The sequence below is a fragment of the Mucilaginibacter ginsenosidivorax genome, from assembly GCF_007971525.1.
GTDB lineage: Bacteria > Bacteroidota > Bacteroidia > Sphingobacteriales > Sphingobacteriaceae > Mucilaginibacter > Mucilaginibacter ginsenosidivorax.
This window is the reverse complement of sequence record NZ_CP042437.1, coordinates 5,009,274-5,065,806: the sequence shown is the minus strand read 5'-3', so window position 1 is coordinate 5,065,806 and position 56,533 is coordinate 5,009,274. Positions and strand designations below refer to the sequence as shown.

Sequence of the window (56,533 nt, the reverse complement as noted above, 5' to 3'; positions counted from 1 at the left end):
TCTTAGCCACCATCCCCTATACGATCACGCTCCCGCCCAGCCTGTAAAAAACTGCCGTCCTAAAAAAATCATGAATGCTGGTTTACCCCGGCAGCTGCAAAGGCTAAAAATGCCCGGCAGCCCGGCTTATGGTATTGTTTTTCAATTGGTTTATAATGGTAAGATGCTGTCAGCAGGGTGCAGCCCCCAAGCGGCGGGAAAGTTTTTTAAGTTTTGTATAAATTTTATCTTTCAACTAAATCGTTTAGCAACTATGCACGGGTGGAGTCTGAAGCCTTAAGTCCTGAAAAATCAGACTTCCGACTAAAGACTTCCGACTTAAACGCCTCTTTTTTGTCGCACCTGGCCCTCTCCGCTATGAACGACGTATTTTATTTTTGATATTTATTTAGCAAAACCAGTCATAAAAATCAACACTAAAACCAACCCCATGAGAACTGTAACTTTTGGCATGAATATCAGTATAGACGGCTGTTACGAACACACCAATTTTAATGGCGATGAAGAAATTCACCAATATTTTGCCGACTTGGCGCACGACGTAGACCTGGTGGTATACGGACGTAAGATGTACGATTTGATAGTTCCGTATTGGACCGAGGTGGCCGAAACCCAGTCGGGCACGGCAGCGGGCAATGCATTTGCGCAAACCGTTGTCGACGTTGATAAAATTGTTTTTTCGCGCACCCTTCAAAGGTTGGAAGACAATACACGCATTATGCGCGACAACCTGGAAGCCGAAATGCTAAAACTGAAACAGCAGCCCGGCAAAAAAATCTCCATCGCCGGCGTAAGCCTGCGTTCGCAACTCATGGCACTCGGCCTGATCGACGAAATTCATATTGTAATTCACCCGGTAATTATTGGCGAAGGAAAAAAGTTGATGGAAGATTTCCCGCTGCAGGAAAAGCTAAACTGGAAACTGGTAGATGCCAAGATTTTTAAATCGGGATGCGTGGGGTTGCATTATTTGAAGGGGTGATGAGGGGAATATTTGCAACAAAAATTTATCAATATGAAAACTAAACAAATCCTAAATAGTGATTTGCCTGCATAGGTACAACTATTAAAAGAACTGCCGAAAATCTTCCGGCAATATTCGCCTTACCGGAAAGAATACATTATGCAAGTGGTCAAAATCAGTATCTGTTGTAATTAACTGCAAGCCTAATAAAGCTGCCAACGAAGCGATCCATAGATCGTTTTTGCCCATATTTCTTGGGGTTTCAAACGAGTATTCCTTAAAATCCGGATTCAACCTTTGCGAATATGCGTCGATCTCTGCGTAAATATCGACGTAAGATTGACTAATCTCTACAATATTGATCCCATCTAAAAAACCATGCAGAATATCGGCACGTTTAGCACCCCAATTATTTTTAAGTGCTAATGATTTAATTTCGGCTTCAGATGCTACCGATATATACAAGCTTGAGTTATCAGGATTAATAAAATCTACAAAACTATCTGTGTTCCTCGTCCTCGAAATAAACAAAAGAATATTGGTATCCAGTAATAAATTCATTACTTATCGTTGGCTATTTGTTTTAATAAGCCCTCCCATTCTTCTTCAGTAAAAGGCTCTGGTTCAGCCGAATTCTTAAGCGCTTTCTTAAGTTCTTCGTTATTTTTGCCTGTTTTTATCCCAAAAGCGGTAGTTCCTCCGGCGGCAATAATTTCCTCAGGAGACACGCTTTTGTGAATCCGGGATGCGCCTTTACCTGTTAGGTTCGTTTTCATATTTGCCTCCTTTCTATTACCAAATATACACATATTTCAGCGTTAAAAAAGTGTGGACTTAGTTGTGATGAGAGTGTATAATTTCAATTTTCCGGCTAAAAAGTCCCGATACTCACAACCTGATACTTTTTGACTTTTGAATTTTAACTTTTAAAAATGGCGTTCCCTGCGGGCCGTGCTGTTCGTTCATACTACACAGGCCTTAGGCGCTGGGCCGGTATCCACTGCCATCACTAACGCGGGCTGTGGAGAGAGGTGGGACTTTGTGCTTTACTATAACGTCGTGATGGTATACGGGATCACGGGAATGGGCCTGCGGCAGCGGGGTAGACATCTTCCGGATTTTCATCGTCCATCGAATGTAATATTTAGCAAATCTGGCCCGCCTGAATAGGTGTCTGCGTGTTTAAGTTTAAACCTTCAAATTAAGTGAACTATAAGTTACAATTGCTTATTTTATCACCCGATAAACCGATAAGTCATTTGATTAATTACCGTTCCTAAAAGAATATATTATCTTTAGGTTTATATATCATTGTGAATGGAGATACTGTATTTCGAAGGCCTCAAAGAAGAAAAACCAGCGTTAGAATCGATTAAAAACTTTGTTCGCGAAAATGCTGACGGATTTATTCTGAGAATATATATTGAAGGCGCCCGGCAGTATTCAGATCTGGCCTATAACTGCGCGGAAGCTGCTTATCTGAGTCAGGAGTTCGCAGAGTTCGCTGAACGTATAGGTTATTCCACCAGTTCTGGTTTCACAGACCTTGGGTTAAAGCCCATCAACACCAGTGCACTGGCCCAAAAAATTCATTCCCTTGCAGAGCTTATGGGTAGCGACTATGATACAGATGAATGGTCTAACCATGTTGACCGCTTGGAAAATTTTCGGGAAAATCTGCATAAAATTCCAATTGCTTTTCCCGAACTCGCAAATGATTATCTGACGAACTATATTAACGGACAATACTATGAGATACAGGGAAACTTTGGAGATGAAGAGGAAGCCGACAGTAGCTTCTTTACCACCGAATTCAATGAATTTCCTGAACGGCAGTTTCAGTTTTGGGAAATGACCAAAGCAGGGCAGCAAGGGAAAACCTATGGCTCCCGTAATACTTGGATAATTTCTCCCAACGCAGATATTCAAAAAACGATAATTAATTTTTCGGAGAGTGACGAAATCAAATTTGAGCCAGCCGAGTTGTTTGTGATCAATAACATCAGTTACCTTATCAGCAGGGGGTTACTTATTCATTTTCCTTTTGACGAGCTGATCAGGGCCAGGGCATGCGTTTGTTCAGCCATTGAACGACCAAACCTGCTGGAGAAAAACAATTGGATAACATCGCTATTAACCTACGAACCACATCATAATCCTCTGTATCCGCCGCCGGAGACCGCAGACAACTCTTATTATGAATTGTTAAATCTCGATCCAGGCGGTGATAAACTTCCGACAATGTTCAGATCGAGGTCATCTCTGCAGTATTTTGTATCAAGTTTCGGCGATCAGGCATTGGTCATTGACAACGATTATCAGTATCTCATCTGGAATATCAGTAAGCCCAATCAGCAGGAACTGCTTTTGCTGAATAAAAAACTGAGTTCAATCTTTCTGGTCGCGACACGGCTCGCGGGCATTTCTGCGGATATTAAATGTCCTTGGAAGGACCTTGACGACGATGCCTTTGAAGAGCTGTGCATAGATATATTATCATGTAATCCGGGCTTTAACCAGGCAACTATGCGAAAAATGGGAAAATCGCGTTCCAGAGACGGTGGTCGTGATATAGAAATTTGGACACACCGCAGGTTCCAGTACGAACCTGAAAAGTTTATTTTTCAATGCAAGCTTCTAAAAAAGGGAACATCATTAACTGCGACAAAAGTACAGGACATTTCCGACACAGTAGATCAGTTCGGAGCACGCGGCTACGGCATCATGACCAACGTAGTAATAGATGCAACTTTATATGACAAACTTGACCGGCTTGCACTAAACAAGAGTATGAAAATAGAATCTTAAACCTGTTGGCGGTATTAATAAATTAATTAATCCTATAAAATTAAATATACTATAGGATTAGAATATTACAACCCTTTTATTAAATTTATCATAAAAAGTTATGACAGATTTTAAACTAACAGGCTTTGATTCATTTCCAAATGATGGATATGAGTCTTTAGAACGGCAAGTTATCGACAGGATAAAGTATGAGTTTCCTGAGATTAAAGAATTTTCAGTGAAATTTGATTCAGTACTAAGTAGGTTTAATGTTACTGGCCTTACTCAGGAACAGCTTAATAAAATTTTCCCTGAATAATTTTTAAAGATTATTATAATTTAGGTTCTTTGTTTGTGTACATATTGTTAATTCCGATTTCAAAGCAATTTTCTTTTCTATCAAAAGTTACATCAATACCCTCAACGCTTTCTTTGGTCATTACATTATATCTGATGCTTACTCGGTAATTTTTCGATTTTAAATAGTTCATTAAATCCGTTCCAAATTTTTGACTATTACAATTGATAAAAGGATTCAGCACTAAACTTTTACTTATAATATTTGAGTCTATTCGGAATTTTTCAATGTAATTAATAAAAAAGTCGCCGTAATCTTGGGTAAATTCTAAGGCTGTCCCGTAGTAGTTATCCCCAACATGACCACCATTATTTGTACCAGCATAATTTTTCGCTTGTATCGTTGGGGGAACTACAGCTTTAATAGCGGTATCATGATTAATCATTAATTTTTTAGGAACTGTCCTCTGGAGAGAAACTCTTGCTACACTACTTGTTTTTATAGTATTCTTAAATATTGTATCGGGTTTAGTCTTAACCGTTTTAACAATGGTATCAGGGTGTTCCTTTGGTATGTTATATTCCAATCCAAATACTTTAACATATTCACCCTTATTAATTTTCTTAACCGTCACAACTGTCATCACAGATAAAATCGTTAGTACAACAAATAAGGTAATTCCAGCCGCTATTTTAAACGCCTTATCTTTAAATTCTTCATTAAAATTAACATTACCCATCAAAATTTAGGTTTAAACTATTTATGGTAAAGATAATTATTATGAACACCAATTTAGATTTATACAACCTCTATTATAAAGTTAAAACCAAACAAATATTAGTATCATCATTAGATGGAAATCTCGTTGAGAAAATAAATCATTATGTTACAAATTATTTTACAATCATACAGGGATATACTCAAGAGCAATTAAGTTCTATGAGATTTATAGAACATTATCTTGTTTAAGAATTTGGGACATGGATGATAAATACACTTTTACAGTTTGCTGTATCATTGATATCAACAGAATCAAATTCTAAGTCTTGATAACCATAAGTTAAAAACTCCCGATAAACTTGTTCTGCATTATCAATTGAATTGAAGGTGCTGTAATACTGCTTGAATTTATACTGTCTTGTATATTTCCAATCAATGTATTTCTCAACTACATCTGTTACACCAACTGCATATTTATTGAAATCTTTATTGATTTTAATTTGACTGTGTACTGATTCGACAAAACTCTTAGCATCAAAATTCGGGGGAGTCGGAAATATTATTGCCATGATTGTGATTAGTTGATTTAGATTTATAATAATCCAAATCTATAAATTTTTTATTTCTTCCCATTATAATCTACCAGACTCCCTTCCGCATTAATATCCTCTATCATTTTTTCGATATACCTAACCGTTCTTTCTAATTCATACCCCATTGTTTCGTTATACACAATTTCTGCTGTATCGATATCATAACCTAATTTAAGTTCTTCTGGTACATCTGTACATATCCCTGCTCTTATTGCACTGATTATGGCGTAACTAATTTTTATGTTGAAACTGTCCATTATTATAAATTTTATAGAAATGAATATTTTATCTGACCTATTGGCCTTTTTGTAATGAATTTGTTCATATACTGTAGTGTTGTCATACCTGTAATCTTCGCCAAAATTCTCGTTCGAAATCCATAAAAGGATTTGGCGTAATTCCTTTGAATTAAAAACTGGTCGCATAGCTGTGAGAAAACGGTTTCCATCCGTTTCCTTACTTTGCGTAAAACATACAACATCGGTTTACCTTCTTTTTGATTATTTCGTAATGGTGTCTCCAAGCATATCTTATTATCTAACCATAGTTTGTCTTTGATGTCTTTTCCTATATATCCTCTATCACCAGCAATCAGGCAATTCTTCATATTGTTACTTACATCTTTTAAAAAATTTATATCATGTACTGATGCCTGAGATAAATCAAACATTTGAATCACCCCATAGGGTGAGCATACACCATGTAACTTATATCCAAAAAACCATTTGTTTTGAGAAGCGCAGTATCCTTTATCTGGAGCATAATAGGAATTACCATTTCCCATTTTATTGCGGTCTGCTCTCGAATATTTACATATCTCCAAGGGCATGGAGTCAAGGGCAAAAACCTCTTTGAGTTCATTAAGTTCATTTGCCATGACTTGTCTTATTTCATTTATCTGAAAGAAAAGACCTTTGCGCCTATCGTTATATTGCCGCCTACTTATCAAATGGGGAAGTCATCTTTATAGGTTGACCTTAATAAGTGGAATAGATAGTTTTCACTATCGAGACACATGCACTCGGCGGTGATGCTTAAAGTCATTACATCTAAATCTGTAAATTTTGGTTTAGGGCCGGGGCGTAAGAAGTTACCAGATGAAGAAAAGCTACCTGCTAAAAACTTTGAAAGAATAGCTTTTACTTTATTGAAGTTTGATTTAATATTATGCATAGGAATTGCTTGAGCATAGCCAAAAATTTCCATACATTTGATGCTGTAGGAAACATGGCTTAACCACCTGTTTTTTTATTAAAAGCCCCCTCGGTCGCCAAACTTGATGGGGCTTTTATTTTTACCAACAAATTAATTCTTAATGACAATCATCCTGATAGTCATTTATTCTCTTTTCGATTCGTATTTATTCAGACATAATCATAATGTGTTAAAAATCATGATTGCTGAACTATATATGAGAAAATATGTTTGATAAAATTGAAAATAACAGAATATTATTTCAATAATATGACAAATACAGATTTATAGTTTAAATAATCTATAAAATCAAAATATTATTCTTTAAATTCAAAAAGGAATTTGTTTTTAAGGCCTAAATTATAGGATTATCAGGTAGAAAATCCTTTGGACTACAGCTAAATATTTGAGCCAGTTTATTGATGTGAGTAATATTATATTTAGCTCTATGCTTCGGATTTTCTATCTGACCGATGAATGCATCAGATACATCTAATTTAATAGCAAGCACTGCTTGTGAGACATTATTTTTCAAACGTAACTCTTTAACCTTATTGATAATATAAAGGTCTAAATCGGTCTTTTTTACTTCTTGCATAGAATTGCAAGGACGTTTTAAAACGATTACATGATACTAATACAGGTATTGGTAAAGTGGTTTAAAGTTCGTAACTTTATGCTCACCTAAGCGATAATGTGGTTATGTTAGAAAATCAATTATTTTCTCTAAAAATTACACTCAATTCAATCCTATATGGATTTGTTCCTTTTTATTTAGTTGCGATTGGGGTATTATGGAAAACTGTATTTTATTATTATGAGTTAACGTCCTTTCTTCTCGTAGGATGTTTAATAGGAATATTTTTTTATGCCTACTTCCTTTTAAAATATTTTCTTACCCTAAAAACTTTAAAGAATTATTTGAAAGCACTGAAATCAAAAGAAGCCCAACAAGCTCTTACTTATGGGAGAATTTATTATTCTGTAAAACGTAAAGGATTGTTCGCTGCTGATGGCAGTGGATTAACTTCACAAGACGAAAACGCTATTCATAACGACATATCTGTCTACTTAAACATTTAAAATTTCCAAATATATCTGATGAAGCCAATTACTTCAATTATTCTATTTATTTTAACAATTATAGTTTTTGAATCTTGTAAATACCGTAAAGATTATAAGGCTTGTGATGAGCTTGCACGAACTATGAAAGATGTACATTTTAAAGATTTGGTGAAAGATTGGGGTGAACCTTACCAAAAAGAATATTATGGTCAAAATGATGAATGGTTGTGTAAATGGAGCGGAGTGGGTATAAATGGTACAGATGCAGTTATTCACTTCACAAATATTGATTATGGATTTGAAAATTCACCATTTACTGTTAGGGCAACAGAATGTACTCCTATCGCAGATGTAAGTCCAATTAAACCACTTAATCCTTCATCGAATGTTAATAATAAACCCGAGAATAATTCTCAACCTGTTGAAGTTCTAAAAACAGAAAATAAAGTGAAACCAGATACCATTGTTATAGATAAATTAGATGATTTACCCAATCCTTCTGAGGCAGTAAAAGGGGAAAAAACATATCGTGTCATGAATTCTACTGAAAAGGATATTTACGAGTGGTATGTTGAACATTATAAGGCCCAGTTAGCACATATGAAGTTTTACACATATCTTGATGATGCCGATATGGCTGCACAATCTCATATGATGACAAATGGAAACGATGTCATGTTATATTTCAATAAAGTGGATATGAGTGCAAATTGAAAAGAGAATAGTATTTCAATCTAAATAACTGTGAGTTATATTATTAAGTATGAAAAAATTACTTAATAACATCGGGGGTAAACTTATTTTTATAATTGATATCTTAGTATTTCCAATTAAAAAATTTATAAATCAAGTTATAACAAATCTTATGGATAAAAAGTTATCTGAATTATTGGTATTATTATCAAATATGGTTCATGAAAAAATTAGTGATGTCTCATTAAATGATGATAGTTTATCATTCAAATATAGAGGTGGTACATTCGTCATCTATAAAAATATACAATCAACTATAAACGATATTGGATACTTAAAAGTATATCACAAAACCCCGCTTTCACAGGATTTAAAAGAAGTGGAAGGTTTTTATATTTTAGCTGATAATTACGGACAAATAAGAATAACCAATTACATCACTTCTGTAAATGTAAATCCAATTTTACAAGCAGTAGTACAAGATGGAACAATTGCTGCTTACATTGATACTTTAGCGAATGTCTTCTGTAAACAATTTGATGCAAAAATGTTAAAGGATAATTTTAATATTACTCCTTACAGCTACTAATATATTTTCTGTTAATTCTTAAAATGCTTGATTGAACATCAAGCATTTTTATTTAAATGGATTTGTAAAAATACTTTATTGAATGAACTATATTTAATTTTATAGGATTAATTAATTTATTAATACCGCCAACAGGTAATCTTATTCTGTGTATAATCTTGAAAGGGCATTACTTCTTTTTCCTAATATCCGGAAAAAGTATTTTGGCTGACAAGGGCAAAATGCAGGTAACTTTACAGTTCTCTTGGCCCCCCTGCTACCGCAAGTATTTATTTGCGCTGCCGCAAGCCTCAAGGCTTGTGTGCCCACTGACTGGTAAACACCATGCTAAGTATACACCTCGCAAATCCCGGATGCTATCACATATCCTGCATTTTTATTTTAAGCGGGGCGAAAGAGCACTATAAAAAAATTGAGGTTAACAAGTTGTGTAGCTTATTGTCTTAAAGGCATGGCGTATACTTAGCATGCGGGCGCACAATCCCGGAGGCTTGCGGCAGCGGGCGGGAATGGTGTAGTATATTGATAAAGCTACCATTAAACTGGTTATTTTTTTAATGTGGTTTTACTTAAAAAAGTCAATTATTTTTTACAATTTCCGTATATTTCGTATACTGTCTGATGGTTCCGTATATCACCTTAATTTAGTTATTGACGACCTTATGAATAGCAGTGAAAGTTTGGGATCTATCAGAGAACCAAAAAACGTTGACCTAATAGTGGGGCCATCGGTTTTTACTGAGGCTACCAGGCAAACCATTGCTCAGGCTATTGCACGATATAAAAAAACAGGGCAAAAACCCGCTAGCGTACAAATAACTACACAAGGTTCGTCAAATGCAGCCATGCCTGCCGATGGTACAAAAATAGTAACCGCTAGGCCACAACGTGCATCAAAGAAAAGGGCTAAAATATAATTTCAGACCTGTACAATAGCTGGATAACGAAACGCTGATGCCGGCCGCAAGCAATTTTCCCGCAACCGCTATCGCAGGCCAGTTCTGTGCGCCAGCATACAAATCACGATGTTATTGTAAAGCACAAAGCTTTCGACGCCACCAAAACGCAGTAGTTAACGTATTTTCCCAGATGAAGGATTATCGCGTCGACGGATTTAGATATTAATCTTTGAATACTTATCGCAACATATTACTGCCAATTATTCACTTCTCAAACTTTTAACAGGGTTCATCATGGCAGCCTTGATCGACTGGAAGCTGATGGTCAATAGCGCAATAACGACAGCCATTACGCCGGATAAGGCAAACATCCACCAGCTTATTGCAATGCGATAAGCAAAATTTTGCAGCCACCGGTCCATCAAATACCAGGCAACGGGAGAAGCAACTACCAATGCCGCCAACACCAGCACAACGAAATCTTTGGAGAGCATCAGCGCAATGTTGGTTACACTTGCGCCAAGCACCTTCCTTATGCCGATCTCTGCCGTTCTTCTCTTGGTGGTGAATATGGTGAGTCCAAATAACCCAATGCAGGAAATAAAGATCACGATGAATGTTGCCGCATTAATCAGTTTTGCTGTCCGGTAGTCCTTTTCATACAAAAGCGCTATCGATTCATCAAAAAACCTCAAGTCAAACACCTCTCCCGGATACATCACTTTCCATGATCTTTCTATCTGTGCCAGGGTTACTTTCAGCGCGGCAGCCTGTTTGCCGCTCACTGTCAGCTTAATGGCAATATCCTGCTGCATCTTTGGAATATTCACAATACAAACCGGTTTGATGGTTTCGTGGAAAGACTTTTCATGAAAGTCGGCAACTACTCCCACAATAGGATAAGGTTTGTTTTGATAAAGCAACATTTTGCCGATAGCTTCCCGTGGTTCATGAAGCCCAAGCAGGTGCAAAAACGTTTCGTTGATCACATATTCCTTCAGGCTGTCCGCTGGCAAAAGGTTTCGTCCGGCCAGCAACTTCATGCCGTATAGAGACAAATAATGTTCATCCCCTGACAATTCAGGGATGCGTGTCTCCGTTCCGTTTACCCCATTCAATTTCAGCGCAATGTTGCCATCCCTGCCGTCCATAGGAGTATATTGCTCACCGGAAACCATGCTAACACCCGGAATTTGTTTCAATTGCTGCGCCAATACGCTGATTTGTTTTGCCGGAGCCTTTCGGCTGGTTGGCAGGATGACAATGGCATCGGTATTGAAACCCATTGCTTTGCCACGGGTATAGCTTAATTGCTGATGGACCACCAGGCTGCCGACAATAAAAACCAGCGATAGGGTGAACTGGAAAACAATCAGTCCTTTTCTCAGCCACCAATGCCCGTCACCAGGGATTGAGGTGCCTCTTAAACTCAAGGCCGGGGCGTGTGACGATAAGCTCCTTGCCGGGTACAGGCCTGCAAATAAGCAAGTGATCAGGGTTATACACAATATGAAAAGCAGGGCATTGGTTTCTACCAACCTGAAGGTAACACTCTGGGGAATAAATGCCTTAAATACAGCAAGCACCGGGTTAACCAATAACAAAGCAAGGATCAGGGCGAAAAAAGTTACCAGGAATGTTTCTACCAGGAACTGCAGCATAATACCGGCCTTACTGCTTCCCATAATTTTCCTGACCCCCATTTCCCGGGTGCGCTGAATGGATTGGGCTGTTGCCAGGTTAACAAAGTTGACCAGGGCCAGCAGCAGGATAAATACAGCGGTACCGATCATTCCGTATACAATGGGAAGGTCGGCGGTACGGATCGGATTTTCTACAACGTCTGCATCAAAATGCACTTTGGTAATGGCTTCCAACCACAGTTTAAGTTTAATATCCGGATTTTTGGGTGCGTAGGCTTTAACGATGGCGGCAAAACCGGCATTTACTTTGTCGGGGCTTGTACCAGGAGCCAATTTAACAAAGGCTTGGGTAGACATATGGTTCCAGTCATCTGCAAAAGCCTTTTTCAGGAAACTATTTTGGACGGTGTTATAAGAAATAAACTCGGTAAAGGCGAAGTCGGTATTTTTCTTCCAGTCTTCGACAATTCCCGAAATCTGGACATGGAGCGAATCGTCATAGACAATTTCCCTGCCAAGCAGGCTTCCCGGATTAACATTACCGAAATATTTTTGTGCCCGGCTCAGGGTAAGCACAACTTTATAAGGCTGGTTCAAAGCGGTCTCCTGGCTTCCGGCAAGCCAGCGGTAACTAAATATCTTGAAATATTGCGGCTCTGCTACTATTGTGCCCGGATAGTACGCGCCATCGATTGAACTATCAAACTTTTTGACCGGCTTATTGCCATCAGGCACACTTATCCTGGCATAATACATGCCTACTGCTGAAATAGCCTCAACGCCGGGAAGTTCGCGACGGGTAGCGGCCACCGACGAATACGGCACTTTACTCATGACATCCTGATCACCGGCCGCAAAATGAACGGTGGTCATTACGCGAAAGATGCGATCCTTATCGGGATGGAAGGTATCAAAACTGAGTTCATAACTGGAGATCAGGTAAATGGTTACGCAGGCACATATTCCTAAAGCCAGTCCAAGTACGTTGATGAAAGTATAGGTTTTGTTGCGCCAAAGGATACGCCAGGCTGTCTTAAAATAGTTCTTAATCATTTGAATAGGCTATAAATGAATGACTTAACAATAAATTCGACAAAAAGAATCAATAAATACAATGCCAAATGTTATTTTTTTGATTATCAGCCATTTACAAGAATTCTGCTTTTGAAGCTGTATCGAAAACGAACGGCAAGCGTCCGCTTTTATGGCGGGCATAACCGGTCCGGAAATAGCTATACAATTGTTCTTGCCCTATTTCTGGTTGTCAGTTGAGTCAATACGTTTGCTATAGTCATACTCTGTTTGCAAACTACTCATTTTCACCGCTTAGGCACCCAAAGCCCTCCTATTACCGCCCCGATAATCGGGGTGCGCCCACATGCAAATCAAGCCTCTTTGGCGCAAGTCTTGCGGGCTGGGGGTGCGAAGGGTGACTTGTGACTTCCTTAGTAAATGCTCGCCCCTTGTTGGTCTTTCCCCTACCGCGCTTTGTTGGGTGTTGTCACCAACAAATATCGGCATACAAATAATAAGTTTTATGCCGACAAACCAACAACAGGCATCTGCACACCCGCTTTTTCACAGCAATAACTCAAACGCACAATGCCCGACGAAAATACCTGCGTGTTGGCTAACCGCATTTGTATATTATGGCTGAGGATGGGAAATAAACGTTTCCCGGTAGAAATTACCACCGGGTGCACCCAAAGTTCGTACCTATCTACCAGGTTTAGCTTCATGAGTGATGATACCAGCTGTCCGCTCCCCAAAACTATGATATCCCGGCCCGGCTGGGCTTTTAATTGGTCTATTTCTTTTTTTAGCTTTCCTTTTAGCAGGATGGTATTGCGCCAGGGGGTAAGGTGGATTGATTTGGATACTACCGCTTTGGTATGTTGGTTCATCAGTTCGGCCATTATAATATCTTCTTTGGCCATCAGCAGGTCGTTGGCTTTTGCGGGCCAGTAGTTGGCAAAGGCTTCATAAGTGCGGGCACCCAATAAAATGGTATCTGCCCGGGCCAGTTGCCGGCACAGGCTTTCGCACAGTTGGCTGTCCCAGTATTTAAAATGCCAGTCAAGGCTGCCATCGGGCCCGGCCATAAAGCCATCTAAAGTTACATTTACCGATGCCACCAACTCCCTCATTTTTTATTATAATTATTCACAGGCCATATATTACCAGGAAACCGCTTTTTTATTTTTTCGCGCCAGGACGCTAAGCCGCAAAGCGATTCCTTATTTTTCTTTGCGTCATTTTCTTTGCGTGTTTGCCCGAATTATTTTAAAACCGGTTTCCCCGGTTTACCACTTACCGCCAAAGTTGAACAGGCTTTTTATTTTCCCATCGCGCAGGTAAAGGCTTAGCCATACCAGTATGGCAAAAACTACAGGGAAATAGGCGGGCTGGCCAACCCTTATCATGATAGCTATAGCGCCACCCAGGTAGCCGGTAATTAAAATAGCGCCCAAAACAGCAGTACGCGGAATGATGTAGATGACGGTGCAAACCAGCAGTATGGTACCTATTATCTGTACCATATTTTCGCCGTAGCCCAAAAAAATGGTGCCTTTTACTGAGTGGCTTTCTCTCATGATTTTGGCGATAGCATCAAACAACAGGAATAAAATGCAAATAACGCTGATGATACGCCCGGTTAACAACGATGATTTTGAAGGCGTGGCCGCCGTGATTGGTGATACTGTAGTTTCCATAATGATATTTTTTTGTTGGTGATTTTGTTAATTCAAAGGTAGTGTGGCACAAATAAATAAGTACTGCACGTATTTGACATCTGCAGGGTGTAAATGCGACTTTTTATTTTTTGATTGCTTAGATTTGATCAACATGAAACACATTTCGATACTGGTGCCCTATGAGGCCGTCCCGTCTGCAATCGTCGATCCGCGGTATATGTTCACCGCCATTAATCATTTTTTGGTTAGCGCCGGTAAACAGCCCGCGTTTGAGGTTCAATTGGTGGGCTTAACCGCCCAGGTACCGCTCAACAACGGCGCTTTCGCGGTTAATACGGATGTGCTGATAAGCGACCTTAAAAAAACCGACCTGGTGATCATCCCCGCGCTATCGGGCGATATGAAGGCCATGGTTGAGCTGAACAAGGACTTTGTGCCCTGGATTATCAACCAATATAAAAATGGCGCCGAGGTGGCTTCTCTTTGCCTTGGTGCTTTCCTGCTGGCATCTACCGGGTTGCTTAACGGAAAATCGTGCTCTACCCATTGGATGTCGGGCAACGAGTTCAGGGCCATGTTCCCTGAAGTGGCCATGACGGATGGTACCATCATTACCGAAATTGACGGCCTTTACTCAAGCGGCGGCGCCAGCTCTTACTGGAACCTGTTGCTGCACATTATTGAAAAATATACCGGCAGGGAACTGGCCATTATGGCGGCTAAGTTTTTCGCTATCGAGATCGACCGGAAAAGCCAGTCGCCATTTGTCATGTTTAACGGGCAAAAAAAGCATGAGGACGAACCCATTAAGCTGGCACAGGAATTTATTGAACATAATTACACCGCGAAACTTTCTGTAGATGGCCTGGCCGACCAGTTTGCCATCGGCCGCCGCCATTTTGAACGCCGTTTTAAAAAAGCCACCAACAACACCCCATCCGAATACATTCAGCGGGTGAAGGTAGAAGCGGCAAAAAAGCAGCTGGAAAACTCATCAAAAAATGTAAACGAGATAATGTACCAGGTGGGTTATAATGATGTTAAGGCTTTCAGGGCGGTGTTTAAAAAGTTCACCGGTTTGTCGCCCGCCGATTATAAGCACAAATACAACAGGCAGGCGGCGGCGTAAAAAACACCCGGCTACTGCAAGCACTTTCCGCTACCGCAGGCCTCCAGGCCAGTGCGTCCGCATGCAAATCACAATCTTGTTGTAAAGCACAAAACCCCAACCCTACCCACAGCCCACGTTAGTGGTAGCTATGGAATTAACTAAACATTGAGTTTTATAAAAGTTTACACGTCCTGCTTCGGTTCGTTTGATTTTGCCAGGGAGATCAATCCGCCCATTGCGCCCAGGTTCATGGAATCCAATGCCGAGCTTGGTACTATCACCATCGATCCTTTTTCTTTCAGGCCTTCAAATAACATATTCATCCCCCTTAAGTGTAAGGCCACCGGGTTATTGATATATTGTTCGCTTGCCACCGCAAATTTTTCGGCAATCTCCACCTCGGCGGTGCCTAGTATTACCCTTGCCCTGCGCTCTCTTTCGGCCTGGGCTTCCTTGCTCATGGCATCGGCTAATAATTGAGGGATAACAATATCTTTGATGCCCACATTCTGGCAGGTTATGCCCCAGGGGTTGGTATGCTCATCCAGTATTCTTTGCAGTAAATCCGTCACCTTATCGCGTTCCTGCAACAACTCGGCCAATTCATGTTTACCTATTACATCCCTTAAGCCCGTTTGCGCTATGTAGGCAATAGCCACCTCATAATCCTGCACTTCAAGCGCGGCTTTTTCGACGTCCCATACCGTCCAGTATACTACGGCATCAACATTTACCGGCACGGTATCTTTGGTAAGCGTTTGCTCGGCTTTAAACTCGGTAACCCTAACCCGCTGATCAATATAATTATCTATTTTATCAACCAGTGGAATAGTGAAAAATAAGCCCGGCCCACGTAGGCCGGTATATTTACCCATGCGTAAAACAATAGCTTTTTCCCACTGATCGGCAATATGCACCGCGTTGGCCAAAAACAGCGAGGCTATCAGCAACAGCCCCAGGGTTAAAGCGTTAATGAATTCCAAATAATACAAACCAATAGCGCCCGCTGTTAACACAACAAATATCACGGCTGCAATCGGGTTAACGCCCAACTTGGTATTCTTTTTACTACTTATCATATTATTGTTTTTTAAGTTGATTAATAATGTCGTCTGTCGAAAAGCCATAGCTAAATGCAATGGACGAAAATTCGTTACAGATCTCTTTTAATTTGGCGCTTCGCTCCTTTTCGGATATCTGGATCTTTATTTCGCTTATAAAAGTGCCCGTGCCCTGCTGCGTTTCTAAAATATCCTGAATTTCCAGCTCTTTGTAGGCTTTGGCCACCGTATTCAGGTTTACCTTTAAATCCACAGCCAGCGAACGCACAGTGGGCAATTGTTCGCCTGTTTTCAGGTTTCCCGCAGCTATGCCAAAGGTGATCTGGTCAATTATCTGCCGGTAAAACGGGGTACCCGTTTTAGGATCTAATTTAAATTTAATCATGCTAAAATACTATTGTACTATACATATAGTACAAACATACAACAAGTTTCTTATTTTCAAAATATTAATTTAATTCAATATCACCAAAGCCCTTCTGTTTAACTAAAAACCGGGCAGCGCGTAAATATTTTAACCTTTTGGAGGGATAAATTACCGGTAGTCATGTGTAATAGGAAATATATAATCAGATAAAAGCCAGGCAATCGCTAATCCCCCCTGATGATTGCCGGGTTTTATCTGATAGCAGGCCTTGTATATGTTATCCGGAATTGTATATAAAATTTATTGTTTGCATGAATAATACTAAAGGCACAAGGAAGGCTTCGGCTGTTGCTTCGCGTTATTTTGGCCCGCGTTTATTGATGTTTACGTGCGCGGTAGCTTTGTTTGTATTTATGGGATTTGGCTGGATGGCCGCCGATACAAAACTCCCCGCGGCCGACGCAGACAATGGCGGGCTGTTTTTACCGAAAGGTTTCGGCGCATTTGTGGTTGCTGATAGTTTAAAGGGGCAGGCACGCCACATTGCTGTAAACTCAAACGGCGATATTTATGTAAAAGCCCGTGACCATTATGCCAACGACGGATATGGTAACGTAGCCCTGCGCGATACCAATGGCGATGGCCGCGCCGATGTGATAACCCCTTTTGGCAAATACGATGGCCAAACTTATGGTACTGCCATGCGCGTTCATGATGGTTACCTGTATTTCAGTTCGGAGCTGATGGTTTACCGGATGAAGCTTAAACACGGGCAACTGGTGCCCGATAGTAAACTGGATACCATTATTATTGATAATCCGCCCTATCATGAGCATCAAACCAAACCCATTGCCTTTGACAACAAGGGTCACATTTTTGTGGGATGGGGGGCCGGGTCAAATGCCGGGCAGGTTAACAACCGGCAGCCTGGTTCGCCGGGCATTGGCAGCCCCGGTTCGGCAGATAACGGCAACCCCTGGTTAAAAGATCATGGCGGCATCTGGATGTTTGATGCCAATAAAACCAACCAGCACCAGGCCGATGGTGTAAAATATGCCACCGGCCTGCGAAGCATTGTCGCCCTGGATTGGGACGCCAAAAGTAAATCGTTATACACCATTAACCATGGCCGCGACGATTTCAGGCTGCTGTGGCCCAACCTGTACACACCCTGGGAAAGCGCGTTGCAGCCTGCCGAAGAATTTTTTAAAGTACAGCAAGGCCTTGATGGCGGCTGGCCTTACTATTATTATGATCCTATTAAAAACAAAAAACTGCTTAACCCCGAATTTGGCGGCGATAAAATTAAAGAAGGCGATGGCGCTAAACTAACCCAGCCGCTTATTGGCTTCCCTGCACACTTTGCACCCAACGATTTGTTGTTTTACAAAGGGAAGCAGTTCCCTGATCATTACAAAAACGGCGCATTTGTGGCTTTTCATGGCGCTACAGATAGGGCACCCTATCCGCAGGCGGGCTATATTATTGTATTTGTTCCATTTAAGGATGGCCGGCCTTCGGGCCCGTGGGAGGTTTTTGCCGATGGCTTTGCAAGGGTTGATCCTATTGTAAACGTAAGCAATGCTGTATACCGCCCCATGGGCCTGGCCGAAGGGCCGGATGGCTCATTGTATGTAAGTGATACCGAAAAAGGACGGATCTGGCGCATTATATATACCGGCGACAAAAAAACCTTCGGCCCGGCACAGCTTGCCGCCATGGAAACGCGAAAACAAACAGCATCCAACATTAAAACTCCCGATGAAATTAAAGATAACCTGTTTAAAGATATGCCTGCCACATCGGTTGTATACAGCACCTATTGTGTGGCCTGCCACCAAAACGACGGCAAAGGTGACGGCAAGCGGTTTCCCCCGCTGGTACAGTCGGAATGGGTAAATTATAATAAAACCCGGTTAATTAAAGTGATACTTAATGGGCTAAAAGGCCCGGTAAAGGTAAAAGGGCTATCGTACAACGAAGTAATGCCCGCGCACGGCAGCTTTTTATCTGATAAACAGGTAGCCGAAGTGCTCACCTACATCAAATCCAATTTTAACAACATCCCCGATATTGTAACACCGGCAGATGTAAGCGCGGTGCGAAAAATGGCGGATAAACAAATACACCAACATGAAGATTAATAAATTACTAACCGGCATTTTCTGCGTTGCTTTAACCCTCTTGTGCTGCCAGGCCGGGGCACAGGTAAAAAAGAAAACTACGCTAAAAAAGAAAGCCGCCGCGCCTGCCATCATACCAAAGCCACCCTTTGCCACCGCCCCCGAAATTGAGGACGGTAAAACCCTCATCGCCAAATCCGATTGCCTGGCTTGTCATAAGGTTGAAGAGAAACTGGTAGGCCCTGCCTACATAGCCATTGCCGGCAAGTATCCGCAGGACCAGGCATCTGTAACTATGCTTTCGCAAAAAATAATCAGTGGCGGCAGCGGTACCTGGGGGCCTGTACCAATGGCACCCCACCCGGCGGTAAGCGCCGATGAGGCTAACAAGATGGTGAAATACATTCTCACGTTAAGTACCCAAAACGCTACGGCACCTACAGATAAATCCCGCTGACAATAACTAAAACAACATAAACACCCTGTAACACAAAATAAAAACGACATGGAAAAAAGAAGATCTGTTTTAAAAAGGATACTGGCCTCGGCAGTGGGTATATCCGTATTCGGCATAAGCAAAGACTCCATAGCAGCGCCCGCCGAAGAAAAAGTGGTTAATAATGTAACATCGTTTCAGGATGTGCCATTGTTTTCCGGTTCGACCAAATTGGGCAACATGGTTTTTGTAGCCGGAAAAGGCGCCCACGTTGAACCCTTCGAAATTAAGGCGCACACCGAGATTGTGCTTAAAGAGCTGGAGAAAGAACTGTTAAAGGCAGGCTCATCGATGGAAAAAGTACTCAAAGTAACCGTGTTCCTGAATGATATTGCCGACTACCAGGGCATGAATGAGGTTTACAAAGGCCGCTTTGGCAAAAATCCTCCGGTACGTACCACCGTTGCGGTAGCCAAGGGCGGTGTGCCTGGAAACTCGCTGGTTGAGATGGATTGTATCGCTTACATATAATATTAAAAAAATGAAACGCAGAGACATACTTAAGGGCCTTACCCTGTTACCGCTAACAGGCAGCCTGGTAAGCAAGGCAGCCGTTACGCTCCCCTCCTCCCCGGCAAAAAAGCCGGCGCGGGATTTGTTTAAAGAGCTTGGTGTAACACCGGTAATAAATGCATCTGTAACCATGACTTTTTTATCCGGTTCGCTGATGCTGCCGGAAGTGTTGGAGGCTATCAATTCAACATCGCACGATTTTGCCAACATGTACGAGTTGCAGGATAAAGTTGGGGCGAAAATTGCCGAAATGCTGCATGTGGAGTCGGCCATGGTTACCTCAGGAGCGGCAAGCGCCATATTGCTGGGCACAGCAGCCGCCATTACCGGTACCGATCATGAAAAAATAAAGCTGCTGCCCAACCTGCCAGGTCCACGGCCCGAGGTAATTATGCAAAAAACACACCGATACCTGTTTGACCAGGCCGTAACCACTACTGGTGCCAAAATTATTGAGGTTGAAGGCCCGGACGAAATGGAGAAAGCCTTTAACGATAAAACGGTAATGGCGCTTTTTTTTAACGCCGCCGAAAAAAGCAGTATCCAGCACGCCGATTTTGTAGCAATTGCCAAACGGCACAACATACCAACCTTTTTGGATGCCGCCGCAGATGTGCCGCCGGTTGAAAACCTGTTTAAATTTCAAAAAATTGGTTTCGACCTGGTGACCTTCTCGGGCGGTAAAATGATACGCGGACCGCAAAGCGCAGGTTTGCTTTTTGGCCGAAAGGACCTTATTACGGCCGCCCGCCTTAACCACAGCCCCAATGAGGCGCCTATTGGTCGCCCTATGAAAGTAAATAAGGAAGAGATGTTTGGCATGTACGCCGCGCTAAAGGCCTACCTGGAACGGGACCATAAAAAAGAGTGGGAAGACTGGCTACAGCGCACCAAATATATCGGCACGCAGCTGGAAAGCCTGCACAGTGTTAAAACCGAAACGGTAGTTGACCCCGGCCCGGCTAATGCCTATCCAAGCCTTAATGTTACCTGGGATACCGGCAAAATTAAGATTACGCCCGAACAGGTGGTAACGGCCTTAAAAAACGGTACGCCAAGCATAGTAGCCAACGGCCGGGGCGATCGCCTTACTATCGGCGTGGTGCTTTTGCGGCCAGATCAGGTTGATATTGTTGCAGGAAAAGTAAAAACTATTTTGCAACAAGCCGTCTGATAAAATTATCCGCCCAAATACGTCTGCCTGTCAAAAATTATACCTGCAATACTTTATTATGATTTAAATATTAACCCAAAATGCAAAAAACCTATTTCTTATTATTGGTGCTGTTAAGCTTAGTAAGCCCGGCGGTAATGGCACAGTCGTACGATATTGTGATTAAGAATGGCCACGTGATTGATCCTAAAAATGATATCGACGCCGTAATGGATATTGCTATCATCAACAATAAAATAGCGCTGGTATCCAAAAATATCGACGCCAAACAGGCGGCAGATGTAATTGAGGCCAAAGGCATGTATGTAGTGCCCGGATTAATTGACATCCATACCCATAATTTTGGCGGTACCCAGCCCGATCATCAATACGAAAACGGGAACCTGGGCCTGGCGCCGGATGGGTTTACCTTCAGGAATGGCGTAACTACGGTTGTTGATGCAGGCAGCTCGGGCTGGCGAACATTTCCGACCTTTAAAACACAAACTATTGATAATTCCCGGACCCGCGTGCTGGCGTTTTTAAACATTGTTGGCGAAGGCATGCGCGGCGATTACGAACAGGACCTGAATGACATGGACCCGCGGATGACGGCCCTGGTTGCCCGCCGGTATAAAGATATTATAGTAGGAATTAAACTTGCACATTACGAAGGACATGACTGGACACCTACCGACCGCGCAGTAGAAGCCGGTACAGCAGCAAAAGGAATACCCGTAATGATTGATTTTGGCGGCAGCACCCCGCCACTGCCTATTGAGGAGTTATTTTTAAAACACCTTAGGCCGGGCGATATTTTTACCCATTGTTTCGGGCAGTTTAATGACCGCGAACCCATTGTTGACCCGGCGACTAAAAAGGTAAAGCCTTTTGTATACGAAGCCCGGAAACGGGGCATTGCTTTTGACGTAGGTTACGGTAATATCAGCTTTGCCTATTCGCAGGCGCTGCCCGCCGCCAAAGAGGGATTTTTCCCCAGCTCCATCAGCACCGATTTACATGTAGGCAGCATGAATGATGCCATGAAGGATATGCTTACCTGCATGACCAAGTTTTTGGCCATGGGCATGCCCCTGCACGATGTAATACAGGCATGCACATCAAACCCGGCAAAGGAGATAAAACGCGAGGAATTAGGGAATTTATCGGTAGGCTCGGGCGCCGATGTAGCTATTTTAAGTATTGTAGATGGCAAATTTGGTTTGTTTGATTATACAGGCTACAAGGTAGAGGCCAGCAAAAAATTTGTGTGCGAACTCACCATCAGGGCGGGTAAAATAGTTTATGACCTTAACGGAATAGCATCGCCCATATACCAACCAAAAATTAACACCAAAAATCCGCAAACCGTACTAATAACCGAAAATCATTAATTAATATTATCCTGTTTTAATAAAAGTTATGAGATACTGTAAGCTTTTAATCCTGGGGCTTTTTGCCGGCATTGGCTGTTGCAGCAACGCCAGGGCGCAAACCATTTCAAGAGACGAACTGGTGTTTTTTACATCGGAATGGAAGGGCGAGCGTTTTGCCGACGGCCGGCCTAAAATCCCGGATGATATTATTGAAAGAGCAAAAAAAATAGGCATTGAAGAAGCCTGGACGGTATTAAAAAACGAAGGCTATAATAACCAGTTTGAAGGCGGGTGGAAACTGGTTAACGATACCCTGCCTGTTGTTGGCCGCGCCGTTACAGCCATGTTTATGCCAAGCCGCCCCGATATTGAAAAAAACATTAAAGAGCGGGGCCTTAAACAGGGCCGGAAAGGCAATACCAATGCCTGGCCTATAGATGTTTTAACCAAAGGTGACGTTTATGTTGCCGATGGCTTTGGTAAAGTAAAAGGAGGAACCCTTATTGGCGATAACCTGGGCAACTCCATTTTCAGCAAATCGGGCAACGGCGTTATTTTTGACGGATCGGCGCGCGACTTGCAGGGACTTAAAGAAATACGGGGCTTTAACGCATTTGTACGCGACTTTGATCCGTCGTACCTGGAAGAAATGGTGCTGATGGGGCTTAACACGCCCATACGCATAGGCCGCGCGGTAGTGCTGCCCGGCGATTTGGTTATCTCCGAAAAAGAAGGTGTGCTTTTTATTCCGGCGCATTTGGCCGAAAAAGTGGTGGCTACCGCCGAATTCATAGCCCTGCGCGACGAGTTTGGACATGCCATGCTTAAATCGGGCAGGTTTGCAACCGGCGAAATTGACAGCCAGTGGACCAGCCAGGTGAAAGACGCATTCATGAAATGGCTTGATCAAAATCCCGGCAAAATGAAAATGACCAGGGCGCAATTAGATGCCTTTATGGAAAAGCGCACCTGGTAACCAAATTATAAGCTAAATTTAAACAGTTGAAAAATATAGTTGTCTACAAACTCGCTACGGGTGTCGCCGTGCTTTGTGCGCTTGCCGCAGCCTGGCAAATTTACCGGGATGGCATTGCGCATGCCGGCCCGTTTATTATCTCATTCTTTATCATGCTATCTATAGCATGTCGCGGACGGGAGCTGTTAAAGGGACTCACCTTTACGCTTATTATTTTCGCGGCAGTTACCGCGGCATTATACTATCCACAATATTTTGTTGAAGTAAACGACTTTAAGCTGTCGGGGCTTATTACACCGCTGCTGCAACTTATCATGTTTGGGATGGGCACATCTATGGGTATTAAAGATTTTGCCGGGGTTATTAAAATGCCCAAAGGCGTGTTTATAGGCGTTGGCAGCCATTTTTTGATTATGCCGCTGCTGGGCTTCACGCTGGCCAAATTAAGCGGCTTTCCACCAGAGATTGCCGCAGGCTTAATCCTCGTGGGATGTTCGCCAAACGGTACGGCATCCAACGTTATCTCGTACCTGGCAAAGGCCAACCTGGCGTTGTCTGTTACCATAACCGCAGTATCTACCATGCTGGCGCCGTTTTTTACGCCACTGCTTATGAAACTGCTTGGCGGCGCGTTTATTAAAATAGATACGCTTGGCATGATGTGGGATATTATAAAAATTGTTGTTTTACCTATCGCAGCCGGTATTCTTTTTAATAAATACCTGCTGAAACGGGCCGCGTGGCTGGAAACACTCATGCCATTGATATCTATGTTTGGTATCGCTTTTATTATTGTAATTATTACTGCGGCCGGGCGTAACAGCTTGCTAAATATTGGCGCTATGCTGGTATTACTGGTGCTTATTCACAATTTATTGGGCTATACCCTTGGCTATTGGGCAGGCCGGTTATTCAAAATGCCCGAACGCGATTGCCGCACCATGGCCATAGAAGTAGGCATGCAAAATGCCGGCCTTGCTTCCGGGCTGGCAAAAGCTATGGGTAAAATCGCGACGGTAGGCCTGGCCCCCGCGGTATTTGGCCCGCTGATGAACGTCACCGGATCATTGTTGGCTAACTACTGGCATCGCAAGCCGCTGGAGGGGGATGGTATCAAGTAGTTAGTATCAAGATTTTTTAAAGACAGAATCAAGTTGGAGTGGGATGCCGGAAATACGTTTGGCATCCCGTTACTATGGTGTAGCTGTCACAATAGCGTTAAACGGTCGGTATGGTGCCCCCGTCAATTATATACTCCGTTCCGGTTAGGTATCCTGCACGCGGAGAAACCAGGAAACCTACGAGTTCCGCTACCTCTTCGGGCTCGGCGGGCCTGCCCATTGGGATTCCTCCAAGGGAGTCCATTACCCCCTTTGTCGCCTCTTCTATCGTAACACCCGAACTTTCCGCAAGCCGTTCCATCATCCGGATAGCCGACGTGGTTTTTATCCATCCCGGTGATACCGTGAGTACCCGTACGCCCTTCGGTGTAACCTCGTTAGACAAGCCTTTACTGTAATTGATGAGTCCGGCCTTAGCAGCCGCGTAGGGTAAAGTAGAATCATGCAACGGCAGACTACCTTGTATAGAAGCGATGTGTATAATACATCCCGAAGCTTTTGCAAGCATATACGGCAGCAACCCCCTGTCCAGCCTAACCGGGGCTAATAAATTAGTTTGCAAGGTTTCTTCCCAGTGCTTGTCGGTTAATACGCTAAATCCACCGCCCGGAGTTTCTGAACCTCCCATGTTATTAATTAGGATGTCGACACCGCCAAATTCCTTAGTTATTCTGCTTATTACAAGGTCGGTACCGGATGAGGTGCTTAAATCTGCCGCTATAAAAGTAAAATTGGCCGCTATAGTTTCTGGCTGGTTGCGTGCGGTTACGATGATCTGGGCACCGGCCTGGGCAAGTCTTTCTGCAATTGCTTTACCGGCCCCTTTTATGCCACCGGTAACCAAAACAATTTTCTCCGCCAGTTCATTATTAAAATTGTATTTATCCATGTCTTAATTTTTATAAGACAAAACTGGGCCATATATGCGGCCCAAACAAGTACGGAAAAAAGATTCAATAGGGACAAATTTATCCGTATGGCAGTAATCAAGCTAATATTTTAACTTCGTAAATGGCCTACAAAAAGAAACTAACACCATCGCTAAACTGCGGGCTCGACCTGATAGCCGAGGTTATTTATGGTAAATGGAAAATACGTTTGTTATATTTTATTAACAAAGGCCATAAAAGGCCCGGCGAGTTACAGCGTAAAATTCCGGATGCATCAAGACGGGTACTAAACATGCAGCTTAATGAGCTGGAGATACACGAGCTTATTACCAAAAAAATATTTGCCCAGCTCCCACCTAAGGTAGAGTATTCCTTAACCGGTTTGGGCGAAAGCCTGATACCCATTATTACCACCCTTGGCAAATGGGGCGACGAACACCAGTACCGATTGAGAGATATTATTATGAAAGCGAATGCAGAGGGTAATCTATAAATATTGAGTTGTCTATATCTAAAAAAAAGAAACAAGCTAAACCGACGATAATCCCGGGCGCCTCCCCCTCATTCCTTGCCACCCGCCAGTCACAAAACCTAACCCCTAACCTACTGTAAAACCCTTATATTTGAGCAAAAAAGGATACCATGTCAATCACATCTGAGGAAGAACTATTTGGGATGAAACAAGTGAGCAATGCTGTTGCCGAAACGCTAAAGCAGATGCGTGAGCATGCCGTGCCGGGTATGTCGACTAAACAACTTGATGATTTTGGGGGTAATATTCTGAATCAAATGGGAGCCAAGTCGGCACCAAAGTTAACCTATGGTTTTCCGGGATGGACCTGTATCAGTGTGAACAACGAAGTAGCGCATGGTATTCCAACCGAGGCCAGGATTTTGAAAGAGGGTGACCTGGTCAATATCGATGTGTCTGCCGAGCTACACGGTTTCTGGGCCGATAATGGCGGTTCATTTATACTTGGCCGCGATTTAAACGGGCTACAACCCCTGGTTGATGTTTCTAAACAGATTTTAAAAAAGGCAATCAGTGAGATTAAAGGAGGTGTAAAAATTGCAGATATCGGCAAGCTGATTGAAATGCAGGCCAAACAAGTTGGTTATAAAGTGATCAAGAACCTTGCAGGGCACGGTGTAGGGCGAAGCTTACATGAAGAACCTCATGATATACTAAACTGTTATGATAAGTATAACACCGCCCGTTTCAAAAAAAACTCAATTGTTGCCATTGAAACTTTTATTGCCACGCACTCCAGCTATGCAGACCAGCAGGAGGATGGCTGGACTTTAATAGGAAACCGTGGCGGATACGTAGCCCAGCATGAGCACACCATTATGGTAACTAATGGTATGCCCATCATTCTTACCGCAGCAAACGAAATTTGGGCGTAACCGGGTTCCATTCAGGATGTGGGGTAAAGTTCGCGATTAAACTTTCGATGATTCCATGGTTAAGCTATTTAGCATAAAAGAAATTTAATCTTTATATCGTACCTTATTGCTCTTATTTATTCAACGTCTACCGGGTATGTCTGTTAACCCCAAAAACAAGTTTCGTAAGCGAAAAATTCTGAAATGGTTAAGCCTGCTTGGGCCGGGTTTAACTACCGGCGCGGCAGACGATGATCCATCGGGCATAGCAACTTATTCGCAAACGGGCGCTCAATTTGGTTATGGCCAGTTATGGACGGCCCTTTATATGCTGCCTTTTATGACCGCCGTTCAGGAGGCCTGTGCACGTATCGGGCTGGTTACCGGCAAAGGCATAGCCGCCGTTGTAAAGGAACATTACAGCCGCAAGGTATTATATGCAGTTGTGGGCCTGGTAGTGGTGGCCAATACTATTAATATCGGCGCCGATATTGGCGCCATGGCGGCCGCTGCTCAATTGCTGATACCTATTCCGTTTATCATACTGACGCTGTTGTTTACCACCGGCATTTTACTGCTGGAAATTTTTACCACTTACAAGCTGTATTCCCGGATATTAAAATGGCTGGCGCTGACACTGCTAGCCTATCCTATAACGGTATTTATTGTTCATCAGCCCTGGGCAACAGTACTGCGGGCAAGCCTGGTACCGCATTTTGAATTTAGCTTTGCATTTTTGTTTATCATTACCGGCGTATTCGGGACCACTATTACACCATACATGTTTTTTTGGGAGGCTTCGCAGGAGGTTGAGGAAGAACAAGCCAAGGGGCTGGTACGCTACGGCAAACCCAGGATTGGCTGGCCGCACATCCACGCCATGCGTAAAGATAATACCTTCGGTATGATTGTTTCGGAGTTTACCACCTGGTGCATTTTGCTGGTGGCGGCTACGGTTTTACACAACAGCGGGGTAACTGATATTAAAAATGCAGCCGACGCGGCAAAAGCGCTGGAACCTTTGGTACACTCGTTTCCGCATGCGGGCTTCCTGGCCAAGCTCATTTTTTCTATCGGCATCATCGGGCTCGGGCTGCTGGCTGTACCGGTGTTATCAGGTTCGGCTGCTTACGCTGTAGCCGAGGCTTTTGACTGGAGCGCCAGCCTAAACCTAAAATTCCGCAAAGCTTATGGTTTTTATGGCGTAATCACCGTTGCCACGCTGGTGGGGCTGGCTATAAATTTTGTGGGGATAGATCCGGTGAAGGCCCTGGTATATACAGCAGTGATAAATGGCGTGGCAGCTGTTCCTTTATTGTTTCTAATTGTAAATATCGCCGCCAGCGAAAAAATCATGGGTGTGTACAAAAGCGGCTGGTTATCTAAAACCCTGTTATGGTCAACATTTGTGATTATGGGCGCCGCGGCGGTGTCATTATTTTTCACATTATAATTCAGGAAAAACATATCTATATTATCCCGTTTTTTACCGCAAACATTACCAGGCCGGCGGTATTCCTAACGCCCACCTTTTCAATCAGCCTTATCCTGATCCCTTCTATCGAGCGTGGGCTCAGGAAAAGTTGCTTACCCATTTCGGTGGCTGTTTTTTCTTCACAAATCAGTTTTAAAACTTCCTGCTCACGTTCGGTAAATTCAATATTTTGATTAAACGATGGCTTCAGATTGCCCTTTATTACTAATTTTTTCAGGAGGGCTTTGCTTACTATGTCGTTAAAATAGTAGCCATTTTCGTGCACCGCATAAATTGCCTTGCCAATCTCGTCCGAGTCGGCATTTTTTAATAAATACCCATTTGCGCCAATCTCCATCAGGTGTATAATGAATTTATCATCATCATACATAGTCACCACCAAAATTTTAACCGATCCAAATCTTTTTTTCACCAGTTTGGTGGCTTCTATACCATCCATTACCGGCATTTTTAAATCCATGATAATAACATCCGGCAGATCTTTTTCCATCCCTTCCATTAGTTCCTGGCCATTGCCGGCTTCCATAATTACTTCAAAATCATTGTGCTGGGCCAGGCCAACTTTTAAACCGTCTCTGAATATCGTATAGTCGTCGGCTATCGCTATTTTTATTTTATTGGGCTTCATAGTTTGTACTCATTAAATGATGTATCGGATAAAAATATTTGCCAATGTTGATTATTGATTCAGGAATTCAGCTTGTCTTTTACATATATGTCGATGCTATACCCCCCGGCCACCTGCGAAAATTCAAGCTGACCTTTTATCAAAATTATACGGCTTTGTATGTTCTTTAACCCAAGTCCGTTTTTTTTAAAACGTAACTCTTCATACTGCTTTTGGGTTAGCCCGTTACCATCGTGAAAAATAGTTAACCTTAATGCATTGTTTTCATAAACCGAACTGATATGCAGTTTTTTGGCGTCGGCGTATTTAATGATGTTATTTACAAGCTCCTGAAATATCCGGTAAACACTGATATCATTTTCGGTTGTTGGGGCGGTATAGGAGTCGGCCAGTGCCGTTGTAACCTGTATGATATTGCTGTTATGGATTACCTTTTCGGCAAAGTGCTGGATTGCGGTATTCAGGCCCAATTCTTTCAATATCCCCGAGTGAAGATTGTGCGAAATATCCCTCACCTGTTTAATGGCTTCGTCAAGTAACTCTTTAGCTTTTTCATAAAGCTCTCTGTTTTTTTCGTCAAAAACGTTAATTTTTATCCCCTGGAAATGCAGCTTTGACGAGGATAAAATAGCGCCAACCTCGTCATGTAAATCTTCGGCAATGCGGTGCCGTACGGCTTCCTCGCTGCGCACAGCTGCTTCAATTAACTGGTTTTGCTGATTTTCGCGTAAATTTTGAATGTTATTTTGGTACTGAAATTTCTTTCGCTGAAAAAATATAAAAATCAATAAAACACTCGCAAACAGAAAAAGCATCACTGCTATCCCCATAAACAAAAAAAGCTTTATCTCTTTATAATTCTGATTCATAAAAGGCTTTGGCTATAAAAACACAGAAGATGATAAAGGTGATATTATGGATATTCCATAAGCTTACCGCAAAATTTTGCAGGTGCACCGTGAGCTTGTTATACAGCAGGAATATGAAAAAATTTACCGCAACATAAATCCCCAGGCCGGTAACAATCCATAAATCGGGCTGCTTTTTGCTTATTTCTTCATCGTCGTTTATCCTGAACAAATAATATTGAATACAATAAAACAACAGCAGCGCAGCCTCAACCGATAACAACAGGCTACTAAAATGCCAGTAGTCAAAAAACTGCTGATAAATGCTAAAATTTACAATTACAAACCCTGCAAAAACAAGTTGAATAACCTTTTTTATGGTGGTAAGAAATGGTTGCTTTAACCGGATAAAATAGGAGCTAAACAACAAAAACCTTACTATGGAATGGATATTATACAGATAATTATTCGACTGAAATTGAACAGGCAGCTTCATTCTGAATTTCCAGGTAAGGTCGATAGCTATATTTAGTATCAGTGCTATCCAAACATATATTACCACAGGCTTATTAAAGGCCGGTTGTTTTTTGCGGATGTAAAGAAAAGTCAAAGGTATGAGCAATGCCCAAACCTCCGACCAATCTATAACGTTTTTAATAATATTTTGCACAGCCTTTATGTGTTTTTATTGCATGGTGGCCGGCGGCGAAGGGTTTGAATTTACATCGCCGGTGCCGCATTTTAAAACAACCTCTCCTTTTATGATTTGAACCTGGTATACCACATGCTGGTTGGCAGATAGTATTTTGGGGATAAGCAAGAGATAGTCAAAATCCCGCTTCTTCCCACCCGAATCTTTTAACATATCGAGGATAGTTTTTTTAGAAATATAGGAGTTACCCAATATGACTTTACCATTTAGCGTAGTCAAACTATCTTTTGCCAATGATAATGTATCGGGGTTAGCAGCATTTAAATAATTTCCTGCCGTATCAATGATGTACGAAATGAGCTGATAAGGTCGCTTTTCATTATCGGCGGCGGGTGCATAAAACTGAAAAACAAAGTTATTGGTTTTGGCCGAGTCGAGCCAGTGGGTAACCTGGCCCGAAGTATATTTTAACGAAGCAAATTTAATGCCCCCACCTGCCGGTGGCTTGCAGGCTGTTACAAATAAAAATACACAAAAAATAAGTGCAGGGTAAAGCAATCTGGTAAAATTGCCAAAGGGTTGTTGTTTCATAATAAATTGAATTACAAGGTTTACGATGCGTAGCTTAACAGTTAACGACTTTAAAGGCTGGTCAAATTAACTAAGGTTAAGTTAAGTATATTGTTTTAATAATTAATATAATAATATACTTTTTTTTCGCAAAAGCCTAATTTCTACGTACAAATACTTATTTATTTTTTTCGGTATTTCTACTCTTCCCTAATTTATGTTTCAGCGCAATATTTGTATCGCAATAAGGGCATACGATACCGGTTAAGAAGCTTCGGTCATACGCCTCATGAGCAGGAGTTAACTCGAAAATCCTTTTAAAGAGTAGAGACCATTATTTAACTTTTAAATTTTACTACTTATGGCAATTTCACCAGCAAGCGATTCCAATGAAATCGTGTACATCCAGATAGTTATCGACACAGAAGCTATTATAGCCGATAACCCTACACCAAGCACTAATGCAGATAGCCCAACCGGCCTGGCGCATAATTATATGTACATGGTAGCCACCAGGGGAAATGTATTTACTCCACAATCTGAAGGAACGGCAGACCTTAACGTAAAGGCCATTACAGGCGACGTTATCCGCTGGTACGCAGTATCTGAAAATGGCAATTTTGACACCGCTGTAGCCATTTATAAAATTGCAAGATACGACGGCAGCGATGATGTATTCAGCACAGTTGACTTTAACGTATTTAACAGGACAGGTATCCTGCCAACCGACAGAACCACATTCCCAATTACATTTTCGTTACAGAGTTACTGGTTCAACAGTGCAACCATCCTTAAAACCGGAACAGAAAACTATAGTATCAGTTTTGCACTTTACCGCCACACGAGGGACCAGGCAGAGCCGGTATTATTCGGCTACTTTTGGTGGGATCCAACGCTTACCATTCAGTTTTAAACCAAGGCACCGTAAAAGGCTGCATAGTTAACAACTTTAGCGGTTTCCGCTACAAATTACTCCCCCTTTTGCAAGCCTTGCGCGGTTAAACCGCAGATAGCCAACCTGTGAATTGTTATGCAAACACAGGTTGGCTATTTTATAAATAGTATTAGGTCGCAAGTATCAAGATTGTTGGGTTAGCGGCAATTAAGGTGTCTATGTCAACCTACAGAGATTCCTGAATGATGTTTTGTTTGGCTCGGCTTTTATGTGCACAGCTAAGCTATTGTCCAAAAACCCTCCAGGTAAAGCATATAACGACCGGGTTGAAATTCGCCGTAGGCAAAAACAATTATGGTATTACCCTTTTTATGGTAATACAGCCTTAGGTTATTGCTGCCCTTATATAAATTCAGGAAGCCGCCATCGGTAACAAAAGCCCCGGTTTTTACCATAAATTCAAAATCTGGACTACTGATAATGCCTTGCAGGTCTTCGACCGTATTGTTAGCAAAGTCACTCAGTTTAATGCTTATACCCAGGGCAGTTTCCCGGCTCAAATCAAATGATCTGTCCAGTATGTCGTGTTCGGGGCCATCAAATATGAGCAACTTTGCCTTTTTGTAATTGGTTATCATCTGGGGCGTTCTTTATCTTTTTGTTCGGCAATATACCCGCCTTTTTTTAAATCGTTAATATTATAAGGCAATTCAAACTGGATGCCCAAACCGGGCTTATTAAACCATGGGATGATCTGTCCTTTTTTAACATCGGCAATTGGTTTTACAATTTTATAAACTCTGTAAGGTGACTGTAAGGTTTTATCGGGCAACGCACGTTGCGGAAAAGGCACATTTACAAATGATACAAAGGTGCCCTTGTCCTGAAAAACACTATCGGCATCGTAATAACCTCCATAGCGATCAACCAGCAAGCCGGCCTGCAGCGTAATCATTTTTAACGACAACGCACCGCGATTTGGGGGCCAGCCGCCATTAAGGTTGTTTGTGCTGAAAAACTGCTCCAATTCGGCCCATTGTTCATGCTTCCATAATTGCCAGGCAGTTTTGGCAAGCGTTTTTTTGGTACTGTCGGCAAAATCGGCAACAGAGGCCACAAAAACACTGTACGAAACGCCGCGTACAAGGCTGTCATTTTTTTGATGTTCTCTAACCGAACCGGCTACGTGTTTGTGTTTTTGGGAGTGCTCTGTTTGCGCGCTGGCAACAAAAGGCAGCAGTACTGCCAACAGCAGTATTCTAATTGTTTTCATACGACAAGATGTTTGGTTTATTATTGGTTAAAGTTAATATATGTAAATACTTTATCAATACAAACCAGCATATTTATTTTTTGTAATATGTAAACGTTATTAATATATCAAAAAGGCCCTATCTGGCATCATATAGCAAAACCATCGCTTTTAAATAATATTCTTAAACATCCTTGCCCTTGTTACCAATTTACCGCCACGAACCATTTATCTATAAAAACAATTGCGTTCCACTCATGTAATACTGTATATGTATACCATTCCTTTGTATCTGGTTATCTTATTGACACTTAGCAGCTGCCAGGGTTGCAGCCACGAGGCAGTGGTAATTAACGGGCAAACGTTATTGCGCCGTGATACCTTGCCGCCGCCGGCACCGGATAGCGCGGAATTTGTTACCAGGATAAACACAGCGGGTACAAACGCAGATAGTCTGGTTGCGTTTGCCCAAAGCCTGCGTGGAATCCCCTACCTATATGCCTCTACCGATCCGGCGCAGGGTTTTGATTGTTCGGGTTTTATTACTTACGTGTTTAATCATTTTAAAATAGCGGTACCACGCCGATCGATGGATTTTGACCATATGCACAACCAGGTTCCGTTAAGCCAGGCCAAAACGGGCGATCTTGTGCTGTTTACCGGTACCGATAGCACCGACGGTGTGCCCGGCCATATGGGTATTTTAATTGTAAAACCCGGCCAACCTGTGGTATTTATCCACTCCACCTCGGGCAAAGCCAGGGGCGTTACCGAAACACCCTTCAGCCCGTATTATGATAGCAGGTATTTGAAAACAATCAGGGTATTTGAAGATAGTAGCAAGTAGTAAGATTTTTTTTCGAAGATATGATAGGGCTAAAGGTATAATAGTACAAACATCCGACAGTTCAACAAATTTAAATTCCGGTTAAATTTTTTACCCCGCAAGAACTATTTATTTAAAAACAACGTTTGTATTGAAAATACTGAAACTATGAAAAAGATATTTACCAGAACAGTAAAACTACTGTTAGTTGCCATTTGTGTTGCCCCTACCCTGGCGAAGGCACAAAACGCCGATACCGTAAAAACAAAAAACTGGACGCAAAGCAGCTGGCATAAAGACATGACCGGCGGCCTTGAACTGCAGGCCGAGTACCGCAAAAACAACGTTCGCGATATAAATGCCTATTTAGCCCCAAAAGGATTTCCGCTGCTGGCCAATAACAGCACCTGGTTTAACCTATCCATGACCAGGATGTATAACAACCGCTTTATTACAACGCTGGGTATTGGTGGTACAGCGCCCGAGTCGGCAACGGCTAACGATGTAAAGGTATCTATTTTCAGAGGGCAAATCCAGATTGGAGCGGGATATAACCTGTCTACCAACCCAGCTTATCGTTTTTACCCCACTGTGGGCCTTAATTTCCAAAACTCGTTTCTCAAAGTGAAAGATAATGGGAATATTAATAGCACTACCGATTTTGGGCAGGAGATTACCCAAAGCTCGTCAAGCAAAACGCTTAACCAGCATACCTTTGGCATCGAACTTGGCGGTGGCTTTGATTACGTGATTCACCTCAAATCAAAACAAATGGATTGTGTAACTGTCGACCGTACCATCCCTATAGGTATACGTGCGGGTTACTACATCGCCGCCAATAACAGCGACTGGAAAGTAGATGGTCACAAACTTACAACCGGCCCCGACAGCAAACCAAACGGCGTGTTTTTAACCCTTGTGCTGGGTTTGGGGTACGGGGTGCATAAAAATTAGATTTGAGATGTTAGATATGAGATTTGAGACAAAAGATTCTTATCCTTTGTCTCAAAGTCTTTGCTCCTTTGTCCGTAAACTCCCCCTTCAGGGGGCTGGGAGGCTAATCAATTATATAAGCCAGCTTTGCATTTTTGTAGGCTGGCTTTTGTAATTGCACCTTTAGCTTTTTAAAGCTTTCTATCGGGCCCTGCGTTACAAACATATTAACCAGCCACGAAGGAATATTGCCTCCGGGATCGGCGTGCAAAGTATACTCTATTTTCACCTTACCATCGCTGGTTGGTGTAATAATCCATTTCCCTGTTGACTCTTCTATCCGTACGGTATTGGGCTTGCGGGGCACCATATCGGCAATACAGGGTGCATCTACAGTTATTACTTTGGTAACCGGGTCTTGCGTAACTTTTATGTGGGCAATAAAATCGCGGTTATGTACCGGCCAGGGTACATTTACCAGCGAGTAATAATATAATTCGGACGGCGACACCTGCTTGATAACGTAGCTGGAAGCAGTATGGTAAACCCAGCCGTCGCCATTACTGATATCCATTAAAACCGCCACCAATTGCGATGGGGTTGCATCTAAACTGCACTCCACTTTGATAGCCTTAACTTTCGAAGTGGCGACGTTACGGGTATAAACCTTAATACCGTCGTCGTTTTTATCAAGGGTCCAGCTACCATCGGGATTTGCAAAGGCAAAATTCACAACCAGCAGCAGTAGCAAGGTCAATTTTTTTTTCATGTTGTTACGGTTTACAGGATCCGCTACATCAAAACTATAAGGCTTATTTATTTTGCTTGTCAGTACAAGGTCATTTGCCTTGGGGTTAATATAAATGTGAAATTACTATGGCAATTCGCCTTTACATAGCCAGTGTAAAAGGATAGAACAACCAAACAGCTTGAACTGCCCCTTTAGGAATATGAGGCAATATTATATTAAGAAAAACAGAAGGGCAAATAATATTGAATTTCGAATGTCCAACATCAAAGTTTTTCCTTCATTATTCGGTATTGGATATTCGATGTTCGACATTAAATCGACCTTAATTCCATTGGGAGCCTGGGCCTTACTCCGCTATGTAAGGCACCTTTACGTTTTTATACGCGGGTTTTTGAAGTTGCAATTTTAGCTTTTGAAAACTTTCTGTGGGACCTTTAGTAGCAAACATGTTGCTTAACCATGCCGGGATACTACCACCGGGATCGGCATGCAGGGTATATAATACTTTCACTTTATCTTTACCAACAGGCGTGAGTACCCATTTGCCTTTTGAATCGGCCACACGCACCACACCGGCCTTTCGGGGTACCATATCTGGGATGCAGGGCGCATCAACAGTAATAACTTTAGTAACAGCATCCTGCGAAACTTTAATATGGGCTATAAAATCGCGGTTGCTCACGGGCCAGGGCACCTCTACCATCGAGTAGTAATACAACTCCGATGGGGATACCTGTTTTATGATGTAGTTTGAAGAAGTATGGTACAGCCAATCCTCGCTGTTTTTTACATCCATCAAAACGGCTACCAGCCGCGATGCCGGAACATCAAAATGGCACTCTACTTTAATAGCGTTTATTTTTGAATTGGGTACTTTGCGGGTATATATATTCACGCCGTCGTTACTGTGTTTTAACACCCAACCCTCGTCGTTTTGGGCAAACGCTGTATTTACAATCAGCAGGAGCAATAATATTAATTTATAGCACATAGTAGCAGAACGGGTTGCAGGCCCCGATGTAACAAAGCTATATACAAAACAGGCCGGTATTATAACCGGCCTGTCAATTTTAAGTCATTTAGCCTCACCAAAGAATAATATGTGTACACACCTTTTGATCCGTTATCATTTAATAAAAAAATGTCATTTCGAACGAGGTACGAGGAGAAATCTTAGCCGTCTTGCATTTCGATGGGCTTAGTGGAATGCAAGGTGTCTAAGATTTCTCCTCACCCCGCCCACACAACTCCAACGCCGGCTCGTTCGAAATGACAATTAGAGTACTGCGGGACTTATTTTAAACTCGTAACTCCCAGCCACAACCCTATATTCCCCGCCAATAGATTTACCTGATAAGGTAACTTTACCTGCCGGGAAGGTGATACTTGCCGTTGAATTTGCCGGCACCGTTATTTTATAAGTTACACCATTTCCATCCCGTTTCCATGACGATGAAATTTTGCCGTAAGGGCCAACATGGGTAGCCGTAAATTCATTCAGGCCGGGCACAAAATGCGGCGCCAGGATCACATTTTTAAAGCCGGGCTGATTTGCATCAGGCTGAATTCCCGCAATGCCTTTGTACAGCCAGGCACCAATTTCGCCAAACATAATGTGATTAAGCGATATATCAGATTTGGCATCAATCTGCCAGTTTTCGTACAGTGTTGTTGCCCCGTTCACCATCCACCAGCCCCATGAAGGGAAAGTTTCCTGCGACGCTATCCTGTACGCCACATCGGGGTAACCATTGTCGCTCAAGGCGCTCAAAATAGCCTTGGCACCAAGGATACCTACATCCAGGTGGTAATTATCGGCAGCAACGCGGGCGGCCAGGTTGGCGGCCACCTTGCTTTTCATATTATCGGGCACCACGCCCCAAAATAACGGAACACTCAGCTCCGTTTGAAAACCCTGACCGTAAATGCCGGTTTGCGAATTGAGGTATTTGGCATTGATGGCATTTTTTATTTTTGTAGCCAGCGCCGTATATTTTACAAAGTCGGCCTGTTTACCCAAAATTTTGGCGGCTTTGGCCAATATCGTTGCATCTGTATAATAATAAACCGACGAGGTGAGCTCAACAGGCGAAACAGATTTTACCGGTACCCAGTCGCCAAGGCCCCAGCTGGTAAGGCCGGTAGGATAAAGCTCATCAATATGGTTTACATATTTTTCGATGCTGGTATAGCTATCGGCCAGCAGCTTGCTATCACCATAAAACAAATAAATATTCCAGGGGATAATGGCAATAGTGCTTGTCCAGTCGGGTCCGTTGCCCCACTCATACCCCCAGCCACCGGTTGGGATAATGGATGGCAATACGCCGTTGGGTTGTTGCTCATCGCGATGATCGGCCAGCCATTTTTCGTAAATAGTGATGGCGTCAAAGTTATACAGGCCTGTTTCGCTGGCTATGTGGGCATCTCCCGTCCATCCGTTTTTTTCGCGTTGCGGGCAATCTGTTGGGTAGCCAAACAAGTTGCTCAGGTAGCTGTGATTAGTAGCACTCCAAATTTGGTTAATAGTTTGGTTTGATGAGCTTACCTCGCCAACCGGCTGCACATCGCTGTGCATAAAGTAAGCTTTCAAACTTTCTTTGGTCAGCTGAATGGGCTTGCTGCTGCTTACCTCCACGTATTGAAAGCCTTTATAGTTAAATTTAGGCATAAAGGTTTCTTCACCTTTGCCGCCAAGTATAAAAATATCAGTCTGGAAAGGGTCTTTATCATCAGTCGGGCGGTAATGCAGGTCGATATTGGATTGATCTACGTGGCCGTTCTTATTCAGCCGTTCGGCATGTTTCAGGCGAATTACTGTGCCCGAATCACCTTTAACTGTAATCTGGCTCACGCCCGATATGTTGCGACCTATATCAAACACCCACAGTTTATTATCAATTTTAGTAATAGTTTTGGTCGCTATCTCCTCTACGTTACGAATAGGCTGCAGACTTTGGGCTACAATATTGGTGGAGGGCGCCGAGCGGTTAATCACGTTTTTCCACCCGGAATCAACAAAATCGGCTGTATTCCATCCGGGTTGTTCCTTGCGGGCGTCATAATGTTCGGCAGTATAAATACTGTTGAACACAACAGGACTTAAAGACGTTTTCCATTGCGTATCAGATGATATGGTTTCGGTAGTGCCGTCGGTATAAGTCACCCTTAAATCCATACAAAAGGTTGGCCTGCCACGCCATGGCGCCTGGTGAAAAAACCACACAGCTGTGCTTTGGTGGTTATACCAGCCATTGCCCAACAGCACCCCAACGGCGTTTTTGCCGTTCTGCAGGTTGGCGGTTACATCATAAGCTACGTAAAGCGTACGCCTGTCAAACCGGGTATACATTGGATCGAGCCGGTGGTTGCCAATTTTTTTACCGTTAATATAAAGTTCGTACAAACCTGCTACCGCGATGTATGCCCTTGCCGACCTGATAGATTTGCCCACCTTAAACGTATTACGAAAATACGGTGCCGGGTTAGCAGCAATACCATAGTTATCGCTTATCCATGATCCTTTCCAGTTGCGCATTTCCATCATCCCCGTTTCAAAACTGGTAATTGCCGATGAACTAAGCTTTTTACCGCCGTTACCCCACAATACGACTCTCCAAAAATATTTGGTAAAGGGTTGTAATATTTTGCCGTTGTAAGTAACCAGGCTGGCAGCCGATACAATTTTAGTGGTTGCCCAGCTATCGGCCTTGCCTGCGGCAATAGCCAGCGAATCAGTACCTACAAAAAGCTGGTAGGCGGTTTGGGCAGCGCCCTGTTGTGCATCGCCCATTTTCCAGGTCAGGCGGGGGTGTTTGGCGTCGATGCCTATTGGTGTAGTCAGGTATTCGCACTGCAGGCCCGTGGCCGTGGGAGGTTGCGCTGCACCCTCCGAGGTTTTAAACAAACAAAAAAATACTAAAGCGATGTAAAGCGCGGGCTTACATAAAGGTAGTTTCATATTAATTAAATAGTAGTATCCGGTTTATAAATGTAGTAAAAGGTTTTAGCCAAATCATAGTTAAAACTATGCCGAAAGCATGCTTTCAATGTACACCCTGCAATGTAAAATGATATTTTTATTTGGGCGTCCTTTACTGTCTTGAAGGATTTGGGTTTACGCGGGATGGCATAAACCAACAGGTTTCAGGGAAAACACCTAAATCATAATAAGGCCTTTAGCACCGGCCAAACGCTATCGGCCATTACCTTATAGCCGGCTGCATTGGGATGCAGCCCATCGGGTAAATTAAGGTGTGCTTTGCCAGCAACACCATCCAAATAAAAAGGTACAAAAGCCATTTGGTTGGCATCGGCCACCCTGCGAAAAATAGCTTTAAATTCTGCGGCAAACTTTCCGGGGATAAAGGCCGGAATCTCCATCCCTAACATTACCAGTTTGATGTTAGGGTGTTTTAGTTTTACCTTATCAATAATAGCTTGTATATTTTTTGTGGTAGTTTGGGGCGATATCCCCCTGATTATGTCATTTACACCTAATTCGAGCACAAAAACATGCAGAGGACGATTCATCCAATATTCCAGCCGCATTAGCCCGCCGGCCGTGGTGTCGCCGCTAAGACCACCATTAATGCAATGATATACCAGGCCTGCAGCATCTATTTTTTGTTGTATTAAAGCAGGGAACGATTCGGCTTTATGGTTTCCTAAACCGTACCCCGCCGTGAGGCTATCACCAAAAAAAAGTATGTTTCTTACATTGGTCATTGGTCATTGGTCATTGGTCATTGGTCATTGGTCATTGGTCATTGGTCATTGGTCATTGGTCATTGGTCATTGGTCATTGGTCATTTAAGGCCAAGTTTGATTGGAGAGTCCTTGTTTCAAAAATTTTCAAATATTCTACCAATGACTAATGACAAGCGAAGCGACAATGAGTTACTTAATACCTCGTATTATCTCTGTAGTTTTGCGCACGCACGGCAATTTGCTCTAAAGTAAGCTCGCCATATTTTTTTGCACGGTCAAACCATTCCGGAGCTTCGTCAGCCAGATTATCTATGATTGATTTTCCGTCGGGTCCTTTTTTTGTAACGTAGTTTATGCCGTAGGCAACTGCTGCACCAACGGCAAGTATTTTTATAAAGCCCATATTTTTAATATTTTGTTTAGTAATTATATGACAATGATGGTGCCAGTTTGTTACGTAGCACCAATAGTAAGAGTTAAATGCAGGCAATTGGTTTAATGTCCATTATAAACAACTCTTAACAAGCAAACGTGTAGGCATTGTTTTAATTGCAATTTCCGTGTTGCCTGTTTTTACCTATTTTTACTCCTGCTATGTTTTTTATCCTATCTAAAATACTATCATTTTTACTATTCCCAGTTTTATATGTTTTTGTTTTACTGCTGATAGCTGTGGTAACAAAGAATCCAAAATTAAAACGCAGGTGTCTTATCTGGGGTGTGGTTTTATTATGGATATTTTCGGCCCCGTTATTTTTAAACCTGCTGGCCAATACGTGGGATATTGCCCCCGTTAAACTGCCTCCGGGCAAAACATATAGCGCGGCCATAATCTTAGGTGGCTTTGCAAGTGAAAACAAACAAGGCCAAGGCGTATTTAACTGGGCCGCCGATAGGTTTATACAAGGCATTTTACTACAACGAAACGGCCAGGCAAAAAAAATAGTGATATCAGGAGGTAACAGCAGCCTTGTGCCAGGCACTTTCAGGGAAGGTAATTTTGTACTGCAGCAGCTGCAAACACTACAGATTCCAGATAGCTGCATACTAATAGAAAACCAGGCCAGGAATACGCTCGAAAACGCATCGTTAACTAAAGCGCTCCTACTCAAAAACAAACAACAAGGGCCTTACCTGCTGGTAACTTCGGCTTTTCATATGCGCCGGGCTATGCAAATTTTTAAAAGCCAACATGTTGATGTAATTCCCTACCCCTGCAATGTAATTTCGGGCGATTTACAATGGTCGCTTTTTGAGTTAATTCCCAGTGCCGAAGTTTTAAGCAGGTGGAACCTGTATATCAAGGAAATAATTGGCTTTACCGTTAACTATTTATCGGGGAAGGGTTAATTAGCCACTACCTTCAATTTATCGTCGCTATCCTGTACCCAATTGTTCTTATTCCAGTCGTCTATATCAACCAATCCAGATTGGGTTTGGTAGTGTGCACTGTTTTTAGGGCACCGTACTATAAATTTGCTGCCCTTAGCTTGTTCAATTACAGGGCGGCTTCCGCATACAATGCAGTTATAGCAAAAGACAGAAAGTTGGATTTTAACAAATTGGGCCATTGTAGTGCTAATATGTGTAGTGTTTCTTTAATTTGATATACCTGATTATAGGTATATTTTGGTATCTGCAAATAAAAACCGGTGCACAAATAAATTTTCATATCCCGGTGGTAATTTTAAAAAGCCCAAAAATGGAATACAATTATAAGTTTATATTTCAATAATTATATCAATCGATAAATTATTTATTTATTTTGGCAACCCAGCAGTTAAATACATCGGTTGTTTATGGGGATATTGTTAGTTGAGGATGAACCAAATGTGGTATCGGTAATTAAGCGCGGCCTCACCGATTACGGTTTTGAAGTTAGCGTTGCAGCCAACGGCGCAACAGGTTTGCAAATGGCACTTGATCATGACTTTGACCTGGTTATACTTGATGTAATGCTGCCCGTAATGGATGGTATACAGGTTTGCAAACGCATCAGGCAGCAAAAAAAAACGATACCCATTATTATGCTTACGGCGCTCGATTCTACCGAGAATATTGTTAGCGGTCTGGATAGCGGTGCAGATGATTACATGGTAAAACCATTTAAAATTGCCGAGCTTGCCGCCCGCCTCCGTACGCTGCTGCGCCGGAGCGGCAGCGAAACATTATCAAACAACACCTATACAATAGGCAACCTGGTGCTCAATACCGAATCGAAAATAGCTTACCGCAACAACGAGGCATTAAAACTTACAGCCACCGAATACCGTTTGCTTGAATATTTTGTAAAAAATCAAAAAAAGGTATTATCCCGGATTCAGATCCTGGAAAATGTTTGGGATATTGATTTTAATATGGGCACCAATGTGGTAGATGTTTATATAAATTATCTGCGTAAAAAGCTGGAGAAAAACGGTGGCCCAAATTTGATCCATACGGTGTTTGGCATGGGGTACCTGATGAAAGAGGGTGATACCGATGAAGATACAAAGTAAAATAACATTGCTATTCCTGCTGCTGTCGGGCGGTATACTTATACTGCTTAATGCGTCGATATTTTATCTGGTTTACAAATTCAATTTTGATGATTTTTATAAACGGCTGGAAGCCCGCGTAAACATAGCGGCCGAAGTGCAGCTGTCGCCGGGCGCCAAAAGTAAAGCTACCTTAGAGGTGCGCAATAAATACCTGGAGAAACTGGACTCGGAAAAAGAGTACTTTTTAAAAGTAGACGGCAGCAATAAGTTGCATGCAAGCGCCGGTATTGATAAGATTTTTATTGACGATATTTTACTGACAGGCCAGGCCCACTACAGGCATGATAATACCTTTTATGCAGGTTCACTATTCAAAAAAGGTAATGCAAGTTATGTTGTTATTGTATCAGCATCAAATCCGGCTGGCTTTCAAGAGCTAAAAGACCTTCAAAAAATACTGTTGTATGGCTTTTTGCTGGCCATGATATTGGTATATTTTGTGGGGAAAGTTTTTTCCTTCTACACCTTTCAGCCGGTGAGGCGCATCATTAACAATGTTAAAAACATCACCGCCAATAACCTTCATTTTCGGCTGGACGAACTGACCGGCAAAGACGAGATAGCCGAATTATCGCTCACGTTTAATGATATGCTTAACAGGCTTGAAACTGCCTTTGAAACGCAAAACAACTTTGTAAGCAATGCATCGCACGAGTTACGCACCCCGCTAACTATCATATCATCTGAGCTTGAGCTGGCGTTAAATAAACAAGACCTGAACACACAGCAACGCGGGGTTTTAAATACAGTTTATGCCGAATCGGAAAAACTGGGTCAGATCCTGAACAGCCTGCTTACGCTGGCACAGTCGGGTTTTGATGGCAAAAGGCAAAACTGGGAAAGCATCAGGATGGATGAACTTTTGCTTACCGCATCTGAATCGGTTAAACGAATAAACCCCGGGAGCAATATCTATATCGACCTGGAAAACTTACCTGCCGATGAAAGCCTGCTTTATGTAAAGGGCAACAGCAACTTGCTTCGGCTGGCCATTAACAACATTATCGGCAACGCATGCAAATACTCCGATAACCGGCCGGTAACCATTAGCTTGTTAGCCGAAAATAAAAGAGTGATTATTGCCATTAAAGACCAGGGCATCGGCATCCCCCAAACCGAGCTTCAGCATATATTCGAGCCTTTTTTTCGCGCCTCAAACGCTCACGAGTATGAAGGCCATGGCGTTGGCTTACCCTTAACGCTTAACATTATCCGCCTGCATAAAGGCAGCCTGGGCATAAGTTCGGAAGTTGGGGTAGGTACCGAGATTAAGGTGTTTTTGCCGATGGAGGATCACCTAAATCCTCTCCAAAGGAGAAGACTTTAAAAGCCAGTTTGTAAACTCCAACGGCTTACAAGTACATGCAAATCAAAAGTCCTCTCCTTTGGAGAGGATTATTCGCACTATGATGCTTTTAGGCGCTCATGAATGCTGTTTAGGTGGGGCTATGCGCATTCTAATCAAATTCTAATAACTTTCTTATATCCTCCTAATTATTGGCGGCTACACTTGTATCAAACAAAACATACAAGGTTTCACCATTAATTAAAATTACCATGAAAACGTTATTAATCCCTACCGATTTTACCCAGCAGTCTATCCAGCATATTCCTGCTTTGGCCCAGGTTTTTTACCCCCAAAAGGTGAATATTGTGTTGGTACACATGCTTAAAATTACCGATAACATAAGCGAATTGCTGATGCTATCGCGCCGTAGCGTAGAATACCGGCAAATACCGGATAATTTTTATATCAGGTGCCGCGATATCGAAAACAAGTATAGCCATGTCATCAACAATATTGCTATCACTTTTTTTTACGGCAGCACGGTTGCCGTTTTCAATAATTTCCTTGAAGCTAATGAAATTGATGCCATTGTACCCCCGCATGACAATTACGAGCTGCTTTTTAAAAACAGCATAGCCCCGCAAATGCTTTTTGATAAATGCGATACAGCCCTGATAAAACTACCTAAAACGCCGGGCACTTTGGCCGATGTGGTTATAGAAGAGCCTGTTTTAACTGAACATGAATCATAATTAAAATTTCACAACTATGTTATTAAAAGAAAATATACCGGTAAGCTACGTATTTGGCAAAATAAAAAAGGAAGTGTTGATGGTGGCTGTGTATGCCATTACCATCTATTGTGTTCACCAATACTATAACTTCAAAGATGTCTCTATTCCGCTAACGGTACCTACTATTTTGGGTACCATTATTTCGCTCCTGCTGGCCTTTCGGTCAAACCAGGCTTATGACCGGTGGTGGGAGGCCCGCATCCTTTGGGGAGGCATTGTAAATGATTGCCGCACCTTTGCACGCCAGGTTTTAACTTTTGTGGATAGCAGCCATGATGGCGAACAAAAATGGGCGCTAAAAGAGCGCATCATCCGCAGGCAAATGGCTTGGTGCTACAGTTTAAGCTGCCACCTGCGCGGTCAAAACGCAAAAGATAACCTCGATGCCTACCTAATCGATGACGATGTAAAAAACATCAAAAAGCTTGACCATATTCCGCTTGCAATAAACGAGCTGCAGGGTCATGACCTGCGCACACTATACAAGCTGGGCTGGATAAATGAGTACCAACAGGTGGCCCTTGATAACACGCTCACCAACTTTATGAACTCGATGGGTGGCTGCGAGCGTATTAAGAATACTGTTTTCCCGGTTACCTATAGCGTATACATTCACTGGCTGGTTATGTTTTTTGTGTTGCTGTTGCCTTTCAGCCTGATGGAATTTTTCGGGATTTTCCAGGTGCCATTGGTAATAGCCATATCATCGGCCTTTTTCCTGATCGAAAAAATGGCCATCCACCTACAGGATCCGTTTGAAAACAAACCTACCGATACACCAACAACAACCATCAGCCGCACCATCGAAAAAAACCTGAAACAAATGATGAAGGATGAGTTGCCTGGCGATATTGACGCAATGATAGGTAAACAGCATCAAAAGAAGACTCAGTTTTACATACTTTAAAAAGAGTCAAGAGTTAAGAATCAAGAGTTAAGACTTTTTTCTGTTCCGTGATGCCGCCGGGTTCCAAAAGGAAACGGCGGCTTTTTTGTTAAGCTTCCAAAAAAATCTTGATACTTACTACTTGCTACTTGTATTAACTGCTTGCCACTTTTTAAACGTCTTGGCTCTTGATTCTTACCTGACGCTTGATTCTAATTTCCCCAATTCTTTTCGCTACTTTGGCTATCTTAAATTTTGGAACAAATCGCACTGTATAAAAATGACTTATTGCCTCGGAATTAAGGTTAAAGAAGGCTTATTGGCAATTGCCGATACTCGCATAACCTCGGGAACGGATACCACTGTAAAAAAGAAGATTACCATAGAACAAAAAGATCATTTCTCGCTTTTTATCATGACAAGCGGTTTACGGTCGGCAAGGGATAAAGCCATCGTTTATTTTAACGAATTACTGGAAACCACGGATTTTAACAAAATGTACAAAGCTGTAAACGCCTTTGGCGAGCAGGTAAAACGGGTAATTGCCGAAGACAAAGCATCATTAGAAGCTGCCGGTTTCAGGTTTGATCTGAACACCATTATAGGCGGACAACTAAAAGACGACGATGAGCACAAGCTTTTTTTGCTGTACCCCGAAGGCAACTGGGTTGAACTTGGGCAGGGTGCTCCTTATGTAGTTATAGGCAATTCGGGTCATGGCAAAGCGATATTAAACCGCATCCTGACTGAAGACAGCAGCCTTAAGCTGGCGCTTAAAACAGGTTTTCTTTCGTTCGATTCAACAAGGGTAAGCTCCAACAATGTAGATTTCCCGATTGATGTAGCTGTTTATAAAAAGGATAGTTTCGACATTATCCAGCAACGTTACGAAAAGAAAGACCTGGAATATATATCGGCCCAATGGGCCGAAGAACTGAAGCTGGCTTTAGAACATATCTCTGAAGACTGGATGGATACAACCTTTAACAAATTAGAAGAAATTAAAACCGAAAGCTGATCAATGAAATTCAATGTGTTTACCCAAATGGAATATGTAGTACGGGCGCCGGGCACATTGATATTAAACATACATGCATTACGTACACCCAACCAAACTGTACTGAACGAGGAGTTTACGGTTGACCCTTACGTTAAAATTGAGGAGATCATATCTGCACAGGGAGAAAACCGGCTGATGCGCTTCGAGGTTTACCAGCCGGGGACTATAAAAGTTACATACAACGCCCTGGTTGACAATTTTTACGAACTTACCGATTACTCGCAGCAACAGGAAACGTTGGTAGCCCAGCTCGACTCATCGGTGCTGCCCTATTTAAACCCAAGCCGTTATTGCCAGTCGGATAAATTATACCGGCTATCGCACAACCTGTTTGGCCACATTACCAATCCGTTTGAAAAAGTAGTAACCCTTACCGACTGGATTCACAACAATGTGCAATATTTAAGCGGGTACAGCAATTCGCAAACATCGGCATTTGATACCGTTACCGAACAGGTTGGCGTTTGCCGCGATTTTGCACACCTGGGTATCGCCCTATGCCGGGCCTTAACCATTCCGGCACGCTATTTTACGGGCTATGCCTATCACTTATACCCTGCCGACTTTCATGCCTGTTTTGAAGCTTACCTTGGCGGCAAATGGATACTTTTTGACGCTACCAAACTGGTGCCCTTAAATGGCCTTATAAAAATAGCCACCGGCCGCGATGCTGCCGACACGGCCATAGCCAACATTTTTGGCGATGTAACTTTCACCGCCATGCAGGTTAGCTGCGAACTTGCGCCAGACGAGCATAATTTTGAACCCGTGTACTATATTCATGGCGGGTATAACGGGTTATCGTATTTATAACCGCTCTATCGGAGACTTGTGCTGATTGAAGCGCATAATTTATGCTTTCTTTTTTAACCTGTTCCCATAAACCCAGTTGATGCCTAATACGGCTACGCATATCAGCAAGCCAAAAAATTCGCGGGTTTCTTCAATCCAGGGCTTTTCGGCCTTCATGCTTTCTACCAGGCTTTCGGAGTGGTGTTTGGTAAACCAGTCTATCAGGCCATTGGCATCAAATATTTTATAGGTGGCATAAGCCAGGTAAATAAATATACCAACTGCATACCAAACCGGGTAAAACTTTTTTTGCGAAGCCTTAAAGCAAAACCAGGCGCTGTACAGGTATATGGGTACCCAAATGTAAGGGTCGGGATCGTTATACTGCAGGGCTGCAAAAATTACAAATAGCACAACAAATACGATGTTGAAAATTTTCATGATTTAAATGGGCATTGGTTTTCAATTGTGCTTATGCAGGTTAAGCGCTTAAAGATAATAATTTTTGAGTTTGCCTGTCAATGTCGGATGATGGCTAATACTATCTTCCCAACAGCAAAACAAACGTGGTTCAATTTAAAACATTGCTGCGGTCGTTTATCAACAAAAAATGAGTTATTCCTGGTCGATTTTATGCAAATTGTAAGTTGGCATCATGTATATTGTAAGTACAACCTATGTAAATTGTAAGTTGGCATCATGTATATTGTAAGTAATTAACTAATTTTGATAAATTTCGTCGAAATGAGTAAATTTATACAACGGCAAATTACGCCTATAATAGAGGCTCAAAAAAGCAAATTTCCCGTATTGGCCATCACCGGCCCAAGGCAATCTGGTAAAACTACCTTGCTGAAAGAGATTTTTAGCGATTATAGCTATGTGAGCCTCGAGAATCCAAACACACGATCCTTTGCGTTAGACGATCCAATCGGTTTTTTGAACCGTTATGATCATAAAGTCATTTTAGACGAAGTACAACGAGTACCTGCATTATTTTCATACATCCAGGGCAGGGTTGATGAATCTAAAATTATGGGACAGTATATATTATCCGGCTCACAAAATTTTCATTTGTTAAATAATATCACTCAAACGCTGGCGGGCAGGGTTGCATTGTTCAAATTACTACCTTTTGATTTTACCGAATTAAAACAATCTGCCCTATTAGCAAATTCCTATGCGCCAGCCAGTATTAAGGGCTTTTACCCGGCGATATTTGACAGGGATATTGATCCCGTTGTATTTTATGCCAATTATATTCAAACATATCTTGAAAAAGATGTAACAGAACTAATGAATATAAGAGACCTTAAGCAATTTCGCACCTTTTTAGGTTTATGTGCCGGGCGGGCGGGGCAATTACTCAATTTTAGCGCTTTGGCTAATGAATGTAATATATCGCATAATACCGCGAAAGCCTGGTTGTCGATACTTGAAAGCAGCTATATTATTTTTCTTTTACAGCCCTATCACCAAAATTTCAATAAACGTTTGGTTAAAACCCCAAAGTTGTATTTTTATGATACCGGCCTGTTAAATCATTTGTTGGGAATAAGAACTGCTGAAGAGCTTGACGAAAACCGGTTAAAAGGTAACATATTTGAAAATATGATACTGGCCGAGTATCAAAAACAGAACCATCATTTATATCTCCATAAAGATTATTATTTCTGGCAGGATAGCAATGCCCATGAAGTTGACCTGCTGATGAAAAAAGCACAAGGCTTCTCAATATTTGAAATCAAAGCAACGCAAACTATAAGTAATGCACTATTCAAAGAGATGGATAGATTTGAGGAGACTGCCGCTCCTGAAAAAGTAAACAAAACGTTAATTTATGGTGGTGCCGAAAATGAAAAAAGAACAAGATACGATGTTGTTAGCTGGCAAAATGTACCTGATTTTATGGGCTAATACTCCGCCACACCCAGTGGTTCCGTTAATCACCCGCCCATGCCAACCGTTCTCAACTTTCATTGTCTCCCTATTTCCAAACAAACATTTAACATTATTATAACATCCATCAAAACAATTTCATTGCTTAAGCGCTTCTGGATAATAGTTTTTCGCACCTCCTGATATCCTTCTTATGAGCTTAGCTGATCTTTACCCTTCAAAAAAAACATTATTAATCAGCTTTATATTTTTCTGTATCGCCTGCCCGCTATTTGCCCAAAACAATATATTCGATCAAAAGCCAGAGGTGAAACTGCGCTATTACCGTGACGTTCGGGATACCACCGTAAAACGCAGGTTTGGTCGCGCGGTAGCCGAATTAGGGATAGCCGAAATTACGCCCTGGATTTTTGACCGCTATGTAGCCAATAAGGATTACGCCCGTATAAACTGGAAAAGCGTTAGCCACAACCTTAGCCCTGGCAACTGGGAGTTCGATAATGATCCTTTTCAAACAAATCAATTTGGCCACCCCTATCACGGCAGCTTGTTTTATAGCGCATTTAGGAGTAATGGTTTTAGCTTCTGGCAATCGGTACCGGCTACCATGGCGGGCAGCTACCTTTGGGAAACTTTTGCAGAAACCCAGCCACCCTCCCCTAACGATTTTATAAACACCAGTTTTGGCGGAATAGTGTTGGGCGAGATGACTTTTCGCCTATCCAGCCGTATTGTAAACAATCGCCAGCGGGGTTTTAAAAGGCAGGCCAGTGAAGTAGCAGGATTAATAATTAACCCCATGCGCGGACTAAACCGCATTTTAGATGGTACCTGGGGCAAAGTTTATGGCAATAGCACCGAGCGCGACTCATCAAAAATAGGTGCCGAATTTGACCTTGGAGGGCGGATATTTAATTCACAATCGGTAAGTCCGTTTGAACATGGTCGTTTTGGCTGGTTTGCAAGGGCACGATTGCTTTACGGGGTACCAAATGAGGGTTTCAGGAAACCGTTCAGCAATATCTCTATCACTGCCGAGGTAGGACGAGACGATAGCTCTACAGTTAATGTCATCAGTGTTTACGGCTCCCTTACTGGCTGGGACATCTCGAAAGTTGACCAGGACAAAATGGAAAACCTGGTAATATTATCGGCAAATTATGATTACATCCGCAACCAGGCATTTTTTTACGGGGCACAAAGCGTAAAATTTAATCTGATGTCGCAGTTAAAGTTGACGCAAAACGTTATAATAAGCGGTAGTCTTGGCGCCGGCCCTATCCTATTGGCCGCCGTGCCCGATCAATACACCTACAATAGCCGTAATTATGATTACGGGCCGGGCTTTGCTGTTAACGGGGGCGGTACCATAAAGCTTTTAAATAAATTATCATACAGTGCAAATTACCGGGGAGGCTGGATGGTGACGGTAGATGGCAATAAATCGCATTATTTTTTGCACACTTTTAGTAACGAGGTAAGCTACATGTTTATCAAAGGCCTCTCCATAGCTGCCGAATCGGGCTATTTCCGGCTGGAAGGAAACTACCATGACTATCCCGACGTGAATAAGAAATATCCTTACCTCAGAATCTCGACAAGATATTCAATAGGAAATTTGTAAAAGAAGCTAAAAGCAGAAGTCTCAAAGCCAAAACAAAGCGGGAAAATAATTTTATGTTTTCAGACCAAAAAGAAGGCTTTGGGCTTTACGCCTTTAGGCTAAAATTAGACGTCGCGGGCAGATTCGAACTGCCGTTTAGGGTTTTGCAGACCCCCACCTATCCTCTCGGTCACGCGACTTAAAAAAAACTATAAAATCACTTATTAGATTGGCAGGGGGCGAAGATGGTATGTTATCTTTCTCCGTTGAATGGAGCAGGAATTAGCACCTTTTACATTATGCGGATGTATAGGTTGCTAAGACGTCTTTGGGCCTTTCCCTCAGTCTTTCTTGATAAGTTAAAATAAAGAACGATTTGTCTGTGTTGACGATGCAAACATAAAACATTATTTATATAAATCCTATAGAAATAGTAGAATATTTAAAAACAATTCACTATCTCTTTAAAAATCAACTCAATAAAATAAAAATAGCATCAAACGCTCTCGCAAGCTTCCAGCTCGTGAGCCGCATGGTTTCAGCTTTCAGCTAAACTTAATACCCGCTAACAACGCTGCGCTAACCTCATGGAAGTTGAAATTCTACCTTACCCGCCATCATTCACTTTTCCTCCTATTCGATGGATTATCCAAGTATCCAAATACGCCAATCTCCCGTATCCTTTTGCAAAAAAAACTGAATAACAGTTGGTTGTTATAACTGTATTTTGGGTACCTTAATATACAACTATACTTTGCAGATACATAAGGATAGTTATGCAAATGATATGCTTTAATATTGCTTTAACCAATTGAAATAAACACAAAAATGAAGGTAGCTTTATTTGTTCCCTGCTATGTAGACCAATTTTATCCACAGGCTGCTATTGCAACCCTGGAATTGCTGGAAAAGCTGGGGTGCGAAGTTCATTACCCTAAAAATCAAACCTGTTGCGGGCAGCCTATGGCCAATAGCGGTTATGAGCACCTTACCGGCGGCTGCAATAATTTATTCATCGATAATTTTGCCGGTTACGATTATATTGTTTGCCCATCAGGCAGTTGTACGCTGCATATCAAAGAGCACCTGCATTCGCACGAAAACGAAGATAAAGCCTCAGAAATCCGTAAACGCGTTTTTGAACTTACCGAATTTTTGGTGGATATATTACAGGTAAAAAGCCTGGAAGCCAGTTTCCCCTACAAAGTGGGCATGCACCAAAGCTGCCACGGCCTGCGTGGGTTGCGCATTTCACAAATGACTGAACTGGTTGCGCCGCCTTTTAGCAAACCAGCCCAACTGCTGGGCATGGTGAAAGGCCTTGAACTTGTTCCGTTAAGCCGGGCCGATGATTGCTGTGGTTTTGGCGGCACATTTTGCGTGGTGGAAGAAGCCGTATCATCCAAAATGGGTAAAGACCGTGTAGACGACCATATTGAACATGGTGCTCAATACATCACTTCGGCCGATTTAAGCTGCCTGATGCACCTGGAAGGCATCCTGCGGCGCCAAAACAGCGAAGTTAAAGTAATTCATGTTGCCGAAATTTTAAACCACAGTATCTAAATGAGCAGCAACGCAACTAAAGATCATCCGCAATTAGCCGCCATATTTAACCGCGACGAGCCACGGGTTGACTGGCACGACGAAACACTGTGGTGGGTGCGCGCCAAACGCGATATTGCAGCACATAAACTGCCAGAGTGGGAACTGCTGCGCGAAACAGCCTCGCAAATTAAAAACAACGTACTATCAAACCTGAGCACTTACCTGGAGCAGTTTGAGGCCAATGCCATTAACAATGGGATAATAGTACATTGGGCAGCCACTGCCGAAGAGCATAACAAAATTATTTATACCCTGCTGGAGAAACGCGGCATCAGCCGCATGGTAAAAAGCAAATCGATGCTTACCGAGGAGTGTCACCTTAATGAATACCTGCTAAAACAGGGTATAGATGTTATCGACTCCGACCTGGGCGAACGCATTGTTCAGCTGGCTGGCGAGCCGCCAAGCCATATTGTATTGCCCTGTATCCACAAGAAAAAGGAAGAGATAGGCGACATTTTTCACGAGCACTTAGGCTCGGCCAAAGGCGAATCAGATCCTAAAATACTAACCGAAACTGCCCGTCAGCACCTTCGCGAAGTGTTCCTGACCCGCCGTGCGGCGCTTACCGGCGTCAACTTTGCTATTGCCGAAACCGGCGAGTTTGTAATATGCACCAACGAGGGCAATGCCGATATGGGCGCCCACCTGGCCGAAATCCATATTGCATCCATGGGTATCGAAAAGATAATCCCGGAGCGGAAACATCTTGGCGTATTTTTACGCCTGCTTACCCGCAGCGCTACCGGGCAGCCTATTACCACTTACTCCAGCCATTTCAGCAAACCGCAGGATGGCAAAGAGATTCATATTGTGATAGTTGATAACGGTCGCAGCATCCAGTTGGGTCGCGAGGATTTCCGCAATTCCTTAAAATGCATCCGTTGCGGGGCCTGTATGAATACCTGCCCCGTGTACCGCAAAAGCGGCGGCCACAGTTATCATACCGCGGTTGCCGGCCCTATAGGCAGTATCCTGGCACCCAACCTCGATATGGAAAAATATGCCGACCTGCCCTTTGCTTCTACCCTATGCGGCTCATGCAGCAATGTGTGTCCGGTTAAAATCGATATTCACGACCAGCTATACAAATGGCGGCAGGTAATTGTTAAGGCAGGCTATACCCCCAAAGCAAAAACTTTGGCCATGAAAGGTATGGCTTTCACCTTATCATCGCCCATGATTTACCGCGCGGCAGGCAAAATGGGGCGTTTTACGTTCAAATACGCACCTTTCGCGGTTAATAATGGCGCCAACCCATGGTACAAACACCGCGAAATGCCCAAGGCGCCCGAACAATCATTTGGCGAATGGTATGCCAAAAGAAAGGAAAATAAGAAATGAGCAGTCGCGAAAACATATTAGCAGCCGTAAAAGCCAACCAGTTTAGCCAGGCAGATTTACCCTGCCTTGAGGTTTTAAGCACCCTGACGGCCACCAACGACAACCTGGTTGAAAAATACAAAACCATCGGCAGTGCCGGGGGCAGTTTTATATACGAAGTGGCCGACTATGCGGCCATCCAGAACATCCTTCACAAAGAGTTTAAACCCAGTGTAAAAATCATATCAGGCATTAAGGAAATGAATGAATACACCTATGTTGCCGATGTAAAACACGAATTATCCCACAGCTTTGCCGATGTGGAGTTATGCATTCTTTGGTCGGGCCTTGGCGTTGCAGAAAACGGGGCTTTATGGCTCACAGAAGAGGATATGACCGTAAGGGTGCTACCCTTTATTGCCCAGCACCTGGCCGTAGTAATCAGTAAAACCAATTTGGTGCCTACCATGGCCCAGGCTTATGAAAAAATTGGCAACGCAACGTATGGCTATGGTGCATTTATCTCCGGCCCATCAAAAACAGCCGATATTGAACAATCGTTGGTTATTGGCGCCCACGGTCCACGCAGCCTGTCGGTTTTTATACTTCCTTAGCCCCTTAATTACCTGGTTATATATTTTAATTAAGCCTGCCGGTTGATTGACGGCAGGTTTTTTTTATTGTCTTCGTCTTGATTCTTGAATCTTACTTCTTGATTCTTTCCCGGGCGTTGCCTGCGGCCGGGCTCTCTGCTCATGCTGCACAGGCTTTATTCACGGGCTGGTATCCCTGTCTGCCAAACTACTGTGTGTACACATCTTTTAACAAAAGAAAATGTCATTTCGAACGAGGTACGAGGAGAAATCTTTAACGCCTTGCATACCGAAAAGGCTATCGAATTGCAGGGCGTTTAGGATTTCTCCTCACGCCAACGCTCAATGCCCGCCCCAGTTCGTTCGAAATGACACTTGTCTATTTTATTAATAAGTTTCCAAAAGATCTGTACACACAGTAGGTTTGCCGACAGGCAGGCGCGGCGATCCCCACCGCATTTTGCCTGGACCGAAATTTATGGATTAATGGATTATTCGATTTTTACCATTCTTTTTGATGATAAACAGTACAAATTTACAAGCTTCCTTTTATATATAAAAACCGCCCTTTATTCATATACAAACAGGTAAAAACAAGGTAATAAATTCACACTTTTCGCTACAAATGTGATATTTATTCACACAAAAAGTATATTTATTGATACAAAAGTAAAACGAAGATTTTTTTTGCAAAAGTTCAGAAAAAGCAGTCTGAAAAAATGGGTGTTTTACGTTTTAAAAACTGACGGCTTTACCATCGCCCGGTTCCCGCGCCTGGGTAAATCTAACCAGCCCGATAGTAAAATAATTAACAACGGTTAAACATACAACCCGGCACAGAACCAAATTTTTCGTTTCGGATTTTTATCGGGACCTTAGTTAAGCCAAACATGAACATCGTTTATGGGAGAAGATAAAAAAGAACATTGGGAACGGGTATACCACACCAATAATCCCGACCAAGTAAGCTGGACGCAAGCCGTGCCGCAAACATCGCTTAATTTTATTCGCGGTTTCGATTTAGCAAAAACCGACAGGATAATCGACGTCGGTGGCGGCGACAGCAAACTGGTTGATTTCCTGCTGCAGGAGGGTTACACCAACATTACCGTGTTGGATATTTCTGAAGCGGCCTTAGCCAAGGCAAAGGTAAGGCTTGGTGAAAAAAGCAGCCTGGTTACCTGGATATTTTGCGATGTTACCACTTTTGAACCCACAGAAACCTACACTCTTTGGCATGACCGCGCCGCCTTCCACTTCCTGACAACGCAGGATCAAATTACCAGTTACTTAAATATTGCCGCAAAAGCAATCAGCGATTATTTAGTTATCGGAACATTTTCTGAAAACGGGCCCGAAAAATGCAGCGGCTTAGCCATTAAACAATACACAGAACAAGAGTTGCAAACCGTATTTGACGAACATTTTGAAAAGGTAAGCTGTATCACCGAAGATCATACCACTCCCTTTGCAACAAAACAAAACTTCCTGTTTTGCAGCTTTAAAAAGCGTAAGGTATAACCGCTAAAAAAGCCACCTAATAATGATGACACAAGGATGAATATTAGCTATTGTAAAAATATACCGATTGGTATATTTTTGTCGTGTTGAATTTAATCACTCAGCACCACAAAATGAAAACTTCAAAAAACACCATACTCATTACCGGCGGCAGTGCCGGCATAGGTTTTGAGTTAGCAAAACAATTATCAGCAGATAATCATGTTATTATTATTGGCCGAAACGAAACCCGCTTACAAAAGGCTGCTGCCCAATTGCCAAACGTGAGCACTATCACCGCCGATGTATCCAACGCCGAAGATGTAGAAAAACTGGTAGCAAAACTAACTACCGATTTCCCCGAACTGAATAT

Annotated in this window: 61 protein-coding genes, 1 tRNA gene, 1 pseudogene and 1 riboswitch (1 of these 64 running past the window's edge); of the genes and pseudogenes, 36 read left to right on the top strand and 27 right to left on the bottom strand. The window is 42.6% G+C overall.

Translation table 11 applies throughout. The features are described 5' to 3' along the window. Positions 1-430: 430 nt before the first annotated feature. A complete protein-coding gene (locus tag FSB76_RS21335; protein ID WP_147056922.1) occupies positions 431-982 on the top strand; it encodes a dihydrofolate reductase family protein in 552 nt (183 codons plus the stop codon). Positions 983-1,066: 84 nt separating this feature from the next. On the opposite strand, the gene FSB76_RS21330 is transcribed toward FSB76_RS21335, so the two are convergent. Further along, a complete protein-coding gene (locus FSB76_RS21330; RefSeq protein ID WP_147056920.1) occupies positions 1,067-1,525 on the bottom strand; it encodes a type II toxin-antitoxin system VapC family toxin in 459 nt (152 codons plus the stop codon). Continuing rightward, a complete protein-coding gene (locus FSB76_RS21325) occupies positions 1,525-1,740 on the bottom strand; it encodes a hypothetical protein (protein WP_147056918.1) in 216 nt (71 codons plus the stop codon). Before FSB76_RS21325 ends, FSB76_RS21330 begins: the two co-directional genes overlap by 1 nt. A gap of 541 nt (positions 1,741-2,281) precedes the next feature. On the opposite strand from FSB76_RS21325, the gene FSB76_RS21320 reads away from it, so the two are divergent. Next, a complete protein-coding gene (locus tag FSB76_RS21320; RefSeq protein ID WP_147056916.1) occupies positions 2,282-3,772 on the top strand; it encodes a hypothetical protein in 1,491 nt (496 codons plus the stop codon). 100 nt (positions 3,773-3,872) lie between these two features. Next, the gene (locus tag FSB76_RS21315; RefSeq protein ID WP_147056914.1) at positions 3,873-4,070 is read left to right on the top strand and encodes a hypothetical protein; all 198 of its coding nucleotides are present in this window, start codon (positions 3,873-3,875) and stop codon (positions 4,068-4,070) included. A gap of 13 nt (positions 4,071-4,083) precedes the next feature. Here the strand turns inward: FSB76_RS21315 and FSB76_RS21310 are convergent, their stop codons facing one another. The 5 genes and pseudogenes from FSB76_RS21310 to FSB76_RS21290 all read right to left on the bottom strand — a co-directional run bounded on the left by FSB76_RS21310 (position 4,084) and on the right by FSB76_RS21290 (position 7,154). Continuing rightward, the gene (locus tag FSB76_RS21310; protein ID WP_147056912.1) at positions 4,084-4,788 is read right to left on the bottom strand and encodes a hypothetical protein; all 705 of its coding nucleotides are present in this window, start codon (positions 4,786-4,788) and stop codon (positions 4,084-4,086) included. A gap of 226 nt (positions 4,789-5,014) precedes the next feature. After that, a complete protein-coding gene (locus FSB76_RS21305; protein WP_147056910.1) occupies positions 5,015-5,338 on the bottom strand; it encodes a hypothetical protein in 324 nt (107 codons plus the stop codon). Positions 5,339-5,388: 50 nt separating this feature from the next. After that, positions 5,389-5,619 carry a hypothetical protein gene (locus tag FSB76_RS21300; protein WP_147056908.1) on the bottom strand — a complete coding sequence of 77 codons (231 nt, stop codon included), beginning with the start codon at positions 5,617-5,619 and terminating at the stop codon, positions 5,389-5,391. Positions 5,620-5,630: 11 nt separating this feature from the next. Beyond that, positions 5,631-6,535: pseudogene (locus tag FSB76_RS21295) on the bottom strand (IS982 family transposase). A gap of 376 nt (positions 6,536-6,911) precedes the next feature. Further along, positions 6,912-7,154, bottom strand: a complete 243-nt coding sequence (locus tag FSB76_RS21290; protein WP_147056906.1) for a helix-turn-helix domain-containing protein — start codon at positions 7,152-7,154, stop codon at positions 6,912-6,914. 104 nt (positions 7,155-7,258) lie between these two features. Between FSB76_RS21290 and FSB76_RS21285 the strand changes: the two genes are divergently transcribed. From FSB76_RS21285 to FSB76_RS21270, 4 genes are all read left to right on the top strand, one after another. After that, complete coding sequence (locus tag FSB76_RS21285) at positions 7,259-7,639, top strand: hypothetical protein (protein WP_147056904.1); 381 nt, start codon at positions 7,259-7,261, stop codon at positions 7,637-7,639. 18 nt (positions 7,640-7,657) lie between these two features. After that, a complete protein-coding gene (locus FSB76_RS21280; protein WP_147056902.1) occupies positions 7,658-8,335 on the top strand; it encodes a hypothetical protein in 678 nt (225 codons plus the stop codon). Positions 8,336-8,384: 49 nt separating this feature from the next. Then, positions 8,385-8,903, top strand: a complete 519-nt coding sequence (locus FSB76_RS21275; protein WP_147056900.1) for a hypothetical protein — start codon at positions 8,385-8,387, stop codon at positions 8,901-8,903. A gap of 662 nt (positions 8,904-9,565) precedes the next feature. Further along, positions 9,566-9,820, top strand: a complete 255-nt coding sequence (locus FSB76_RS21270; RefSeq protein ID WP_147056898.1) for a hypothetical protein — start codon at positions 9,566-9,568, stop codon at positions 9,818-9,820. Between the two features lie 242 nt (positions 9,821-10,062). Here the strand turns inward: FSB76_RS21270 and FSB76_RS21265 are convergent, their stop codons facing one another. The 3 genes from FSB76_RS21265 to FSB76_RS21255 all read right to left on the bottom strand — a co-directional run bounded on the left by FSB76_RS21265 (position 10,063) and on the right by FSB76_RS21255 (position 14,159). Beyond that, on the bottom strand, positions 10,063-12,498 hold the full coding sequence (locus FSB76_RS21265; RefSeq protein WP_147056896.1) for an ABC transporter permease: 2,436 nt from the start codon (positions 12,496-12,498) through the stop codon (positions 10,063-10,065). 482 nt (positions 12,499-12,980) lie between these two features. Beyond that, the gene (locus tag FSB76_RS21260) at positions 12,981-13,592 is read right to left on the bottom strand and encodes a dihydrofolate reductase family protein (protein ID WP_147056894.1); all 612 of its coding nucleotides are present in this window, start codon (positions 13,590-13,592) and stop codon (positions 12,981-12,983) included. A gap of 156 nt (positions 13,593-13,748) precedes the next feature. Next, complete coding sequence (locus FSB76_RS21255) at positions 13,749-14,159, bottom strand: DoxX family protein (RefSeq protein ID WP_147056891.1); 411 nt, start codon at positions 14,157-14,159, stop codon at positions 13,749-13,751. A gap of 133 nt (positions 14,160-14,292) precedes the next feature. On the opposite strand from FSB76_RS21255, the gene FSB76_RS21250 reads away from it, so the two are divergent. Next, on the top strand, positions 14,293-15,270 hold the full coding sequence (locus FSB76_RS21250; protein ID WP_147056889.1) for a GlxA family transcriptional regulator: 978 nt from the start codon (positions 14,293-14,295) through the stop codon (positions 15,268-15,270). 164 nt (positions 15,271-15,434) lie between these two features. On the opposite strand, the gene FSB76_RS21245 is transcribed toward FSB76_RS21250, so the two are convergent. Both FSB76_RS21245 and FSB76_RS21240 read right to left on the bottom strand, forming a co-directional pair. Further along, complete coding sequence (locus tag FSB76_RS21245; protein ID WP_147056887.1) at positions 15,435-16,331, bottom strand: slipin family protein; 897 nt, start codon at positions 16,329-16,331, stop codon at positions 15,435-15,437. 1 nt (position 16,332) lies between these two features. After that, positions 16,333-16,698: a GntR family transcriptional regulator gene (locus tag FSB76_RS21240; protein ID WP_147056885.1), complete on the bottom strand. Its 366-nt coding sequence runs from the start codon at positions 16,696-16,698 to the stop codon at positions 16,333-16,335. 293 nt (positions 16,699-16,991) lie between these two features. Between FSB76_RS21240 and FSB76_RS21235 the strand changes: the two genes are divergently transcribed. From FSB76_RS21235 to FSB76_RS21205, 7 genes are all read left to right on the top strand, one after another. After that, on the top strand, positions 16,992-18,824 hold the full coding sequence (locus tag FSB76_RS21235; RefSeq protein ID WP_225976264.1) for a c-type cytochrome: 1,833 nt from the start codon (positions 16,992-16,994) through the stop codon (positions 18,822-18,824). After that, positions 18,814-19,260 (top strand): c-type cytochrome, encoded by a 447-nt coding sequence (locus FSB76_RS21230; protein ID WP_147056883.1) that lies wholly within the window; start codon positions 18,814-18,816, stop codon positions 19,258-19,260. The genes FSB76_RS21235 and FSB76_RS21230 overlap by 11 nt, the downstream gene beginning before the upstream one ends. A gap of 48 nt (positions 19,261-19,308) precedes the next feature. Next, positions 19,309-19,770 carry a RidA family protein gene (locus FSB76_RS21225; RefSeq protein ID WP_147056881.1) on the top strand — a complete coding sequence of 154 codons (462 nt, stop codon included), beginning with the start codon at positions 19,309-19,311 and terminating at the stop codon, positions 19,768-19,770. 10 nt (positions 19,771-19,780) lie between these two features. Then, positions 19,781-20,986: an aminotransferase class V-fold PLP-dependent enzyme gene (locus FSB76_RS21220; RefSeq protein WP_147056880.1), complete on the top strand. Its 1,206-nt coding sequence runs from the start codon at positions 19,781-19,783 to the stop codon at positions 20,984-20,986. Positions 20,987-21,066: 80 nt separating this feature from the next. Beyond that, the gene (locus FSB76_RS21215) at positions 21,067-22,359 is read left to right on the top strand and encodes an amidohydrolase/deacetylase family metallohydrolase (protein ID WP_147056878.1); all 1,293 of its coding nucleotides are present in this window, start codon (positions 21,067-21,069) and stop codon (positions 22,357-22,359) included. A 28-nt stretch (positions 22,360-22,387) separates the two neighbouring features. Beyond that, positions 22,388-23,317, top strand: a complete 930-nt coding sequence (locus tag FSB76_RS21210; RefSeq protein WP_147056876.1) for an RraA family protein — start codon at positions 22,388-22,390, stop codon at positions 23,315-23,317. Positions 23,318-23,343: 26 nt separating this feature from the next. Beyond that, a complete protein-coding gene (locus tag FSB76_RS21205; protein ID WP_225976263.1) occupies positions 23,344-24,438 on the top strand; it encodes a bile acid:sodium symporter family protein in 1,095 nt (364 codons plus the stop codon). Positions 24,439-24,535: 97 nt separating this feature from the next. On the opposite strand, the gene FSB76_RS21200 is transcribed toward FSB76_RS21205, so the two are convergent. Next, a complete protein-coding gene (locus FSB76_RS21200) occupies positions 24,536-25,327 on the bottom strand; it encodes an SDR family oxidoreductase (protein WP_147056874.1) in 792 nt (263 codons plus the stop codon). A gap of 122 nt (positions 25,328-25,449) precedes the next feature. Here FSB76_RS21200 and FSB76_RS21195 point away from each other — a divergent pair, with 122 nt between their 5' ends. The 3 genes from FSB76_RS21195 (at position 25,450) to FSB76_RS21185 (ending at position 28,167) form a co-directional block, all read left to right on the top strand. After that, positions 25,450-25,821, top strand: coding sequence for a winged helix-turn-helix transcriptional regulator (locus FSB76_RS21195; RefSeq protein ID WP_147056872.1), 372 nt, complete (start codon positions 25,450-25,452; stop codon positions 25,819-25,821). A gap of 149 nt (positions 25,822-25,970) precedes the next feature. Continuing rightward, positions 25,971-26,735, top strand: coding sequence for a type I methionyl aminopeptidase (gene map, locus FSB76_RS21190; protein ID WP_147056870.1), 765 nt, complete (start codon positions 25,971-25,973; stop codon positions 26,733-26,735). A 136-nt stretch (positions 26,736-26,871) separates the two neighbouring features. Continuing rightward, a complete protein-coding gene (locus FSB76_RS21185; protein ID WP_147056868.1) occupies positions 26,872-28,167 on the top strand; it encodes an NRAMP family divalent metal transporter in 1,296 nt (431 codons plus the stop codon). Positions 28,168-28,183: 16 nt separating this feature from the next. Here FSB76_RS21185 and FSB76_RS21180 read toward each other — a convergent pair whose 3' ends face one another. From FSB76_RS21180 to FSB76_RS21165, 4 genes are read right to left on the bottom strand one after another with little or no spacing between them, the layout of a single operon-like run. Beyond that, complete coding sequence (locus FSB76_RS21180; RefSeq protein ID WP_147056866.1) at positions 28,184-28,837, bottom strand: response regulator transcription factor; 654 nt, start codon at positions 28,835-28,837, stop codon at positions 28,184-28,186. Between the two features lie 59 nt (positions 28,838-28,896). Next, complete coding sequence (locus FSB76_RS21175) at positions 28,897-29,706, bottom strand: sensor histidine kinase (protein ID WP_147056864.1); 810 nt, start codon at positions 29,704-29,706, stop codon at positions 28,897-28,899. Then, positions 29,690-30,355 carry a hypothetical protein gene (locus FSB76_RS21170; protein WP_147056863.1) on the bottom strand — a complete coding sequence of 222 codons (666 nt, stop codon included), beginning with the start codon at positions 30,353-30,355 and terminating at the stop codon, positions 29,690-29,692. The genes FSB76_RS21175 and FSB76_RS21170 overlap by 17 nt, the downstream gene beginning before the upstream one ends. A gap of 15 nt (positions 30,356-30,370) precedes the next feature. After that, positions 30,371-30,928, bottom strand: a complete 558-nt coding sequence (locus tag FSB76_RS21165) for a hypothetical protein (protein WP_147056860.1) — start codon at positions 30,926-30,928, stop codon at positions 30,371-30,373. A 340-nt stretch (positions 30,929-31,268) separates the two neighbouring features. On the opposite strand from FSB76_RS21165, the gene FSB76_RS21160 reads away from it, so the two are divergent. Further along, a complete protein-coding gene (locus FSB76_RS21160; protein WP_147056858.1) occupies positions 31,269-31,820 on the top strand; it encodes an inclusion body family protein in 552 nt (183 codons plus the stop codon). A gap of 260 nt (positions 31,821-32,080) precedes the next feature. On the opposite strand, the gene FSB76_RS21155 is transcribed toward FSB76_RS21160, so the two are convergent. Beyond that, entirely contained in the window at positions 32,081-32,440 is a 360-nt protein-coding gene (locus FSB76_RS21155; RefSeq protein WP_147056856.1) for a hypothetical protein, read from the bottom strand. Continuing rightward, entirely contained in the window at positions 32,437-33,075 is a 639-nt protein-coding gene (locus FSB76_RS21150; RefSeq protein WP_147056855.1) for a TNT domain-containing protein, read from the bottom strand. Before FSB76_RS21150 ends, FSB76_RS21155 begins: the two co-directional genes overlap by 4 nt. A 250-nt stretch (positions 33,076-33,325) precedes the next feature. On the opposite strand from FSB76_RS21150, the gene FSB76_RS21145 reads away from it, so the two are divergent. Both FSB76_RS21145 and FSB76_RS21140 read left to right on the top strand, forming a co-directional pair. Then, positions 33,326-33,901 (top strand): C40 family peptidase, encoded by a 576-nt coding sequence (locus FSB76_RS21145; protein WP_147056854.1) that lies wholly within the window; start codon positions 33,326-33,328, stop codon positions 33,899-33,901. Between the two features lie 147 nt (positions 33,902-34,048). After that, a complete protein-coding gene (locus FSB76_RS21140; protein WP_147056853.1) occupies positions 34,049-34,834 on the top strand; it encodes a hypothetical protein in 786 nt (261 codons plus the stop codon). A 103-nt stretch (positions 34,835-34,937) separates the two neighbouring features. Here the strand turns inward: FSB76_RS21140 and FSB76_RS21135 are convergent, their stop codons facing one another. The 5 genes from FSB76_RS21135 to FSB76_RS21115 all read right to left on the bottom strand — a co-directional run bounded on the left by FSB76_RS21135 (position 34,938) and on the right by FSB76_RS21115 (position 40,677). After that, entirely contained in the window at positions 34,938-35,582 is a 645-nt protein-coding gene (locus FSB76_RS21135) for an START domain-containing protein (protein ID WP_147056852.1), read from the bottom strand. Between the two features lie 328 nt (positions 35,583-35,910). Then, on the bottom strand, positions 35,911-36,555 hold the full coding sequence (locus tag FSB76_RS21130) for an START domain-containing protein (protein ID WP_147056851.1): 645 nt from the start codon (positions 36,553-36,555) through the stop codon (positions 35,911-35,913). A 285-nt stretch (positions 36,556-36,840) separates the two neighbouring features. Beyond that, complete coding sequence (locus FSB76_RS21125; protein WP_147056850.1) at positions 36,841-39,525, bottom strand: alpha-L-rhamnosidase; 2,685 nt, start codon at positions 39,523-39,525, stop codon at positions 36,841-36,843. Between the two features lie 203 nt (positions 39,526-39,728). Further along, positions 39,729-40,292: an arylesterase gene (locus FSB76_RS21120; protein WP_147056849.1), complete on the bottom strand. Its 564-nt coding sequence runs from the start codon at positions 40,290-40,292 to the stop codon at positions 39,729-39,731. 175 nt (positions 40,293-40,467) lie between these two features. After that, on the bottom strand, positions 40,468-40,677 hold the full coding sequence (locus FSB76_RS21115) for a YtxH domain-containing protein (protein WP_147056848.1): 210 nt from the start codon (positions 40,675-40,677) through the stop codon (positions 40,468-40,470). A 191-nt stretch (positions 40,678-40,868) separates the two neighbouring features. On the opposite strand from FSB76_RS21115, the gene FSB76_RS21110 reads away from it, so the two are divergent. Then, on the top strand, positions 40,869-41,624 hold the full coding sequence (locus FSB76_RS21110) for a YdcF family protein (protein ID WP_147056847.1): 756 nt from the start codon (positions 40,869-40,871) through the stop codon (positions 41,622-41,624). On the opposite strand, the gene FSB76_RS21105 is transcribed toward FSB76_RS21110, so the two are convergent. Further along, positions 41,621-41,845: a hypothetical protein gene (locus FSB76_RS21105; RefSeq protein ID WP_147056845.1), complete on the bottom strand. Its 225-nt coding sequence runs from the start codon at positions 41,843-41,845 to the stop codon at positions 41,621-41,623. The two genes, FSB76_RS21110 and FSB76_RS21105, sit on opposite strands and share 4 nt — an antisense overlap. 228 nt (positions 41,846-42,073) lie before the next feature. Here FSB76_RS21105 and FSB76_RS21100 point away from each other — a divergent pair, with 228 nt between their 5' ends. The 6 genes from FSB76_RS21100 to FSB76_RS21075 all read left to right on the top strand — a co-directional run bounded on the left by FSB76_RS21100 (position 42,074) and on the right by FSB76_RS21075 (position 47,655). Then, positions 42,074-42,772, top strand: coding sequence for a response regulator transcription factor (locus FSB76_RS21100; protein WP_147056844.1), 699 nt, complete (start codon positions 42,074-42,076; stop codon positions 42,770-42,772). Further along, positions 42,756-44,141 carry a sensor histidine kinase gene (locus tag FSB76_RS21095; RefSeq protein ID WP_147056842.1) on the top strand — a complete coding sequence of 462 codons (1,386 nt, stop codon included), beginning with the start codon at positions 42,756-42,758 and terminating at the stop codon, positions 44,139-44,141. The genes FSB76_RS21100 and FSB76_RS21095 overlap by 17 nt, the downstream gene beginning before the upstream one ends. 230 nt (positions 44,142-44,371) lie before the next feature. After that, complete coding sequence (locus FSB76_RS21090) at positions 44,372-44,854, top strand: hypothetical protein (protein ID WP_147056840.1); 483 nt, start codon at positions 44,372-44,374, stop codon at positions 44,852-44,854. Between the two features lie 16 nt (positions 44,855-44,870). Then, on the top strand, positions 44,871-45,803 hold the full coding sequence (locus FSB76_RS21085; protein WP_147056838.1) for a bestrophin family protein: 933 nt from the start codon (positions 44,871-44,873) through the stop codon (positions 45,801-45,803). A gap of 259 nt (positions 45,804-46,062) precedes the next feature. Beyond that, the gene (locus tag FSB76_RS21080) at positions 46,063-46,800 is read left to right on the top strand and encodes a peptidase (RefSeq protein WP_147056836.1); all 738 of its coding nucleotides are present in this window, start codon (positions 46,063-46,065) and stop codon (positions 46,798-46,800) included. Positions 46,801-46,803: 3 nt separating this feature from the next. Beyond that, positions 46,804-47,655: a transglutaminase-like domain-containing protein gene (locus FSB76_RS21075; protein ID WP_147056834.1), complete on the top strand. Its 852-nt coding sequence runs from the start codon at positions 46,804-46,806 to the stop codon at positions 47,653-47,655. Between the two features lie 39 nt (positions 47,656-47,694). On the opposite strand, the gene FSB76_RS21070 is transcribed toward FSB76_RS21075, so the two are convergent. Next, the gene (locus tag FSB76_RS21070; protein WP_147056832.1) at positions 47,695-48,075 is read right to left on the bottom strand and encodes a transmembrane 220 family protein; all 381 of its coding nucleotides are present in this window, start codon (positions 48,073-48,075) and stop codon (positions 47,695-47,697) included. Between the two features lie 303 nt (positions 48,076-48,378). Here FSB76_RS21070 and FSB76_RS21065 point away from each other — a divergent pair, with 303 nt between their 5' ends. Together FSB76_RS21065 and FSB76_RS21060 are read left to right on the top strand one after the other, a co-directional pair. Continuing rightward, positions 48,379-49,551: an ATP-binding protein gene (locus FSB76_RS21065; RefSeq protein WP_147056830.1), complete on the top strand. Its 1,173-nt coding sequence runs from the start codon at positions 48,379-48,381 to the stop codon at positions 49,549-49,551. A gap of 175 nt (positions 49,552-49,726) precedes the next feature. After that, entirely contained in the window at positions 49,727-51,157 is a 1,431-nt protein-coding gene (locus tag FSB76_RS21060; RefSeq protein WP_147056828.1) for a DUF3943 domain-containing protein, read from the top strand. 108 nt (positions 51,158-51,265) lie between these two features. Here the strand turns inward: FSB76_RS21060 and FSB76_RS31970 are convergent. After that, positions 51,266-51,336: transfer RNA gene (locus tag FSB76_RS31970), tRNA-Cys, on the bottom strand. Positions 51,337-51,386: 50 nt separating this feature from the next. Beyond that, positions 51,387-51,497, bottom strand: a riboswitch (SAM riboswitch). 467 nt (positions 51,498-51,964) lie between these two features. On the opposite strand from FSB76_RS31970, the gene FSB76_RS21055 reads away from it, so the two are divergent. The 6 genes from FSB76_RS21055 to FSB76_RS21035 all read left to right on the top strand — a co-directional run. Beyond that, positions 51,965-52,702, top strand: a complete 738-nt coding sequence (locus tag FSB76_RS21055; protein WP_147056827.1) for a (Fe-S)-binding protein — start codon at positions 51,965-51,967, stop codon at positions 52,700-52,702. Continuing rightward, positions 52,703-54,088 carry a lactate utilization protein B gene (locus tag FSB76_RS21050; RefSeq protein ID WP_147056825.1) on the top strand — a complete coding sequence of 462 codons (1,386 nt, stop codon included), beginning with the start codon at positions 52,703-52,705 and terminating at the stop codon, positions 54,086-54,088. It abuts the gene before it with no gap. Then, the gene (locus FSB76_RS21045; RefSeq protein WP_147056823.1) at positions 54,085-54,681 is read left to right on the top strand and encodes a LutC/YkgG family protein; all 597 of its coding nucleotides are present in this window, start codon (positions 54,085-54,087) and stop codon (positions 54,679-54,681) included. Before FSB76_RS21050 ends, FSB76_RS21045 begins: the two co-directional genes overlap by 4 nt. A 666-nt stretch (positions 54,682-55,347) precedes the next feature. Further along, positions 55,348-55,482 carry a hypothetical protein gene (locus tag FSB76_RS32730; protein WP_262713485.1) on the top strand — a complete coding sequence of 45 codons (135 nt, stop codon included), beginning with the start codon at positions 55,348-55,350 and terminating at the stop codon, positions 55,480-55,482. Between the two features lie 81 nt (positions 55,483-55,563). Further along, positions 55,564-56,181, top strand: coding sequence for a class I SAM-dependent methyltransferase (locus tag FSB76_RS21040; RefSeq protein ID WP_147056821.1), 618 nt, complete (start codon positions 55,564-55,566; stop codon positions 56,179-56,181). Between the two features lie 113 nt (positions 56,182-56,294). After that, a protein-coding gene (locus FSB76_RS21035) for an SDR family oxidoreductase (RefSeq protein ID WP_147056819.1) crosses the window boundary here: on the top strand, positions 56,295-56,533 show its 5' portion. 502 nt of this gene lie beyond the right edge of the window; 239 of the gene's 741 nt are visible here — the first part of the coding sequence; the start codon lies at positions 56,295-56,297; its stop codon lies beyond the right edge, outside the window.

Bases quoted from the DNA above. Each gene is read 5' to 3' on its own strand.
- FSB76_RS21130 (WP_147056851.1), bottom strand. From the start codon at position 36,555: ATGTGCTATAAATTAATATTATTGCTCCTGCTGATTGTAAATACAGCG.
- FSB76_RS21115 (WP_147056848.1), bottom strand. From the start codon at position 40,677: ATGGGCTTTATAAAAATACTTGCCGTTGGTGCAGCAGTTGCCTACGGC.
- FSB76_RS21040 (WP_147056821.1), top strand. From the start codon at position 55,564: ATGGGAGAAGATAAAAAAGAACATTGGGAACGGGTATACCACACCAAT.
- FSB76_RS21245 (WP_147056887.1), bottom strand. From the start codon at position 16,331: ATGATAAGTAGTAAAAAGAATACCAAGTTGGGCGTTAACCCGATTGCA.
- FSB76_RS21095 (WP_147056842.1), top strand. From the start codon at position 42,756: ATGAAGATACAAAGTAAAATAACATTGCTATTCCTGCTGCTGTCGGGC.
- FSB76_RS21290 (WP_147056906.1), bottom strand. From the start codon at position 7,154: ATGCAAGAAGTAAAAAAGACCGATTTAGACCTTTATATTATCAATAAG.
- FSB76_RS21060 (WP_147056828.1), top strand. From the start codon at position 49,727: ATGAGCTTAGCTGATCTTTACCCTTCAAAAAAAACATTATTAATCAGC.
- FSB76_RS21235 (WP_225976264.1), top strand. From the start codon at position 16,992: ATGAATAATACTAAAGGCACAAGGAAGGCTTCGGCTGTTGCTTCGCGT.
- FSB76_RS21100 (WP_147056844.1), top strand. From the start codon at position 42,074: ATGGGGATATTGTTAGTTGAGGATGAACCAAATGTGGTATCGGTAATT.
- FSB76_RS21210 (WP_147056876.1), top strand. From the start codon at position 22,388: ATGAGATACTGTAAGCTTTTAATCCTGGGGCTTTTTGCCGGCATTGGC.
- FSB76_RS21175 (WP_147056864.1), bottom strand. From the start codon at position 29,706: ATGAATCAGAATTATAAAGAGATAAAGCTTTTTTTGTTTATGGGGATA.
- FSB76_RS21160 (WP_147056858.1), top strand. From the start codon at position 31,269: ATGGCAATTTCACCAGCAAGCGATTCCAATGAAATCGTGTACATCCAG.
- FSB76_RS21240 (WP_147056885.1), bottom strand. From the start codon at position 16,698: ATGATTAAATTTAAATTAGATCCTAAAACGGGTACCCCGTTTTACCGG.
- FSB76_RS21300 (WP_147056908.1), bottom strand. From the start codon at position 5,619: ATGGACAGTTTCAACATAAAAATTAGTTACGCCATAATCAGTGCAATA.
- FSB76_RS21310 (WP_147056912.1), bottom strand. From the start codon at position 4,788: ATGGGTAATGTTAATTTTAATGAAGAATTTAAAGATAAGGCGTTTAAA.
- FSB76_RS21135 (WP_147056852.1), bottom strand. From the start codon at position 35,582: ATGAAAAAAAAATTGACCTTGCTACTGCTGCTGGTTGTGAATTTTGCC.
- FSB76_RS21070 (WP_147056832.1), bottom strand. From the start codon at position 48,075: ATGAAAATTTTCAACATCGTATTTGTTGTGCTATTTGTAATTTTTGCA.
- FSB76_RS21265 (WP_147056896.1), bottom strand. From the start codon at position 12,498: ATGATTAAGAACTATTTTAAGACAGCCTGGCGTATCCTTTGGCGCAAC.
- FSB76_RS21125 (WP_147056850.1), bottom strand. From the start codon at position 39,525: ATGAAACTACCTTTATGTAAGCCCGCGCTTTACATCGCTTTAGTATTT.
- FSB76_RS21090 (WP_147056840.1), top strand. From the start codon at position 44,372: ATGAAAACGTTATTAATCCCTACCGATTTTACCCAGCAGTCTATCCAG.
- FSB76_RS21285 (WP_147056904.1), top strand. From the start codon at position 7,259: ATGTTAGAAAATCAATTATTTTCTCTAAAAATTACACTCAATTCAATC.
- FSB76_RS21140 (WP_147056853.1), top strand. From the start codon at position 34,049: ATGAAAAAGATATTTACCAGAACAGTAAAACTACTGTTAGTTGCCATT.
- map (WP_147056870.1), top strand. From the start codon at position 25,971: ATGTCAATCACATCTGAGGAAGAACTATTTGGGATGAAACAAGTGAGC.
- FSB76_RS21120 (WP_147056849.1), bottom strand. From the start codon at position 40,292: ATGACCAATGTAAGAAACATACTTTTTTTTGGTGATAGCCTCACGGCG.
- FSB76_RS21215 (WP_147056878.1), top strand. From the start codon at position 21,067: ATGCAAAAAACCTATTTCTTATTATTGGTGCTGTTAAGCTTAGTAAGC.
- FSB76_RS21260 (WP_147056894.1), bottom strand. From the start codon at position 13,592: ATGAGGGAGTTGGTGGCATCGGTAAATGTAACTTTAGATGGCTTTATG.
- FSB76_RS21165 (WP_147056860.1), bottom strand. From the start codon at position 30,928: ATGAAACAACAACCCTTTGGCAATTTTACCAGATTGCTTTACCCTGCA.
- FSB76_RS21080 (WP_147056836.1), top strand. From the start codon at position 46,063: ATGACTTATTGCCTCGGAATTAAGGTTAAAGAAGGCTTATTGGCAATT.
- FSB76_RS21270 (WP_147056898.1), top strand. From the start codon at position 9,566: ATGAATAGCAGTGAAAGTTTGGGATCTATCAGAGAACCAAAAAACGTT.
- FSB76_RS21050 (WP_147056825.1), top strand. From the start codon at position 52,703: ATGAGCAGCAACGCAACTAAAGATCATCCGCAATTAGCCGCCATATTT.
- FSB76_RS21275 (WP_147056900.1), top strand. From the start codon at position 8,385: ATGAAAAAATTACTTAATAACATCGGGGGTAAACTTATTTTTATAATT.
- FSB76_RS21325 (WP_147056918.1), bottom strand. From the start codon at position 1,740: ATGAAAACGAACCTAACAGGTAAAGGCGCATCCCGGATTCACAAAAGC.
- FSB76_RS21110 (WP_147056847.1), top strand. From the start codon at position 40,869: ATGTTTTTTATCCTATCTAAAATACTATCATTTTTACTATTCCCAGTT.
- FSB76_RS21230 (WP_147056883.1), top strand. From the start codon at position 18,814: ATGAAGATTAATAAATTACTAACCGGCATTTTCTGCGTTGCTTTAACC.
- FSB76_RS21195 (WP_147056872.1), top strand. From the start codon at position 25,450: ATGGCCTACAAAAAGAAACTAACACCATCGCTAAACTGCGGGCTCGAC.
- FSB76_RS21320 (WP_147056916.1), top strand. From the start codon at position 2,282: ATGGAGATACTGTATTTCGAAGGCCTCAAAGAAGAAAAACCAGCGTTA.
- FSB76_RS21045 (WP_147056823.1), top strand. From the start codon at position 54,085: ATGAGCAGTCGCGAAAACATATTAGCAGCCGTAAAAGCCAACCAGTTT.
- FSB76_RS21155 (WP_147056856.1), bottom strand. From the start codon at position 32,440: ATGATAACCAATTACAAAAAGGCAAAGTTGCTCATATTTGATGGCCCC.
- FSB76_RS21315 (WP_147056914.1), top strand. From the start codon at position 3,873: ATGACAGATTTTAAACTAACAGGCTTTGATTCATTTCCAAATGATGGA.
- FSB76_RS21065 (WP_147056830.1), top strand. From the start codon at position 48,379: ATGAGTAAATTTATACAACGGCAAATTACGCCTATAATAGAGGCTCAA.
- FSB76_RS21220 (WP_147056880.1), top strand. From the start codon at position 19,781: ATGAAACGCAGAGACATACTTAAGGGCCTTACCCTGTTACCGCTAACA.
- FSB76_RS21305 (WP_147056910.1), bottom strand. From the start codon at position 5,338: ATGGCAATAATATTTCCGACTCCCCCGAATTTTGATGCTAAGAGTTTT.
- FSB76_RS21255 (WP_147056891.1), bottom strand. From the start codon at position 14,159: ATGGAAACTACAGTATCACCAATCACGGCGGCCACGCCTTCAAAATCA.
- FSB76_RS21280 (WP_147056902.1), top strand. From the start codon at position 7,658: ATGAAGCCAATTACTTCAATTATTCTATTTATTTTAACAATTATAGTT.
- FSB76_RS21225 (WP_147056881.1), top strand. From the start codon at position 19,309: ATGGAAAAAAGAAGATCTGTTTTAAAAAGGATACTGGCCTCGGCAGTG.
- FSB76_RS21075 (WP_147056834.1), top strand. From the start codon at position 46,804: ATGAAATTCAATGTGTTTACCCAAATGGAATATGTAGTACGGGCGCCG.
- FSB76_RS21150 (WP_147056855.1), bottom strand. From the start codon at position 33,075: ATGAAAACAATTAGAATACTGCTGTTGGCAGTACTGCTGCCTTTTGTT.
- FSB76_RS21335 (WP_147056922.1), top strand. From the start codon at position 431: ATGAGAACTGTAACTTTTGGCATGAATATCAGTATAGACGGCTGTTAC.
- FSB76_RS21250 (WP_147056889.1), top strand. From the start codon at position 14,293: ATGAAACACATTTCGATACTGGTGCCCTATGAGGCCGTCCCGTCTGCA.
- FSB76_RS21145 (WP_147056854.1), top strand. From the start codon at position 33,326: ATGTATACCATTCCTTTGTATCTGGTTATCTTATTGACACTTAGCAGC.
- FSB76_RS21180 (WP_147056866.1), bottom strand. From the start codon at position 28,837: ATGAAGCCCAATAAAATAAAAATAGCGATAGCCGACGACTATACGATA.
- FSB76_RS21105 (WP_147056845.1), bottom strand. From the start codon at position 41,845: ATGGCCCAATTTGTTAAAATCCAACTTTCTGTCTTTTGCTATAACTGC.
- FSB76_RS21330 (WP_147056920.1), bottom strand. From the start codon at position 1,525: ATGAATTTATTACTGGATACCAATATTCTTTTGTTTATTTCGAGGACG.
- FSB76_RS21085 (WP_147056838.1), top strand. From the start codon at position 44,871: ATGTTATTAAAAGAAAATATACCGGTAAGCTACGTATTTGGCAAAATA.
- FSB76_RS21185 (WP_147056868.1), top strand. From the start codon at position 26,872: ATGTCTGTTAACCCCAAAAACAAGTTTCGTAAGCGAAAAATTCTGAAA.
- FSB76_RS21055 (WP_147056827.1), top strand. From the start codon at position 51,965: ATGAAGGTAGCTTTATTTGTTCCCTGCTATGTAGACCAATTTTATCCA.
- FSB76_RS21200 (WP_147056874.1), bottom strand. From the start codon at position 25,327: ATGGATAAATACAATTTTAATAATGAACTGGCGGAGAAAATTGTTTTG.